The sequence below is a fragment of the Burkholderiaceae bacterium genome (genome assembly GCA_024235995.1).
In the GTDB taxonomy this organism is placed as follows: Bacteria; Pseudomonadota; Gammaproteobacteria; order Burkholderiales; family Burkholderiaceae_C; genus Ottowia.
This window is the reverse complement of record JACKLI010000001.1, coordinates 1,512,523-1,568,806: the sequence shown is the minus strand read 5'-3', so window position 1 is coordinate 1,568,806 and position 56,284 is coordinate 1,512,523. Positions and strand designations below refer to the sequence as shown.

The 56,284-nt window shown below is 69.6% G+C and carries 49 protein-coding genes (1 of these 49 cut by a window edge); 23 read left to right on the top strand and 26 right to left on the bottom strand.

Going from position 1 to position 56,284, the window contains the following annotated elements; all coding sequences use genetic code 11:
- The 6 genes from H6927_07560 to H6927_07535 all read right to left on the bottom strand — a co-directional run.
- A protein-coding gene (locus tag H6927_07560) for a branched-chain amino acid ABC transporter permease (protein MCP5217959.1) crosses the window boundary here: on the bottom strand, window positions 1–544 show its 5' portion. Its footprint begins 437 nt before the window's first position; only the first 544 of its 981 coding nucleotides appear in the window; its start codon is at window positions 542–544; its stop codon lies beyond the left edge, outside the window.
- A gap of 5 nt (window positions 545–549) precedes the next feature.
- Window positions 550–1,464: a branched-chain amino acid ABC transporter permease gene (locus H6927_07555; protein ID MCP5217958.1), complete on the bottom strand. Its 915-nt coding sequence runs from the start codon at window positions 1,462–1,464 to the stop codon at window positions 550–552.
- A complete protein-coding gene (locus tag H6927_07550; protein ID MCP5217957.1) occupies window positions 1,461–2,627 on the bottom strand; it encodes an ABC transporter substrate-binding protein in 1,167 nt (388 codons plus the stop codon). Before H6927_07550 ends, H6927_07555 begins: the two co-directional genes overlap by 4 nt.
- Before the next feature lie 212 nt (window positions 2,628–2,839).
- Window positions 2,840–3,787, bottom strand: coding sequence for a tripartite tricarboxylate transporter substrate binding protein (locus H6927_07545; GenBank protein MCP5217956.1), 948 nt, complete (start codon window positions 3,785–3,787; stop codon window positions 2,840–2,842).
- Between the two features lie 69 nt (window positions 3,788–3,856).
- A complete protein-coding gene (locus H6927_07540; protein MCP5217955.1) occupies window positions 3,857–4,789 on the bottom strand; it encodes a fumarylacetoacetate hydrolase family protein in 933 nt (310 codons plus the stop codon).
- Between the two features lie 32 nt (window positions 4,790–4,821).
- Window positions 4,822–5,955 (bottom strand): cupin domain-containing protein, encoded by a 1,134-nt coding sequence (locus H6927_07535; GenBank protein MCP5217954.1) that lies wholly within the window; start codon window positions 5,953–5,955, stop codon window positions 4,822–4,824.
- Between the two features lie 202 nt (window positions 5,956–6,157).
- On the opposite strand from H6927_07535, the gene H6927_07530 reads away from it, so the two are divergent.
- The 4 genes from H6927_07530 (at window position 6,158) to H6927_07515 (ending at window position 11,102) form a co-directional block, all read left to right on the top strand.
- Window positions 6,158–7,135, top strand: coding sequence for a MaoC family dehydratase N-terminal domain-containing protein (locus H6927_07530; GenBank protein MCP5217953.1), 978 nt, complete (start codon window positions 6,158–6,160; stop codon window positions 7,133–7,135).
- Between the two features lie 70 nt (window positions 7,136–7,205).
- Complete coding sequence (locus tag H6927_07525; GenBank protein ID MCP5217952.1) at window positions 7,206–8,456, top strand: acyl-CoA/acyl-ACP dehydrogenase; 1,251 nt, start codon at window positions 7,206–7,208, stop codon at window positions 8,454–8,456.
- A 161-nt stretch (window positions 8,457–8,617) separates the two neighbouring features.
- A complete protein-coding gene (locus tag H6927_07520) occupies window positions 8,618–9,823 on the top strand; it encodes a CoA transferase (GenBank protein MCP5217951.1) in 1,206 nt (401 codons plus the stop codon).
- Window positions 9,824–10,010: 187 nt separating this feature from the next.
- Complete coding sequence (locus tag H6927_07515; protein ID MCP5217950.1) at window positions 10,011–11,102, top strand: glycosyltransferase; 1,092 nt, start codon at window positions 10,011–10,013, stop codon at window positions 11,100–11,102.
- A gap of 81 nt (window positions 11,103–11,183) precedes the next feature.
- On the opposite strand, the gene H6927_07510 is transcribed toward H6927_07515, so the two are convergent.
- Both H6927_07510 and H6927_07505 read right to left on the bottom strand, forming a co-directional pair.
- On the bottom strand, window positions 11,184–12,248 hold the full coding sequence (locus H6927_07510) for a collagen-like protein (GenBank protein MCP5217949.1): 1,065 nt from the start codon (window positions 12,246–12,248) through the stop codon (window positions 11,184–11,186).
- A gap of 28 nt (window positions 12,249–12,276) precedes the next feature.
- Complete coding sequence (locus H6927_07505) at window positions 12,277–13,053, bottom strand: IPTL-CTERM sorting domain-containing protein (protein MCP5217948.1); 777 nt, start codon at window positions 13,051–13,053, stop codon at window positions 12,277–12,279.
- 107 nt (window positions 13,054–13,160) lie between these two features.
- Here H6927_07505 and H6927_07500 point away from each other — a divergent pair, with 107 nt between their 5' ends.
- On the top strand, window positions 13,161–14,180 hold the full coding sequence (locus H6927_07500; GenBank protein ID MCP5217947.1) for an IS30 family transposase: 1,020 nt from the start codon (window positions 13,161–13,163) through the stop codon (window positions 14,178–14,180).
- On the opposite strand, the gene H6927_07495 is transcribed toward H6927_07500, so the two are convergent.
- The 4 genes from H6927_07495 to H6927_07480 form a co-directional block, all read right to left on the bottom strand.
- Window positions 14,167–14,493 carry a hypothetical protein gene (locus tag H6927_07495; GenBank protein ID MCP5217946.1) on the bottom strand — a complete coding sequence of 109 codons (327 nt, stop codon included), beginning with the start codon at window positions 14,491–14,493 and terminating at the stop codon, window positions 14,167–14,169. The genes H6927_07500 and H6927_07495 overlap by 14 nt on opposite strands.
- A 138-nt stretch (window positions 14,494–14,631) precedes the next feature.
- Entirely contained in the window at window positions 14,632–16,320 is a 1,689-nt protein-coding gene (locus H6927_07490) for a long-chain fatty acid--CoA ligase (GenBank protein ID MCP5217945.1), read from the bottom strand.
- Between the two features lie 121 nt (window positions 16,321–16,441).
- Complete coding sequence (locus tag H6927_07485) at window positions 16,442–16,780, bottom strand: P-II family nitrogen regulator (GenBank protein MCP5217944.1); 339 nt, start codon at window positions 16,778–16,780, stop codon at window positions 16,442–16,444.
- Window positions 16,781–16,801: 21 nt separating this feature from the next.
- Window positions 16,802–18,466 (bottom strand): NAD+ synthase, encoded by a 1,665-nt coding sequence (locus tag H6927_07480; protein MCP5217943.1) that lies wholly within the window; start codon window positions 18,464–18,466, stop codon window positions 16,802–16,804.
- A gap of 99 nt (window positions 18,467–18,565) precedes the next feature.
- Between H6927_07480 and H6927_07475 the strand changes: the two genes are divergently transcribed.
- Window positions 18,566–19,777, top strand: coding sequence for an N-acetyltransferase (locus H6927_07475; protein ID MCP5217942.1), 1,212 nt, complete (start codon window positions 18,566–18,568; stop codon window positions 19,775–19,777).
- Between the two features lie 4 nt (window positions 19,778–19,781).
- On the opposite strand, the gene H6927_07470 is transcribed toward H6927_07475, so the two are convergent.
- Window positions 19,782–20,093 carry a hypothetical protein gene (locus H6927_07470; GenBank protein ID MCP5217941.1) on the bottom strand — a complete coding sequence of 104 codons (312 nt, stop codon included), beginning with the start codon at window positions 20,091–20,093 and terminating at the stop codon, window positions 19,782–19,784.
- Between the two features lie 170 nt (window positions 20,094–20,263).
- Between H6927_07470 and H6927_07465 the strand changes: the two genes are divergently transcribed.
- Window positions 20,264–21,739 (top strand): hypothetical protein, encoded by a 1,476-nt coding sequence (locus H6927_07465; GenBank protein ID MCP5217940.1) that lies wholly within the window; start codon window positions 20,264–20,266, stop codon window positions 21,737–21,739.
- Between the two features lies 1 nt (window position 21,740).
- On the opposite strand, the gene H6927_07460 is transcribed toward H6927_07465, so the two are convergent.
- From H6927_07460 to H6927_07450, 3 genes are read right to left on the bottom strand one after another with little or no spacing between them, the layout of a single operon-like run.
- The gene (locus H6927_07460; GenBank protein ID MCP5217939.1) at window positions 21,741–23,231 is read right to left on the bottom strand and encodes a M20 family peptidase; all 1,491 of its coding nucleotides are present in this window, start codon (window positions 23,229–23,231) and stop codon (window positions 21,741–21,743) included.
- Window positions 23,232–23,286: 55 nt separating this feature from the next.
- Complete coding sequence (locus tag H6927_07455) at window positions 23,287–24,690, bottom strand: GTPase/DUF3482 domain-containing protein (protein ID MCP5217938.1); 1,404 nt, start codon at window positions 24,688–24,690, stop codon at window positions 23,287–23,289.
- On the bottom strand, window positions 24,683–26,134 hold the full coding sequence (locus H6927_07450; GenBank protein ID MCP5217937.1) for a DUF2868 domain-containing protein: 1,452 nt from the start codon (window positions 26,132–26,134) through the stop codon (window positions 24,683–24,685). Before H6927_07450 ends, H6927_07455 begins: the two co-directional genes overlap by 8 nt.
- A 179-nt stretch (window positions 26,135–26,313) precedes the next feature.
- Between H6927_07450 and H6927_07445 the strand changes: the two genes are divergently transcribed.
- Window positions 26,314–27,243 carry a DMT family transporter gene (locus tag H6927_07445; protein MCP5217936.1) on the top strand — a complete coding sequence of 310 codons (930 nt, stop codon included), beginning with the start codon at window positions 26,314–26,316 and terminating at the stop codon, window positions 27,241–27,243.
- A gap of 7 nt (window positions 27,244–27,250) precedes the next feature.
- Here H6927_07445 and ppa read toward each other — a convergent pair whose 3' ends face one another.
- A complete protein-coding gene (gene ppa, locus H6927_07440) occupies window positions 27,251–27,778 on the bottom strand; it encodes an inorganic diphosphatase (protein ID MCP5217935.1) in 528 nt (175 codons plus the stop codon).
- Between the two features lie 249 nt (window positions 27,779–28,027).
- On the opposite strand from ppa, the gene H6927_07435 reads away from it, so the two are divergent.
- The 5 genes from H6927_07435 (at window position 28,028) to H6927_07415 (ending at window position 35,440) form a co-directional block, all read left to right on the top strand.
- Entirely contained in the window at window positions 28,028–30,457 is a 2,430-nt protein-coding gene (locus tag H6927_07435) for a sodium-translocating pyrophosphatase (protein MCP5217934.1), read from the top strand.
- Between the two features lie 143 nt (window positions 30,458–30,600).
- Window positions 30,601–32,067 carry a TolC family protein gene (locus H6927_07430; protein ID MCP5217933.1) on the top strand — a complete coding sequence of 489 codons (1,467 nt, stop codon included), beginning with the start codon at window positions 30,601–30,603 and terminating at the stop codon, window positions 32,065–32,067.
- The gene (locus tag H6927_07425) at window positions 32,064–33,056 is read left to right on the top strand and encodes an efflux RND transporter periplasmic adaptor subunit (GenBank protein ID MCP5217932.1); all 993 of its coding nucleotides are present in this window, start codon (window positions 32,064–32,066) and stop codon (window positions 33,054–33,056) included. The genes H6927_07430 and H6927_07425 overlap by 4 nt, the downstream gene beginning before the upstream one ends.
- Before the next feature lie 6 nt (window positions 33,057–33,062).
- On the top strand, window positions 33,063–34,247 hold the full coding sequence (locus H6927_07420) for an ABC transporter permease (protein MCP5217931.1): 1,185 nt from the start codon (window positions 33,063–33,065) through the stop codon (window positions 34,245–34,247).
- A gap of 2 nt (window positions 34,248–34,249) precedes the next feature.
- Window positions 34,250–35,440 carry an ABC transporter permease gene (locus H6927_07415; protein ID MCP5217930.1) on the top strand — a complete coding sequence of 397 codons (1,191 nt, stop codon included), beginning with the start codon at window positions 34,250–34,252 and terminating at the stop codon, window positions 35,438–35,440.
- Here H6927_07415 and H6927_07410 read toward each other — a convergent pair.
- On the bottom strand, window positions 35,382–36,575 hold the full coding sequence (locus H6927_07410) for an MFS transporter (protein MCP5217929.1): 1,194 nt from the start codon (window positions 36,573–36,575) through the stop codon (window positions 35,382–35,384). The two genes, H6927_07415 and H6927_07410, sit on opposite strands and share 59 nt — an antisense overlap.
- A gap of 75 nt (window positions 36,576–36,650) precedes the next feature.
- Between H6927_07410 and H6927_07405 the strand changes: the two genes are divergently transcribed.
- From H6927_07405 to H6927_07380, 6 genes are all read left to right on the top strand, one after another.
- Window positions 36,651–38,084, top strand: a complete 1,434-nt coding sequence (locus H6927_07405; protein MCP5217928.1) for an aldehyde dehydrogenase family protein — start codon at window positions 36,651–36,653, stop codon at window positions 38,082–38,084.
- Between the two features lie 87 nt (window positions 38,085–38,171).
- The gene (locus H6927_07400) at window positions 38,172–38,396 is read left to right on the top strand and encodes a (2Fe-2S)-binding protein (protein ID MCP5217927.1); all 225 of its coding nucleotides are present in this window, start codon (window positions 38,172–38,174) and stop codon (window positions 38,394–38,396) included.
- A 210-nt stretch (window positions 38,397–38,606) separates the two neighbouring features.
- The gene (locus H6927_07395; protein ID MCP5217926.1) at window positions 38,607–39,332 is read left to right on the top strand and encodes an energy transducer TonB; all 726 of its coding nucleotides are present in this window, start codon (window positions 38,607–38,609) and stop codon (window positions 39,330–39,332) included.
- Window positions 39,333–39,338: 6 nt separating this feature from the next.
- The gene (locus H6927_07390; GenBank protein ID MCP5217925.1) at window positions 39,339–40,055 is read left to right on the top strand and encodes a MotA/TolQ/ExbB proton channel family protein; all 717 of its coding nucleotides are present in this window, start codon (window positions 39,339–39,341) and stop codon (window positions 40,053–40,055) included.
- A 4-nt stretch (window positions 40,056–40,059) separates the two neighbouring features.
- Window positions 40,060–40,473 (top strand): biopolymer transporter ExbD, encoded by a 414-nt coding sequence (locus tag H6927_07385; GenBank protein ID MCP5217924.1) that lies wholly within the window; start codon window positions 40,060–40,062, stop codon window positions 40,471–40,473.
- Window positions 40,474–40,483: 10 nt separating this feature from the next.
- Window positions 40,484–40,675: a hemin uptake protein HemP gene (locus H6927_07380; GenBank protein ID MCP5217923.1), complete on the top strand. Its 192-nt coding sequence runs from the start codon at window positions 40,484–40,486 to the stop codon at window positions 40,673–40,675.
- Window positions 40,676–40,691: 16 nt separating this feature from the next.
- Here H6927_07380 and boxA read toward each other — a convergent pair whose 3' ends face one another.
- The 4 genes from boxA to H6927_07360 form a co-directional block, all read right to left on the bottom strand.
- A complete protein-coding gene (gene boxA, locus H6927_07375; protein ID MCP5217922.1) occupies window positions 40,692–42,011 on the bottom strand; it encodes a benzoyl-CoA 2,3-epoxidase subunit BoxA in 1,320 nt (439 codons plus the stop codon).
- A 142-nt stretch (window positions 42,012–42,153) separates the two neighbouring features.
- Window positions 42,154–43,581 carry a benzoyl-CoA 2,3-epoxidase subunit BoxB gene (gene boxB, locus H6927_07370; GenBank protein ID MCP5217921.1) on the bottom strand — a complete coding sequence of 476 codons (1,428 nt, stop codon included), beginning with the start codon at window positions 43,579–43,581 and terminating at the stop codon, window positions 42,154–42,156.
- A 117-nt stretch (window positions 43,582–43,698) separates the two neighbouring features.
- Window positions 43,699–45,426, bottom strand: coding sequence for a benzoyl-CoA-dihydrodiol lyase (locus H6927_07365; protein ID MCP5217920.1), 1,728 nt, complete (start codon window positions 45,424–45,426; stop codon window positions 43,699–43,701).
- Window positions 45,427–45,494: 68 nt separating this feature from the next.
- The gene (locus tag H6927_07360; protein MCP5217919.1) at window positions 45,495–46,415 is read right to left on the bottom strand and encodes a helix-turn-helix transcriptional regulator; all 921 of its coding nucleotides are present in this window, start codon (window positions 46,413–46,415) and stop codon (window positions 45,495–45,497) included.
- 131 nt (window positions 46,416–46,546) lie between these two features.
- Here H6927_07360 and H6927_07355 point away from each other — a divergent pair, with 131 nt between their 5' ends.
- Entirely contained in the window at window positions 46,547–48,127 is a 1,581-nt protein-coding gene (locus H6927_07355; protein MCP5217918.1) for a benzoate-CoA ligase family protein, read from the top strand.
- 4 nt (window positions 48,128–48,131) lie between these two features.
- Here H6927_07355 and H6927_07350 read toward each other — a convergent pair whose 3' ends face one another.
- Both H6927_07350 and apbC read right to left on the bottom strand, forming a co-directional pair.
- Window positions 48,132–48,878 carry a DUF2726 domain-containing protein gene (locus H6927_07350; GenBank protein MCP5217917.1) on the bottom strand — a complete coding sequence of 249 codons (747 nt, stop codon included), beginning with the start codon at window positions 48,876–48,878 and terminating at the stop codon, window positions 48,132–48,134.
- A 117-nt stretch (window positions 48,879–48,995) separates the two neighbouring features.
- Window positions 48,996–50,087 carry an iron-sulfur cluster carrier protein ApbC gene (gene apbC, locus H6927_07345; protein MCP5217916.1) on the bottom strand — a complete coding sequence of 364 codons (1,092 nt, stop codon included), beginning with the start codon at window positions 50,085–50,087 and terminating at the stop codon, window positions 48,996–48,998.
- A gap of 78 nt (window positions 50,088–50,165) precedes the next feature.
- On the opposite strand from apbC, the gene H6927_07340 reads away from it, so the two are divergent.
- Both H6927_07340 and metG read left to right on the top strand, forming a co-directional pair.
- Window positions 50,166–51,383, top strand: a complete 1,218-nt coding sequence (locus H6927_07340) for a patatin-like phospholipase family protein (protein ID MCP5217915.1) — start codon at window positions 50,166–50,168, stop codon at window positions 51,381–51,383.
- 36 nt (window positions 51,384–51,419) lie between these two features.
- Entirely contained in the window at window positions 51,420–53,495 is a 2,076-nt protein-coding gene (gene metG, locus H6927_07335) for a methionine--tRNA ligase (protein ID MCP5217914.1), read from the top strand.
- A gap of 35 nt (window positions 53,496–53,530) precedes the next feature.
- Here the strand turns inward: metG and H6927_07330 are convergent, their stop codons facing one another.
- Together H6927_07330 and H6927_07325 are read right to left on the bottom strand one after the other, a co-directional pair.
- Entirely contained in the window at window positions 53,531–54,022 is a 492-nt protein-coding gene (locus tag H6927_07330) for a GNAT family N-acetyltransferase (protein MCP5217913.1), read from the bottom strand.
- Window positions 54,019–54,297, bottom strand: coding sequence for a DUF1778 domain-containing protein (locus tag H6927_07325; protein MCP5217912.1), 279 nt, complete (start codon window positions 54,295–54,297; stop codon window positions 54,019–54,021). Before H6927_07325 ends, H6927_07330 begins: the two co-directional genes overlap by 4 nt.
- 208 nt (window positions 54,298–54,505) lie before the next feature.
- Between H6927_07325 and H6927_07320 the strand changes: the two genes are divergently transcribed.
- Complete coding sequence (locus tag H6927_07320) at window positions 54,506–56,215, top strand: STAS domain-containing protein (protein ID MCP5217911.1); 1,710 nt, start codon at window positions 54,506–54,508, stop codon at window positions 56,213–56,215.
- The last annotated feature ends 69 nt before the right edge of the window (window positions 56,216–56,284 follow it).

The window sequence follows — 56,284 nt, the reverse complement described above, 5'->3', positions numbered from 1 at the left end:
GAGCCGCCAGGCACAGGTAGTAGAAGGTGTTGGGGGCGTCCAGGTTCAGGCCCGGCAAGGTGTTGCGCTGCTGCATCATCAGGCCGTCGTCGCCGCCGTAGATCTGCAGCGACATGAGGACGAAATACACCAGCTGGGCAAAGGCCAGCGTGATCATGATGAACTGCACGCCGCGCGTGCGCAGCGCCAGGTAGCCGACGGCGGCGCCCAGCAGGCCGCAGCACAGCAGGGCAATGGGCCAGACCACCAGCGCCTGCGTGGAGCCGGCCCAGCCCAGCAGGGGGCCGGCCTCCAGCGCGTGGTAGGTGATGATGGCCGCCACGTAGCCGCCCAGGCCAAAGAACATGGCGTGCCCGAAGCTCACCAGGTAGCCGTAGCCCAGGATCAGGTCCAACGAGACGGCGGCCAGGCCGTAGATCAGAAAGCGCGTGGCCAGGTTGACGGCGTAGGGTGTTGCGCCAAGCTGGGCGCCCAGGGGCAGCAGCAGCAAAAGGCCGAACCCGATCGAGGCCACCCAGGCGCGGCGGGACAGAAGGGATTGCATGGGGATCAGGGTTTTGCAGGAAAGAGCCCTTGCGGACGGACGATCAGCACCGCCGCCATGAGCAGGTAAATCGACGCCGAGGCCAGGCCGGCGGCCAGGGGGGTGGCCACCTCGGGGGTCAGCAGGCGATCGAGCAAATCCGGCAGGTAGGCGCGCCCCAGGCTGTCGACCATGCCCACCAGCAGGGCCCCCGCCATGGCGCCGCGCACCGAGCCCACGCCGCCGATCACGATGACGACGAAGGTGGTGATCAGCACCCGCTCGCCCATGCCGATCTCCACGGCCAGCAAGGGCGCGGCCATCACCCCGGCCAAGCCGCACAGCAGCGCGCCCAGACCAAACACCAGGGCATACAGGCGCCGGATGTCGATGCCCAGGGCATCGACCATCTCGCGGTCGTCGGCCCCGGCGCGCACCAGCATGCCCACGCGCGTGCGGTTGACCAGGTACCACAGGCCCAGCGCCACCAGCGCCCCGATGCCGATGAAGGCCAGCCGCATCACCGGGTACTCGAAGCCCGGCGCCAGCGGCACCGCGCCGGCCAGGATCGCGGGTGTGTCGACCAGGGGCGGACGGCGCCCAAAGATCAGGCTGACGGCCTCGTTGGTGAACAGGATCAGCCCGAAGGTGGCCAGCACCTGGTAGAGGTGGTCGCGCTGGTACAGGCGCCGGATGACCGTAGCCTCGACCAGCAGGCCGTAGCCGCCGGCGCCCAGCAGGGCCGCCAGCACGGCGGCGGCGAACGAGCCGGTCTTGCCCAGCGCGAAGGCCGCGCAATAGGCGCCCACCATGTAGAACGAGCCGTGGGTGAGGTTGACCACCCCCATGATGCCGAAGATGAGCGTCAGGCCCGAGGCCAGCATGAAGAGCATGGCCCCGAACTGCAGCCCGTTGAGGACTTGCTCGAGCAGCAGCGTCATGACGGCATCTTGCAGGCCGCGGCGTAGCTGTCGCGGTCGTCGCTGACGATCTTGCGCACGACCTTGGGCGCCAGCTCACCCTGGGCGTTTTTCTCGATCCGCATCAGGTACAGGTCCTGGATCGGATGCTGGTTGGTGTTGAGGGCGAACTTGCCGCGCAGCGAGCTGAAGTCGGCCTTGCGCATGGCGGCGCGGAAATCGGCCGTCTTGTTCAAGTCGCCCCCCACGGCCTTCAGGCCCGAGGCAATCCACTGAGCCGTGTCGTAGGCCTGCATGGCATAGTCGGTGGGGATGCGCCCGTACGCGGCCTTGAAGTCCTGCACGAATTTCTTGGAGTTGGCCGAGTCGAACGCCACCGACCAGATGCCCGTGGTGTAGAAGCCTTCGGCGGCGTTGCCCGTGGCCGCCAGCATGCGCGCATCCATGGAAAAGCCCGGCATCAGCATCGGGATGGTCTTGCCCAGGCCGGCGTTGCCGTACTGCTTGGCAAAGTTGATGCCGGCGCCGCCCGGGTGGAACTGGTAGATGGCGTCGGGCGCGAGCGAGCGGATGCGCGCGATCTCGACCGAGAAGTCGGACTGGTCGAGCTTGGTGTAGATCTCGGCCAGCACCTCTCCCTTGTACGTTTGCTTGAAGCCGGCCAGCGCGTCGCGCCCAGCCTGGTAGTTGGGCGCCAGGATCACCACGCGCTTGAAGCCCAGCTCGTTGGCCGCCACGCCGCCGGCGGTGTGGAAGGCATCGTTCTGGTAGGAGGCGACGAAGTAGTTGGGGTTGCACTTCTCGCCGGCAAACACCGAGGGGCCAGGGTTGGCGCTGACGTAGAGGTCGCCGGCCTTGAGCACGTCGGGCACCACGGCGGCCAGCACGTTGGAAAAGTTGACGCCGGTAAACAGCTTGATGCCCGACTGCACCATGCGGTCGGCCGCCTGCTTGGCGTTGGCGGGCTTGAGGCCGTCATCCTCCACCACCAGTTCGACCGGCACGCCGCCGAGCTTGCCGCCGCCCTGCTTGAGGGCCAGCGAGAAGCCGTCGCGCAGGTCCTCGCCGATGTAGCCGGCGGGGGTGGACAAGGTGGTGATGAAGCCGATCTTGACCGGGTCGGCCGCCAGGGCGGTGCCGGCGAGCAGGCTGGACAAAGCGAACAGGGAGAGTTGCTTGAGCACGGGAATACTCCGGTTGGAAAGGGGTGGCAAATGGGGTTCGTGCGGAAGGCTCAGAAGCTGTGAATGAATCGCGAGTGCCCGAAAGGATCGTCCAAACGTGTCCGATCAAGGCGCAAAGCGCAGCCGTAGCTCGGGCTACGGCGAGCATTTGCAACGCCGAGCGGGCGGGTTTGGGTGATCAAGGCGGGCATGAGGGGTTCGTTCGCAGCTTCTCAGTCCGCCTTCAGGTTGAGGGCCTTGACCACGCCGCTGAACAGGCGCTTTTCGGCCTGCACGCGCGCGGTGTAGTCGGCGATCGACAGGGGCTCGGCCTCTGCACCGGCCTCGAGGAAGCGGCGCTGGATGTCCGGGCGCCGCAAGACCTTGTTGAGTTCGGTGTGGAACCGCTCGATCGCGTCCGCACGCAGGCCGGCAGGCGCGTAGATGCCGAACAGGCTATCGGCAAACACGCCGTCGATGCCGGCTTCGACGAAAGTGCGGATCTCGGGCGCCACGGCCGCGCGCTGGCGGCTGGCCACCGCGAGCACCTTCAGCTTGCCCGCCTGAACCATGGGAAACAGGGTTGCAGGGCCAAAGGCGAAGTCGATCTGGCCCGCCATCAGATCCTGCATCGCGGGCGCAACGCCCCGGTAGGGCGCGTGGGCGGCCGTGATGCCGCTGGCCTGTTTCAGCAGTTCGGCGGCCAGGTGGGGCGTGGTTCCGTTGCCGGCGGAGCCGTAGCTGAGCTTGTCGGGGTTCTTCTTGGCATGCGCGATGAAGGCCTCAAGCGTGTCCACCCCCAGGGAGGCGCGCACGAAGAGGAACAACTGGCTGTTGGCCAGTTGCGCCGCCGGCCGCAGGTCGCGCTGCGGATCGAACGGCATCTTCGAGAACATCGACGGGTTGACCGACTCAAGGGTTGAGGGAACGAGCAGGAAGGTGTGCCCGTCGTTGCCGTTGTGCACGACCTCGGCGCCGGCCACGTTGCCGCCGGCGCCGCTGCGGTTGTCGACCAGCACCGGCTGGCCCAAGGCTTGGGCCAGGTGCGGCTGGACGGCGCGTGCCAGCACGTCGGCCAGGCCCCCGGGCGCCAGGCCGACGACCAGCCGCACCGGCTTGCCTGGCCAAGACCCGGGCTGCGCCAGGGCATGGCGGGCGGTCAACGGGCTGGCCAGCGCCATGAGGCAGGCGGCCAGGCAGTGTCTGCGGCCGGCGGTGCCGGCACGGCGTGGCGATGCGCGGGTCACCGTTCAGGCCTTGCGCGGCTCGCGCGTGCGGTTGACCACCGGGTTGCGCAAGGTGCCGATGCCTTCGACGCAGGCCTCGACCACGTCGCCGGGCCACAGCCACTCCTGGGGCGTGCGGCCCGCGCCCACGCCGGCCGGCGTGCCGGTGGCGATGATGTCGCCGGGCTCCAGCGTCATGGCGGCGCTGATGTCGGCGATCAGGGTGGGAATCTTGAACAGCAGGTGGCGCGTGTTGGAATTCTGCTTTTCCACCCCGTTGACCTTGAGCCACAGGTTGAGGTTGTTGGGGTCGGGGATTTCGTCGGCCGTCACGATCATCGGTCCCATGGGGCAGAAGGTGTCCTGGCCCTTGGAGTAAATCCACTGACCGGCGCGGCGGTTGTCGCGCGCGCTGATGTCGTTGAGCACGGTGTAGCCGAACACGTGGCCCATGGCGTCGGCCTCGCTCACGCGCCTGGCGCGCCGGCCCATCACCACGGCCAGTTCCACCTCCCAGTCGAGCTGCTGGGTGATGTCGGCGTTGTGCTCGATCGCCGCGTCAGGGCCGATCACGCTGGTGGGCGGCTTGGAGAAGATCACCGGCTGCTTGGGCAGCTCCTTGGAGGTGTCCAGCGTGCGACTGGATTCGGCCACGTGCTCGACGTAGTTCAGTCCGATGCCGAACACGTTCTTGCGCGGGCGCGGGATGGGCGCCAGCAGGTCGGCATTGACCAGCGGCAGCGCCACGCCCAGCGGCCATTTGCCGCGATAGCTGGCGAGCAGCGTGCTGGTGCTGGCCACGGCGTGCGGCCCCAGGTCGATGAAGGCCAGCATGTCGCCGGGGATCGCCTGGCCGGCGTGCTCGCCCAGGGCCTGCAGGTCGATCACCAGATCGTCCACGATGGCGCCCAGCCGGGCTGCCGCGGCGGCATGGGTGCGGTACGTAATCAGTCGCATGAATCGGTGCTTTCGTTTTCAGATGACAGAAATCAGGGCTTGGCCACCACCGGCTGGTGCCCGCCGTTGTCGGCCAGCGCCTCCTCGCGGTACAGCGCCAGCTTTTCCATCACCGGCAGGTCGTTGAAGCAGAACAGGCAGGCGTCTTCGCTGGCCGAGGCGTTGGCATGCTCGTGCCAGGCCCAGGACGGCACGCAGAAGATGTCGCGCTCCTGCCAGTCGAAGCGCTGGCCGTTGATGATGGAGTAGCCCCGGCCCTTGGAGACCTGGTAGAGGAAGCTGCCGGTGTGGCGGTGCGCCTTGCCGGCAAAGCCCGGGCGCAGCAGCTGCATGCTGGCGCCCATGGTGGCCATCACGTGGCCGCCGCTGGCGGGGTTGGTGTAGTGCATCAGCGCGCCATCGAAGGGGTTGTCCGCATGGGCGCCGGCATGGCGCCGCAGGGCCTCGTAGGTGGGCTCCCACTGGTACTTGAACAGCGGGGAAAAGGGCTTGTTCCAGCCCGCGTCCTGCGGCCGGAGGCCTGCTGCCCCCCAGATGTCGACCGAGTCGTTGACCGGAAACCCGACCGCTTGCTGCAGGTCCGGATGCACGGCGTAGAAACCCGCCTCCAGCGCGTTGACCAGGGGAATGTCCAGGCCGTCCTGCCAGATGCAGGGCAGGCCGTCGGCCTCGACGCCGTGCTCGTGCCAGGAGCCATTGGGCGTGATCACGAAGTCGTTGGCGCCCAGCGTCAGCTTGTGCCCGTCGACGATGGTGTAGGCCCCGCGCCCTTCCATGATGAAGCGCAGCGCCGACGAGGAGTGCGCATGCGCCGAGGCGCGCTCGCCCGGGTGCATGACCTGCAGGCCGGAGTAAAGCCAGCCCACAGCAGCGGCCACGTCGCGGCGGCCGGGGTTGTCCAGGTACACCACGCGCCGGCCCGCTTTCTCGGGCGTCACCAGACCCACCGAGCGCAGCACGTGCTCGCGCAAATCCCGGTAGCGCCACAGCACCGGCACCGACTCGGAGCGCGGCTGCCACGGCTCGATCTTGTTGGCGACCGTCCAGAGGGCGCCCGTCTTCAGGCGCTCCAGCTCCTTGTAGTAAGCCACCAGTTCCGGCGTATCCGCCACGTCGGCGCGGCCGGCCACGCTCTCGCGGTGGTCGTCGTAGGTTTGCTGAGCCATACGGCATCCTTTCTAAATTTTTGATTATTTTATAAAATATCAAAGGGTTAAAAACAGGGTAAACCCGTATTTTTTATAAAATACTGCTGGATCGGGGGCATCCGGTCGGTGCGCATCCTCGATCAATGGCTTGGGCAAGGACAGCACGTTGCAGGCACGCCTTCACCCACGCGGCTTGCACCAACGCGCGCCTGGCGCCACGATGGCGGCCATGACCGAACCCACCATCGACACCGCCCTGCTCGCCCACCTGCAGACCTGGCAGGGCAAGAGCGACACCCTGAGCGACAGCTTCACGGCCGTGCCCGTGGCCGCGCTGTCGGCCACGCTGGACCGCGACGACCCGGCGCCCGCCATGGGCACCGTGGTGCCGCCGCTATGGCACTGGCTGTACTTTCTGCCGCATGCGCGCGCCAGCGAGATCGGGCCCGATGGGCATCCGAAGCGCGGCGGCTTCTTGCCGCCGGTGCCGCTGCCGCGGCGCATGTGGGCCGGCGGGCGCCTGCGCTGGGAGCCGGCGAACCCGCTGTGCGTAGGCCAGCAGGTGCAGCGCCGCTCGAGCATCCGGTCCGTCAAGCACAAGGCAGGCCGCTCGGGCGAGCTGCTGTTCGTGCTGGTGGAGCACCAGTACCACAACGCCCGCGGCCTGGCGCTGACCGAGGAGCACGACATCGTCTACCGCTCGGCTGCAGAACCACCTGCCCCCACGCTCGGCACTGACGTGTCCTCGCTGCCCCCCGAGGGGGCCCTCGCGGCTAGGGGCGGCCCGTCGCCGCTCGCGGGCGACCCGGCACCGCAGCCGCAAAAGCCGCCGCTGGCTGGCCAGGCCGCCTGGTCGCGCAGCGTGACGGCCGATGCGGTGCTGCTGTTCCGCTACTCGGCGCTGACCTTCAACGGCCACCGCATCCACTACGACCGCCCGTACGTGACCGGGGTCGAGGGCTACCCCGGCCTGATCGTGCATGGCCCGCTGATCGCCACGCTGCTGCTGGACCTGCTGCGCCGCCAGATGCCCGATGCACAGGTGGCGGCCTTCGACTTCCGCGCCGTGCGCCCCACGTTCGATACGCACCCGTTCAGCGTGCACGGCAAGCCCTCCGCCGACGGCAAGACCATCGAGCTGTGGGCCCAGGACCACGAGGGCTGGCTGACCATGCAGGCCTTGGCCACCCTGGCATAACTATCAAATCAATAGCTTCTGGCGCAGTACCGATGCCGGCCAGGGGCCGAAATACTTGAAAGACCACGAGATGATCGAACACACCGGCTCCAACAACCACCCCGAGATCCGCGACGCCATCCGCGCGCTGTGCGCCGAATTCCCCGACGAGTACTTCCGCAAGGTGGACGAGAGCAGAGCCTACCCGGAACAGTTCGTCGATGCCCTGACCAAGGCCGGCTGGATGGCGGCGCTGATCCCGCAGGAATACGGCGGCTCGGGCCTGGGGCTGACCGAGGCCAGCGTGATCATGGAGGAGATCAACCGCTGCGGCGGCAACAGCGGCGCCTGCCACGGCCAGATGTACAACATGGGCACGCTGCTGCGCCATGGCTCCAAGGCGCAGAAGGAAAAATACCTGCCCAAGATCGCCAGCGGCGAATGGCGCCTGCAGTCCATGGGCGTGACCGAGCCCACCACCGGCACCGACACCACCCGGATCTTGACCAGCGCCGTCAAGAAAGACGGGCGCTACGTGGTCAACGGCCAGAAGGTGTGGATCAGCCGCGTGCAGCACAGCGACTGGATGATTTTGCTGGCGCGCACCACACCGCTGGCCGAGGTGAAGAAAAAGAGCGAGGGCATGTCCATCTTCATGGTGGATTTGCATGAGGCACAAGGATTGCCCCCACGCTCCCCTGCTGCGCATGGTTCGCTGCCCCCCGAGGGGGCCGCTTTTGGCCTTGGGGCGGCCCGGCGGCCAAAAAAGGGCCTGACCGTGCGCCCCATCCCCAACATGGTGAACCACGAGACCAACGAGCTGTTCTTCGAGGACCTGGAGATCCCCGAGGAGAACCTGATCGGCGAGGAAGGCAAGGGCTTCAAGTACATCCTGGACGGCCTGAACGCCGAGCGCACGCTGATTGCCGCCGAGTGCATCGGCGACGGCTACTGGTTCCTGGACCGCGTGACCAAGTACGTGAAGGACCGCCAGGTGTTCGGCCGCCCCATCGGCCAGAACCAGGGCGTGCAGTTCCCCATCGCCGACGCCTTCATCGAGGTGGAGGCCGCCAACCTCATGCGCTGGAAGGCCTGCGAGCTGTTCGACAGGCACGAGCCCATGGGCGCCCAGGCCAACATGGCCAAGTACCTGGCGGCCAAGGCCAGCTGGGAGGCGGCCAACGCCTGCCTGCAGTTCCACGGCGGCTTCGGCTTCGCCTGCGAATACGACGTGGAGCGCAAGTTCCGCGAGACGCGCCTGTACCAGGTGGCGCCCATTTCCACCAACCTGATCTACTCCTACGTGGCCGAGCACATCCTCGGTCTGCCTCGCTCGTTCTGACATGGACAACCCCCTGAGCGGCTGCGCCGCTTCCCCCTTCTCTCGCGCTTCGCGCGGGAAGGGGGACGACGCCAGCGCGGCGGGGCGGCCCTTGCGCGGCGTCTGCTGGCTTGGGGCGCGCCAGTTTCGAGCATCGCTGGCAATGCCACATCCCATGAGATATGACCCAAAGAACCCGACCTCTTGACGGCATCACCGTCATCTCGCTGGAACACGCCGTCGCCGCCCCGTTCTGCACGCGCCAGCTGGCCGACCTGGGCGCGCGCGTCATCAAGGTCGAGCGCCCCGGCAGCGGCGACTTCGCGCGCGGCTACGACCAGCGCGTGCGCGGCCAGTCGTCGCACTTCACCTGGATCAACCGCAGCAAGGAGAGCCTGGCGCTGGACGTGAAGCAGCCCCAGGCCAAGGCCGCGCTGATGCAGCTCTTGAAGACCGCGGACGTGCTGGTGCAGAACCTGGCACCCGGCGCCGCCGCGCGCATGGGCCTGTCGTACCAGGCGTTGAAGGAACACAACCCGCGCCTGATCGTGTGCGACATCAGCGGCTACGGCGCCGACGGCCCATACCGCGACAAGAAGGCCTACGACCTGCTGATCCAGAGCGAGGCGGGCTTCCTGTCCGTCACCGGCACGCCCGAGACACCTTCCAAGTCCGGCATCTCGGTGGCCGACATCGCCGCCGGCATGTATGCCTACAGCAACATCCTGTCGGCCCTGCTGCTGCGCGCCAGGACGGGCGCGGGCAGCCACATCGACGTGTCCATGCTCGAAGCCATGGGCGAGTGGATGGGCTACCCGATGTACTACACCTTTGACGGCGCACCGCCGCCGCCGCGCACCGGCGCCAGCCACGCCAGCATCTACCCGTACGGGCCGTTTACGGCCAGCGATGGCGCCACGGTGATGCTGGGCCTGCAGAACGAGCGCGAATGGAAGACCTTCTGCGACGCCGTGCTGCAACGCCCCGAGGTGGCCACCGATGCGCGCTTTGCCAGCAACGCCCAGCGCAACCAGCACCGCGCCGAACTGCAGGCGCTGATCCTCGAAGTCTTCGCCGCACTCACGGCGGCACAGGTGATCGAGCGCCTGGACGCGGCGGCAATCGCCAACGCGCGCGTCAACGACATGGCGGCGCTGTGGGCGCACCCGCAGCTGCAGGCGCGCCAGCGCTGGCGCAGCGTGGGCACGCCCGCGGGCGCGGTGCCGGCGCTGCTGCCGCCGGGCGTAAACAGCGCCTTCGACTACCGCATGGATGCGGTGCCCGCCGTGGGCCAGCACACCGCCGCCATCCTGGCCGAGCTGGGCTGGGACGAGGCGCGCATTGCTGCATTGCAGGCTGCTGGGACGACTCAGGGCGACACTGAATGAATCCCTGCGCTGGCGCGCGCCCTGATTGGGGATGGGATGCAAGGCACGAACCGCAGCGATGGCTGGGGCCATCGCGAGGATTGGCAACGCCGCAGACTGGCCGGCAGCGGGTTGGCGGCTTACAGGGTGGCGAACAAACGGTCGATCCGTTGGGTATCCATGCTTCCGATTTTGCAAGAATCGGGGCATGAACCGTCCGAGCATCTGCCTGAACATGATCGTCAAGAACGAGGCCCACGTGATTGCACGCTGCCTGGCCTCGGCCCGACCCCTGGTGGACGCCTGGTGCATTGTCGATACCGGCTCCAGTGACGGCACGCAAGACAAGGTGCGCGAGCTGATGGCCGGCGTCCCTGGCACACTGCATGAGCGCCCCTGGAAAAACTTTGGCCACAACCGCAGCGAGGCGCTGGAGCTGGCACGTACCGAAGGCTGCGACTACCTGCTGTTCATCGATGCCGACGAGTGGTTCGACGCCCCCGCCGGCTTTGCCTGGCCGCTGCTGGATGCCGATGCTTATGAGCTGCCTTGCCACTACGCCGGCATCGTCTACGCCCGCTGCGCGCTGGTGGCCACGCGCCTGGCCTGGCGCTGGGAAGGCGTGCTGCACGAATACCTGGCCAGCGAGCCCGCGCATCAACTGGCTGCGCTGGCGCAGCCGCGCATCGTCGTGCACCACGACGGCGCTCGCGCACGCGATCCCGATACCTACCTGAAAGACATTGCCGTGTTGCAGGCCGCGCTGGCCGAAGACCCGGCCAACACCCGCAACACCTTCTACCTGGCGCAAAGCCTGCGTGACGCCGGTCGCTGGGCCGAGGCGCGCGATACCTATCTGCGCCGCGCCAGCATGGGCGGCTGGGATGAGGAGACGTGGCATGCCCTGTACCAGGCCGCCGTGATGCTCGAGCGCCTGCAGGGCCCGCCCGCCGAGGTACAGGCAGCCTACCTGGCCGCGTTCGAAGCCCGCCCCACGCGCGCCGAGCCGTTGGTCGAGTTGGCGCGCTGGCACCGCGAGCACCAACAGCACGCCCAGGCCGCGCTGGTGGCCCAGTGGGCGGCAGCCATGTCACGCCCTGCTGACCGGCTGTTTGTGGACAGTGCGGCATACGACTGGCGCGCACTGGATGAACTGGCCGTCAGCGGCTTTTACGCCCGCTCGCCCGAACTGCAGGCCGCTGGCCGCGCGGCCATGCAGCGCCTGCTGGAGCGGGCTGACACCTTGCCCGCCGAAGCGCAAACGCGCGTGCGCGCCAATGCCGGGTTCTATGGTCTGTAGGGCCAGGAAAAAGCCCCGCAACTTGGGCGGGGCTGCTGTGGGTCAAATCTTGGGGTTCGACGCGCGACCCCAAGAAAATGGTCATGGAGTGATGACGATCGACCAGGTGATGGATCGATCAGCACCACCCCCACCAGAACCACCAACCACCTTCAATGCAGCATAGTCTCCCGCCGCGACTGCTTGGGTCACGCCGGTCTTGGAGCATGCGGTTGCGGAGCCACCCGTAACAGTGCAACTGAAGACCGTGTCGGCTCCATTGATCCGCAGCGTGTAGGTGAAGTCGCGCCCTCCGGTGGCGCTTTTGCGAGCATAAAGCCCTGATATCGTCCCGGCAACGGGTATTGGGAAAGCCACTTTGTTTTCGGCTCCATTTTCCCCAATACCTACGTGAGTAGTCCCACTTCCAAGCAAGTTAACAGAGCTACCGGCAAACGCGATGACGCCCGAGCCCGCAGGGCCGGTCGCACCCGTCGGTCCGGCAGGGCCCAAATCGCCTTGCGGCCCTTGCGCCCCCTGGGGTCCTGGATTGCCTTGCGGACCGATAGGCCCCATCAAGCCTTGAAGGCCGGTTGCACCGGTGGCACCGGTTGGCCCGGTAACGCCCATTGATCCGGTGGCACCCGTTGGCCCAGTAACGCCCATTGATCCGGTAGCGCCCGTTGGCCCGGTGGCGCCGGTTGGCCCGGTAACGCCCATTGATCCAGTAACGCCCGTTGGCCCGGTAACGCCCATCGATCCGGTAGCGCCCGTTGGCCCGGTGGCGCCGGTTGGCCCGGTAACGCCCGTGGAGCCAATTGCCCCTGTGGCTCCAGTCGGCCCAGTCGCTCCTGTTAGCCCGGTTGCCCCAGTTGCCCCCGTCGGCCCTGCCGCGCCCGTGCACGAAATCAGCATGCCGCTGGTGTCATAGCAGACGATGCCGGCCTGCGTGCCGGTGGTGCCGGGCAACTTCGGTGCCAGTACCTTGCCGTCCTTGTCGACAGTTAGCAGTACGCCACCGGCGCCCCCGCTGGGGCTGTTGACGATGAAGCTGCCGCTGGGTGGCGGCGTGACGGTGACGTCGGCGGCCAGGGCCGGGGTGGCCACGGCGGCCAGGGCGACGCCGGCCGAAGCGGCCAGCACATGGAGGGTGTAACGGTGCGACATGATGAAGGACCTTCCTGATTGTTCTGGTTTATGACTGGTTGCGACGCGTGCGCACGGCCAAGCCAGCCAGGGCCAGGCTCATCAGCAGCAGCGTCCACTGCGAGGTGGTGGGGATGGGGGCGACGCCGCCCGGTGGGGTGGGCGTGCCAAACCAGCGGCTGACCGGGCCGGCGCCCTGGTTGGCCTGGCCCGGTGCCAGCCACTGGCCGCTGGCCTGCATGCCGCGCACGGCCAGGTTGGCCAGGTTTTGCGTGCCGCCCGCGGCGAGCTTGATGTCGGCGCTGGGCGTGCCGGGCGTGCTGGATTCGATCTTCAGCGGCGTGCCGGCCGTGCCGGTCAGCGTGAGGGCACCGGCCACCGTCTGCACGCTGCCGGCAACAAAGGTGTAGAGCTTGCCGGTGCTGCTGGCGATGCTGAGCGTGTCGAAGCTGGTATTGCCACCGATGGTGGAGCCGACGGGCGGCGTGGGGCAGGCCACGTCATCCACAAAGCTGACGCCACCGCCGCCGGCCACAAAGCTGCCGCCGTTGGTCCAATTGCCTGCCAGGGTGATGCTGCCGCCCGCCATGTTGATGGTGCCGCCCGCACCAATGACGACATTGCGCACGTTGCTCAGGCTGCCGCCCTGCATGTTGAGCGTGCCGTCGACGATGACGTCGGTACAGCCCAGGTCGGTGTCATACCAATCGGTGGTGGCGCCAGCGCCAACCACGATGTCGGCATGCGCCATGGTGGCCGCCAGCAGCAAACTTGCCCCTGCCACAGGCCAGCGCGGCAGGGCGCCGCGCATTTTCATTCGCTTCATGCTAAATGCCCCCCTTTGAAGAGCCAATTTTGTTGTAGGAAGGCTTCAGATTAGGGGGCGATCTCAATTTTGAAGTGCAACACCCTCACATGAGGTAAGTTGCACCGATGGGAACACGATACAAACAACTGCAGGCTGAAGAGCGCATGACGCTGAGCTCGCTGCACCAGCAAGGCTGGAGCCTTCGGGCCATGGGGCGACTGATGGGGCGCAGCCCCAGCACCCTGTGTCGCGAACTGCGGCGCAACAGCAGCGATAGCGGCTACGCCAGCAGCAGCGCCCACCACGCATATCTGAAGCGCCGCATCGATGCCCGACCCTTGCCCAAGCTGCATGCCGATGGCGCTTTGTGGCAGACGGTTTGCACGCTGCTCAGCTGGTGCTGGTCGCCACAGCAAATTGCCAGCACACTCAGGCGCATGCATCCCGATGAGCCCGCCTGGCACGTCTCGCACGAGACGATCTACGACACCATCTACGCCTACCCACGCGGGGAGCTGCGCCGCCAGCTCATCGCCTTGCTGCGCCAAGGCAAGAGCACGCGCAGGCCCCGCTCTGCGGGCCAGGATCGACGAGGGAAGATCCCTGACATGGTGAGCATCCATGTGCGCCCGCCCGAGATCGAAGACCGCCTGATGCCCGGGCACTGGGAGGGCGATCTGATCAAGGGTGCGGGCAACCAGTCTGCGGTCGGTGTGCTGGTGGAGCGTACAACGCGTCTTGTGCTGCTGTGCAAGATGCAGAGCAGCACGGCAGAAAGTGCGCTGGCGGCGTTCTCGGCCAAGCTCAATGCGGTGGCTGCGCCGCTGCGCAAAACGCTCACCTACGACCAGGGTCGGGAGATGGCGCGGCACAAGGCGCTCAGTGAGGCCACGGGCGTGAAGGTGTACTTTTGCGATCCGCACAGTCCTTGGCAAAAGGGCAGTTGCGAGAACACCAACGGATTGCTGCGCCAGTTCCTGCCCAAGGGCACCGATCTGTCGGTGCATGACCAAGATGCGCTGGACTCGATTGCCGACTTGATGAACAACCGACCCAGGCAGACGCTGGGATGGGACAGTCCCTACCAAGCTTTCAAGCGCATCATGACGGCCATCAGCGAGAAAGATTCGGCTACGATTCATTGATTCTCAACCACTGGTGTTGCACTTCAGAGTTGAGATCGCCGGGCCTTTTGGTGAATTTGTAAACAGTGAAAATTTTAATTTCCATGCCCAGTAGCGCAATAGATATAAATTTGATAGCGATCGGCGCCAGCGGTGCCAAGCTTAGGGTCGCCGCATGGCGGGCTGTAAGCTGAGGTTGCATGTGGGCGAATTCCCGGGCCGCAGTCACTGTCGTGTCTTCCACGCCACAGCCACTGCCGGCACGCTGGCCGCCTACCCACAGTGCTGGATCGGCAAGATCGCCGTGCAGGCCACCGACGGCCGCCTGCTGCATGGCAGAGTCGATGAGCCCAAGGGCGACCCCGGCAGCACCCTCTCGCGCGCGGAAATCACCGCCAAGGCGCGGTGGCAGGTGGCGCAGTGGCCGCGGGTGGGCAAGCTGCTGGCTGCCGACGCATCGGCCGAGCAGGCGTCACCCGGCCTCCTTCTCCTGCAGCAGGCGCCACATCACCTTGCCGCTGCCGCTCTTGGGCAGCGCGTCGACGAACTGCACCACGCGCGGGATCTTGTAGGCCGCCATGTGCTCGCGGCACCAGTCGATGATGTCCTGCTCGCTCACGCTGCCCTGGTGCCCGGCGCGCAGCACCACCACGGCCTTGACGGATTCGCCGCGGTACGCATCCTTGGTGCCGATCACGCAGGCCTCCTGGATGGCGGGGTGCTTGAACATCAGCGCCTCGACCTCGGCCGGCCACACCTTGAAGCCGCTGGCGTTGATCATGCGCTTGAGGCGGTCGGTGATGAAGAAGTAGCCGTCCTCGTCCACCCGGCCCAGGTCGCCGGTGCGGAAAAAGCGCTGGCCCTCCAGCTCGAAGAACGCCGCGGCCGTGGCTTCGGGGTGCTTCCAGTAGCCGCTGAACACCTGCGGGCCGCACACTACGATCTCGCCGGTCTCGCCCTGCGGCACTTCCTTCAGCGTGTCGGGGTCGACCACGCGCGCGTCGGTGCTCATGAAGGGGATGCCCAGGCACTGCTGCTTGGGGTGCTCCAGCGGGTTCTGGTGCGAGGGCGCAGCGGTCTCGGTCAGGCCGTAGCCCTCGGCGTAGCGCAGGCCGTAGACGTCGAACAGGCGCTGCGCCACGGCCTGCGGCATGGCCGCGCCGCCGCCGCTGATGGACTTGAGGCTGGACAGGTCGAAGCTGGCGAAGTTGGGGCTGGCCAGCAGGTCGATCACCATGGTGGGGATGTTGGCCCAGGCGGTGACCTGCCAGCGCGAGATCAGGCGCCCGGCCAGCTCGCGCTCCCAGCGCGGCATCAGCACCATGGTGGCGCCGGCGTACACCGCCGCGTGCATCACCGCCACCATGCCGGTGATGTGGAACATGGGCACCACCACCAGGCCCACGGTCTCGCTGGTGCCGCCGCCCCACAGCGTGCAGGCCACGGCGTTGTGCATCAGGCTGGCGTGGGTGTGCATGCAGCCCTTGGGCAGGCCGGTGGTGCCGCTGGTGTAGGGCAGCACGCTCAGGTCCCGCGGGCCGGCGGTGGTGGCCGCCAGCGGGCCGCCTTGGGTCAGCGCATCCGTCCAGGCGTGCACCTGGCCGCCTTCGAGCGTGGGCAGCGGGCGGCGCGGCAGCAGCCAGTCGCGCCAGGCCTCGGGCGGGGCGTCGTCGCCCTGCTCGGCGGCGTCGAAAGCGTCGGTGTACTGCGTGACGATCAGGTGCGCCAGGCGCTGGCCCGCGGGCAGCGCGTTGGAGGCCGCCGCCAGCTCGCCGGCCAGGTCGGCGCTGGTGATGGCGACCCTGGCGTCGGGGTCGGTGATGTAGTGTCTGAGCTCGTCGGCGCGGTTCATCGGATTGACGGGCACCACCACTGCGTCGGCGCGCAGGATGGCGAAGTGCGCCACGATGAGCTGCGGCGTGTTCTGCAGGTTCAGCAGCACCCGGTCGCCCTTGGCCACGCCCAGCGCCTGCAGCCGCCCGGCCAGCCGCTCGGCTGCGGTCTTCAGCTGCGCCCAGGTCAGCACCGCGCCGAAAAACACCGTGGCCGGCTTGTCCGGGTAGCGCAGCGCGCTGATCGCCAGGTTGTGCCACAGCGAGGTGGCGGGCACGGTGATGGTGTGCGGCAGGCGCGACGGCCAGAACTTGTGATGCGGGCGCATGGGCTGCTGTCTCCTGAACGGCTTTCGCGCCATGCTAGCGCGGCCGGCGCCCACAGCCGAAGGGCGCTTTGTCGCACGTGCGACGCGCGCGGCGGCCACCCGCGCGCCGCGCGCCGGGGGATCAGACCGCTTCGTCGCCCTCTTCCCCGGTGCGGATGCGCACCACGCGCTCGACCGGGGTGACGAAGATCTTGCCGTCGCCGATCTTGCCGGTGCGCGCCGCCTTGACGATGGCCTCGACGCAGCGCTCGACGGCCTCGTCGGCCACCACCACCTCGATCATCACCTTGGGCAGAAAGTCGACCACGTACTCGGCGCCGCGGTACAGCTCGGTGTGGCCCTTCTGGCGGCCAAAGCCCTTGACCTCGGTCACCGTCAGGCCGGTGACGCCGACGTCGCCCAGGGCCTCGCGGGCCTCCTCCAGCTTGAAGGGCTTGATGATGGCGGTGATTTGCTTCATGGGGGTGTGCTCCAGCAGGTTTCAGGCCCGGAATCGGTTGGTCATAGGATAACGCCAGTCCTTGCCAAAACCGCGCGGCGTCACGCGCGTGCCCACCGGCGCCTGCTGGCGCTTGTACTCGCTGCCCTTGATCAGGCGCGTGACGCGCTCGACGTCGGCAGGGGCGAAGCCCTCGGCCAGCAGCTCGGCGATGGCCGCGTCGTGCTCCACGTAGCGGGCGATGATGGCGTCCAGCACCTCATAGGGCGGCAGGCTGTCCTGGTCGGTCTGGCCCTCGCGCAGCTCGGCGCTGGGCGGGCGGGTAATGATGCGCTCGGGGATCGGGTTGGCCCCCGTGCCGTAGGGGTCGTGCGCGTTGCGCCAGCGCGCCAGCGCGAACACCCGCGTCTTGACCACGTCCTTGATGGGCGCGAAACCCCCGCACATGTCGCCGTACAGCGTGCAGTAGCCCACGGCGTACTCGCTTTTGTTGCCGGTGGTCAGGATCAGGTGGCCGAACTTGTTGGACAGCGCCATCAGCAGCAGGCCGCGCAGGCGCGCCTGGATGTTCTCCTCGGTGGTGTCCTCGGCGCGGCCGGCAAACAGCGGCGCCAGCGTGGCCCGGACGGTCTCGAAGGCGGGGCGGATCGACAGCTCGTCGTGCCGCACGCCCAGGCGCCGCGCCATCTCGTGCGCGTCCTGCACGCTGATGCCGGCGGTGTAGGGGCTGGGCAGCATCACCGTGTGCACATGCTCGGCACCCAGCGCGTCGACGGCCAGCGCCAGCACCAGGGCCGAGTCGATGCCGCCCGACAGGCCCAGCGCCACGCTCTTGAAGCCGTTCTTGCGCACGTAGTCGCGCAGGCCCAGCACCAGCGCGTCCCACAGCTCGCGCTCGGGCGTGGGCGGCGGCGCCGTGGTTGCTATTATTTGAATAGCTGCTTGCGCTTGCTGCACCCGGGCAAACCACAGTTTTTCCTCAAAAGCCGGGGCGCGGCCCTCCACTTCGCCATCGGCGCCGATGACGAACGACTGGCCGTCGAACACCACCTCGTCCTGCCCGCCCACCCAGTGCGCCCACACCAGCGGCAGGCCCACGTCGCGCGCGCGCGCCTGCATCACGGCCTCGCGCTCGGCGCCCTTGCCCTGGTGAAACGGCGAGGCGTTGATGACCGCCAGCAGCTCGGCCCCCGCCGCCTTGGCCTGGCGCGCGGGCTCGGCGTACCAGGCGTCCTCGCAGATCAGCAGGCCCACGCGCACGCCGCCGGCGTCGAACACGCAGGCGCCCTGCCCCGGCACGAAGTAGCGCCGCTCGTCGAACACCTGGTAGTTGGGCAGGCGCTGCTTGGCGTAGGTGGCCGCCACCTGGCCGTTGCAGATCACGCTGGCGGCGTTGTGGCGCTCGCTGATGGTCACGCTGGGGCCGCGCGCGTCGCCGCCCACCGGGTGGCCGACCACGATCACCAGGTCCTTCAGGGCCGCCGTCTCGCGCGCCACGGTTTGCACGGCCTCGTCGCAGGCCGCCATGAAGGCCGGGCGCAGCAGCAGGTCCTCGGCGATGTAGCCGCAGATCGCACCCTCGGGCGCCAGCAGCAGGCGCGCGCCCTGGGCGTGCGCGCTGCGCGCCGCGTCGATGATTTTTTGCGCGTTGCCCGGCATGTCGCCGACGACGAAGTTGAGCTGGGCCACGCAGAGGGAGAGGGACATGTCGATGCAGGAAGGTGGGCGTCAGGGGCGAATGGTAGCGAACAGGCACCCAGCCATGATCTCCCCAATAATCGATCGACACCGCTCAGCGACACCGCCTTGCTCCAAGCCACCACCCCCTTTCGCCAGCAGATCGCCACCGACCCCGGCGCCATCGACGCCCGGGCGTGGAACGCCCTGCTGGCACGCCAGCACGCACCCACGCCCTTCATGCGCACCGAATACCTGGCGGCGCTGCACGCCAGCGGCAGCGCGGTGCCCGAGACGGGCTGGGCGCCACACTTCATGCTGCTGTGGGACGGGGCGGAGCTGGCCGCGGCCTGCCCGCTGTACCTCAAGGCGCACTCGTATGGCGAGTACGTGTTCGACTGGGCCTGGGCCAATGCCTACGCCGAGCATGGCCTGCGCTACTACCCCAAGGCGCTGGTGGCCGTGCCCTTCACCCCCGTGCCGGGCTCGCGCCTGCTGGCGCGCGACGGCGCGGCGCGCGCGGCGCTGGTGCGGGCGCTGCTGGCGTGGTGTGCGCAGCGCAAGCTGTCGTCGCTGCATGTGCTGTTCGGCGATGAGGATGACCTCGCCGCATGCGAGTCATCGCAACTGATGTCTCGTCACCAGGTGCAGTTTCATTGGAAAAACCAGCACGCATCCACCGGCCAGCCCTTTGGTGATTTCGACGACTTCCTGGCCGCGCTGACGCAGGACAAGCGCAAGAAGATTCGCCAGGAGCGGCGCAAGGTGGCGGCTGCCGGCGTGACCTTTCGCTGGGCGCGCGGCGCCGACATCACGCCGGCGGACTGGGTCTTCTTCTACCGCTGCTACGAGCGCACCTACCTGGAGCACGGCAACGACCCCTACCTGACACCCGCCTTCTTCCAGGCCATGGCACGCGACATGGCCGAGCACTGGGTGCTGTTCATCGCCGAGCGCGCGGGACAGCCGATTGCTTGCAGTTTGATAGCTGTCGACGCAGATCCGGCGCCGGCCAACGTTTCAAAAGGCTCCGAAATCGTGGCCTACGGCCGCTACTGGGGCGCGCTGCAGCGGGTGGACTGCCTGCACTTCGAGGCCTGCTATTACCAGCCCATCGATTGGTGCATCGCCCACGGCGTGGCGCGCTTCGAGGGCGGCGCGCAGGGCGAGCACAAGATGGCGCGCGCCCTGCTGCCGGTGCAGACCACCAGCGCCCACTGGCTGGCGCACCCGGCCTTTGCCGACGCGGTGGCGCGCTTTCTGGCGCGCGAGGACCAGGGGATGGCGCAGTACCTGGAGCAGCTGCAGGCGCGCTCGCCGCTGCGCCACGAACAAGCGTAGAGACTCAGCCCCGGTCGGCCTTGGGCTTGCGCCGCACCGCGCGCGGGCTGCCCGCCTTGTGCACCACCGGCGTGAGCTGCGCCGCCTCGAAGGGCTCGGCCGGCGGGCCGCAGTTCTCGTCGGCCACGCCAAACACCATGTCGGCACCGGGGCCGAAGCGCTCGGGCACGGTCTGGTGCAGCTGCAGCGCCATGTCCACCGGCGGGGTGGAGGTCTGCGACACGATCTGGCCCTTGGCGTCCAACACCGTATAACAACTGGCCTGGGCGCCAGCGGAGGCCAGCAGGGTGGCGGCAAGAAGGACGATGTGTTTCATGGAGCGATTGTCGTACGCACGATCATGCTGATTGCGTGAAGTCTGCCGCACCAGACCCGCTTGTCAAGCCGCCAGCACCCGACGCCCGGTCCGGCGCCCCGTCAAAATCGGTAATAATATTTCAATACTGTTAATAATTGTTGTTTTTTGTTGCAGGGAGGGTATTTGTCATGACATTTGATCCGCACACCATTGCACGCAGGCCGCAATTCGTAGCAAAGGCTTCAGTCATCGCGATCGCAGTCGTGCTCGCGGCACTGCCGTCCATCGGCCGCGCGGATGCTGGCGCGCCGTTGCCCCGTTGTTCGGTGGGCTCGCTGTCGTTCTACCAGGCACGGTATCTCAAGTCGGGAACCGATAATTCCAGCACTCCGCCCACGATTGCGCTCGACCAGGTGACCTTGCCCGCAGCGGCAGGCGATGCCGCCGCCATCACGAATATCTGGACGGGGCAAGGCGCCCCAACGCCGATCAATGCCGGCAGCGCCACGTCGGTAAACGCGGGCGCAACGGTGGCCATGGGCATGCACCCCCAGAACGGCTACATCTACGCCATTCGCGCGACGCAGGGCGACACCGATTTCAGCCAAGCAACTTCGCGCGACTACACGGGCCACATCCAGGTGCTGAAATACGGCACGACCGGCGTGGACAACCTGGGCGTGATTCAAGGTATGCCCGCCAACCGGTGGTTCCAATGGGGTCCCAACGTCAACGCAGCGGCATTCAACCCGGCCAACAACGAGTTGATCATTGGAAACCTGCGGGGTGGCCCTGTCAACGAATTGATTCGGATCAGCGTCGCGAATGATGTGCCTACCTATGTGGGCACGATTACGCTGAGTCAAGCTATTACGGCGCAATCGGGTGACTTTGCCATCGATGCAACGGGCACATACGCCTATGGGATTGCCACCGCAGCTCGCGGATCGAGCAACACCAGCTACCAAGTGGATTTGGCGACAGGCACCGTCACCCTCCTGCAGACAGGTGTTGGCGAAACCTTTTTCGGAAGCTGGGCGCCCTATGGTGGCGCGGCCCGTTTGCAGAATGGCCAGATGGCTTTTGTGGGCGGCTTTTCCACCGCCACGCCCGGCGTTCGACTCATGAGCATCCCCGCAGGGACGGTATCGGACGAATATACGCAGACTCAGACAGCGCAAAGCACGGACGCCGCGGAATGCCTGCCCAAGCTGACGGCCACGCTGCAATGCACGCCGACCGACCTGGTCGACGCCGCCGGCAACGTCTCCACCTGCACCGTCACGCTTGACGGGCCGGCCCCCGCCGGCGGACTGCCGGTGGACCTGACCTTGCCCACCACCAATCCGCGCTACAGCACCACCTGCGCCTCGCCCATCACCATCGCTGCGGGCGCCACAGAGGCGCAATGCACCATCACCGCCACGCCCAACACCGTGCCGGGCGACGGCAACGTAGCCGCCACCATCGCGCTGGCCACGCCACCCGCCACGGCCGACTACGAATTGGGCACGCCGACTGAAGCGACCGTCACGGTGAAAGACGACGACAACACCGGCCCCGGCCCCATCGCCCCCATCCCGGCCACGGGCATCTGGAGCCTGCTGGCCATGGGCCTTGGCCTCACCGGCCTGGCCTGGCGCCGCCAGCGCCGGCAGGGGTAACTCAGGACCGCGCGGCGGCCATCTGCATGATCAGGCGGTGATAGAAGCGGATGGCGTCGGCGTAGTTTTTCACGGCAAGGCGCTCGTTGGTGCCGTGAAAGCGCTTCAGGTCTTCGCCGTTGGCGCGCACGGGTGAGAACTTGAAGATGTGGTCGCTGATGGGCTCGTAGTGGATCGAGTCGGTGGCGGCCACCATCAGGCCGGGGGCCACCAGCGCGTCGGGGAAGACCTCGCGGATGGTCTGGTTCAGCACCCGGTACTGGGGCGAGCCGGTGGGCGCCACCTTGGACGCCTCCTTGGCGCCGGGCAGGGCCTCGAGCTTCAGGTGATCGGCCGGCACCGCCGCATCGACCGCGCCGTGCACGTGCTGCATCACGCCTTCGCGGGTATCGCCCGGCAGGATGCGGAAGTTGACCGTGGCCTCGGCGCGGCCGGGCAGCACGTTGTCCTTGTTGCCCGCATTCACGATGGTCAGCGCCGTGGTGGTGCGCAGCATGGCGTTGGTGCTGCCCGCGCCCTCCAGCTGGCGCTGCACCAGCGGGCCGAACAGCCACAGGTTGGACAGCGCCACGCGCGAGAAGCCGCTCATCTCGGGCGCCAGGGTGTCGAACATCTCGCCGGCCACGCCGCGGATGGCGGCGGGCATCTGCTGGTTTTCCAGGTTGCTCAGGGCCGCGGCCATCATGGCGATGGCGCTGCTGCCCTTGGGCGGCGGCATGGACGAATGGCCCGGCGTGGCCGACACGGTGAGCTGCACCGACATGTAGCCCTTCTCGGCAATGCCGACCAGCGCGGCGGGCTGCTTGAGGCCCGGCATCACGCCGTCGAGCACCAGCAGGCCTTCGTCGATCACGAAGTCCAGCTGCGCGCCGCGCGACTTGAGCAGCGCCGCGATCTGCGCCGCGCCGCGCTGGCCGCTGACCTCCTCGTCGGCGCCGTAGGCCAGGTAGACGGTGCGCGGCGGCTGCCAGCCGCTTTTCAGCAGCAGCTCGACGGCCTCCAGCTGCGACAGCAGGTTGCCCTTGTCGTCCCACGAGCCGCGGCCCCAGACGTAGCCGTCGGCGACGGCGCCGGAAAACGGCGGCTGCTGCCAGTCGCCCTCGGTGCCAGGGGCGATGGGCACCACGTCCTGATGCGCCATCAGCAGGATGGGCTTGGCCTGGGGGTCGCTGCCGGGCCAGGTGTAGAGCAAGCTCAGGCCGCCCACGACTTCGCGCTTGAGCCTGGCGTGCACCAACGGAAACTGCTTTTCAAGCAGCGCGTGCAGCGCCTCGAACTGGTCGGCGTTGAGCTGCGCGTCGCTGGCCGAGGACACCGTCTTCAGCCGCACCGCCTGCGCCAGGCGCTGGGCAACGGCGTTCTCGTCGATGGCCAGCGGCGGCAAGGGCGGCACGCTGAGCTGGCGCGAGCCCTTGCGCACGGTGTTGACGGCCACGGCCGCGGCCAGCAGCAGCACGGCGGCCAGCACGGCCAGCAGGATTTTCTTGATCATGAAGCGACCTCCTCGGGTTCTGGGCGCATGGTAGCGGCTGGCGGCGCCGGGTCACTCACGCATCGGTGGGCTCGAGCAGGCGCGGCAACAGCCGCCGCGCCACCTCGTCCTGCAATTCGGCACGCTCGCCGTCATCCGACGCACCCTTGACGCCCCGCTCCCAGTCCGGGTGGCCGCGCGCCGCCGACAGGGCACCGACCACCTCGCGCAGGGTCTCGTCGGCGTCCAGATCGGCCGATGCATCCACCCGCACGCGCTGCTGCGCCGCGTGGCCGCGCCGGGCCAGGGCGGCGGCCAGGGCGCTCAGGTGTTCGGCCAGCAGCAGCAGCACGGCGTCGTCGGCCGTCAGCTCCTGCACGCCCTGCAGGCGGTTTTCCAGCTTGCGCCACAGCGGGCGCCAGCCGCCCGACAGCGCGCCGCCCACGGTGGCGCCCAGTGTGGTGGCCGCGCCCAGCGACAGGCCGGCCAGCGCCACGTCGGCCACCGCGCCCAGGCCGGCGCCGATCATGGCGCCCAGGCCCAGGCGCGCGCCGGCGTTTTTCAGCAGCTCGGCGTTGAACAGGTCGTCCTGCCAGCGCCCGGCCAGCGCGGGCAGGTCGGCCAGTTCGGCGTCGTCGGCGCGAAAGGCGTACAGCGCCAGCAGCTCATCGACCGCGCGGCGGGCGTGGCGGCGCACGCCGTCCTGGAATTCGCGCACGAAGGCGCGCTGGCGCAGCTCGTCGGCAAAGTCTTCGGCCGGCAGCGCGCGGCGCATGGCGGCCACGTCGATCAGGCTGGCGGCCAGCACACGCGCGGCCGCCTGCGTGCGCTCGCGCGCCTGCAGCGCCAGCGCATCGACGATGCCGGCCAGTTGCTGGCGCCGCGTGGGCAGTAGCGTGGCCAGGTCGGTGTAGAGCTGGCGCTCGCTGCCGTTGAAGGGAGCCACCACGTCGAACTCGGCGCGCGCGTGCAGGCCGGCCTCCTGCAGCGCCGGGTGCCAGTCAGCCACACGGCTGGCGGCGTCGCGCACGAAGTTGAGCACCGGCATGACGGGCTTGGCGCAGGCAGCGAGGATTTCGATCTCGGCGCGGTACTTGGGCAGCACCGGCTGGCGCGTGTCGATCACCAGCATGGCGCAGTCAGCCTGCTCCAGCAGCGCGCGCAGCACCTTGGCCTCCTGCTCGAAGGCGGCGCGCGCCTCGGGCCCGGCCAGGAAGGCACGCACGCGCTCGGTGCGCGTCTCGCCCGGCTGGCGGCCCAGAAAGTCGAGCAGCGCCACCGAATCCTCCAGCCCCGGCGTGTCGATGAAGCGCGCGGCCTCGCGCCCATCCAGCCGCAGCGCCAGCGCCTGGGCGTGGCGCGTGGTGCCGGGGCGCTCGGACACCTCGCCGAAATCGACCTGGCGCGTGAGCGTGCGCAGCAGCGAGGTTTTGCCCGCGTTGGTGTGGCCGACCACGGCAACGATCAGCGGCTCAGGCATCGCCAGCCTCGCGGTTTGCTATCCAATCGAGAGCTTCTGGCGCAGATTGCACGCGGGCCACAGCGTCAAAACCTTCGGATTTCAACCAGTCGCGCCAGCGCGCACCCAAGTCGGCGCCCTCGCCCACCGGCCACAGCGCCGTGCGCTGCGCCAGCGCGGCGGCCTCACGCACGAAGCGCGCCGTGCCGCGGTCGGGGCTGGCCGGCGCGTGCACCAGCAGCAGCAGCGACTGCGGGCGCGTGGCGGCCAGCTGCTGCAGGGCGCCCTGGCGCTCGGCCTGGCTGCCGCTGACGCGCAGGGGCGATGCGGCGGAATCGATGGGCAGCGGCCAGAGCAGCTCGGGCGGCAGCTCGAAGCCGATCGCCCGCCACGAGCCCGGCGCGCCGGGTGCGGCCGCCGGCCAGGCGGGGGTGGCCGCGGCGGCGCCGGGGTGCTCGGGGTCAATCACCGCGGGCGGCGGCTCCAGCGCATCCAGCCGGCGCACGATGCGCTGCACCTCGGGGTCGGCCATGTCCACGCCCGCCAGCCGCGCCACGCCGGCGCGCCAGCGCCAGCCGCTGAGCAGTGCCAGCAGCGCGCGCGGCAGCAGGCCGTAGACCGCCACGCAGCCCATCAGCCACCAGGCCCATTCGCGCTGGCCCGCGGCCTGGGGCACGAAGCCGGCGCCCGCCTGCCCCACCTGCGCCACGGCCTGCGCGTCGGGCACGGGAAAGCCCAGCGCGGCAGGCAGCGCGCCGGTGATCTGCACGAAGCGCTGGAAGAACTCGGCGCTCAGGATGGTGGTCTGCCAGCTCAGGCGATAGGTCTGGAAGGCGAAGCCGAAGGCCAGCACCGCCAGCGTCAGCGCGAAGGCCGCCGTCCAGATGCCGTGGCTGATCAGTCCGGTCAGCCACGGCCACAGGCGCCGGCGCTGCATCACCGCGCCGAAGCCGCGCCACAAGTCCAGCGCGTGCGGGCCGCGCCCCGAAGGCCAGCGCGCCACCAGGCCCAGGGCCAGCCGGCCCAGCGACCAGTCGCCCAGCCGCACGTGCAGCCCCGCCAGCGTGGCCAAGAGCCCCAGCAGCCAGACCGTGAGCGTGAGCGCGTGCAGGCCCAGCAGGCTGACGAACGCGGCCACGGCATTGATGCTGCGGTCGGGCGCCAGCACGCTGCGCCCCGCCGCCAGGCCCGCCAGCGCGATCAGCAACGCCAGCGCCAGCCCCACCCAGCCGCCCCACAGGCGCCAGCGCGCCAGCTCCTGCGGCAGGCCCAGGCGCTGGCCCAGCAGCCAGGCGCGCGCCTGCACCTGGGCGGCGCGCGTGGGCTGGGCGGCGAAGGCCTGGCGCAGCTCGGCCGCGTCATCCAGCGCGCCGGCTGCCTCGATGTGCTGCACGGCGGCGGCCACCAGCGAGCGCGCCAGCGGGCTGGCGCGCTCGAACGCGGGGGTCGGGGTGGTCGGCTGCATGGGGCGCGGATCATTATCCCTGCCCCATCGCCGCGCCTGGGTGCCGGCATCGGCACGGTGCATCGACTATTGTTTCGATAGCTGCTTGGTATTTTTCAATGCGGGCTACAAAGCGATTTGGCTTGAAATTTGGCGCAGCCGTGTCGCCTCCGCGCTGCCGCGCTGCTACGCTCGGCGCCATGCCCGCCTCGCCCGCCCTGCCCCCAGCCGCCACGCTGCGGGCCTGGCTCGACCGCCGGCCGGCGCTGCTGCTGCTGATCTTCACCACCCTGGTCTGGGGCAGCAACGTGGTGGCGGCCCGGCTGGCCGTGGGCCAGGTGTCGCCCATGATGCTGACCACCGCGCGCTGGTCGGTGGCCTGCATCGCGCTGTGGCTGGTGGCGCGGCGGCAGGTGGTGGCCGCCTGGCCGCTGCTGCGCCCGCGCTGGCGCTACCTGACGGCGATGGGCGTGGCCGGCTTCACCGGTTTCAACGCCTTGTACTACACCGCCGCGCACCACACCAGCGCGGTCAACCTGGCCATCATCCAGGGCGTGGTGCCGGTGCTGGTGCTGCTGGGTGCCGCCGTGGCGCTGCGCCAGCGGGTGGGCGCGCTGCAGGCGCTGGGCGTGGCGCTGACGCTGGCGGGCGTGGCGGTGGTGGCGGCGCGCGGGCAGTGGTCGGTGCTGTGCGCGCTGGACCTGAACGCGGGCGACCTGGGCGTGCTGGCGGCCTCGGTGCTGTACGCGGGCTACACGCTGGGACTGCGCGCCAAGCCGGCGGTGTCGCCGCTGGCGTTCTTCGCCGCCGTCGCCGGCGTGGCGGCGCTGGCCTCGCTGCCGCTGCTGGCCTGGGAGGCGGCGGCGGGCGGCTTCTTCTGGCCCACGCCGCGCGGCTGGTGGATCATTCTTTACGTCGGGCTGCTGCCCTCGTTCGTGTCGCAGATCACCTACATCCGCGCGGTGGAGCTGATCGGCCCGGCGCGCGCCGGCGTGTTCTACAACCTGACCCCCGTGTTCGGCCCCGCGCTGGCCGTGCTGCTGCTGGGCGAGCAGCTGCGGCCCTACCACGCGCTGGGCCTGGCCATGGTGCTGGGCGGCATCGCGGTGGCCGAGCGGCGCGGCGGCTGAGCCCGTCCTACTTCTTGTAGGCCGCCATGCCGCTGGCGATTTCCTGGTGCGCGGCCTCAGGGCCTTCCCAGCCCAGCACCTTGACCCACTTGCCCGCTTCCAGGTCCTTGTAGTGCTCGAAGAAGTGGCTGATGGCGTGCAGGCGCATGGGGTTGACGTCGTGGGCCGTCTTCCAGTGGCTGTAGATGGGCAGGATCTTGGTGGTGGGCACGGCCAGCACCTTGCCGTCGATGCCGGCCTCGTCCTCCATCTTCAGGATGCCCAGGGCGCGGCAGGTGACCACCACGCCCGGGTGCAGCGGGTAGGGCGTGATCACCAGCACGTCCACCGGGTCGCCGTCGCCCGACAGGGTCTGCGGCACGTAGCCGTAGTTGGTCGGGTAGTACATGGCGGTGGTCATGAAGCGGTCGACAAAGATCGCCCCGCTCTCCTTGTCCACCTCGTACTTGATGGGGTCGGAGTCCATCGGGATTTCGATGACGACGTTGAATTCCTCGGGGGCTTTTTTGCCGGGAGACACGAGATTGACGGACATGGTGTGGCTTTTTTGCAATAGGCGCCCCACGCTGGGGCAAGACGGAAAATCCGCGTCGATTTTACGGGCGCTGCCGCCTGGCGCTGGGCAAACGGCCTGCTTTCGCGCTAAATTCGGCCTGTTGGCCAATCACGTGCCTGCAAGGGGCACACGAGGAAGCAACGCGGTGGAGAAGCCAGCTGCGTTGCCCACCTGAGCACCCGGCCGGCTCCTCCGAAGCGAAAACGCGACACACGAGGAGTCTCTCTCATGAATGGAAACGCAGCGCTGATCCTGGCGCTTGTCTGCGGCCTGGTGGCCGTCATCTACGGCTTCTGGGCGCGCGGCTGGATCCTGGCGCAGGACGCCGGCAACGCCCGCATGCAGGAAATCTCCGGCGCCATCCAGGCGGGGGCGGCGGCCTACCTGGCGCGGCAATACAAGACCATCGCCATCGTCGGCGTGGTGCTGGCGGTGCTGATCGGCATCTTTCTGGACGCGAAAACCGCCATCGGCTTTGTGGTGGGCGCGGTGCTCTCGGGCGCCTGCGGCTTCATCGGCATGAACGTGTCGGTGCGCGCCAACGTGCGCACCGCGCAGGCGGCCACGCGCGGCATCGGCCCGGCGCTGGACGTGGCGTTTCGCGGCGGCGCCATCACCGGCATGCTGGTGGTGGGTCTGGGCCTGCTGGGCGTCACCGGCTTCTACTGGTTCCTGGGCGGCACGGCGGCCGACAGCCACGCGCTCAACCCGCTGATCGGCTTTGCCTTCGGCTCCTCGCTCATTTCCATCTTCGCGCGCCTGGGCGGCGGCATCTTCACCAAGGGCGCCGACGTGGGCGCCGACCTGGTGGGCAAGGTGGAGGCCGGCATCCCCGAGGACGACCCGCGCAACCCGGCGGTGATCGCCGACAACGTGGGCGACAACGTGGGCGACTGCGCCGGCATGGCGGCCGATTTGTTCGAGACCTACGCCGTCACGCTGATCGCCACCATGGTGCTGGGCGGGCTGATGATCACCGCCGCGCCCACGCAGGCGGTAATCTACCCGCTGGCGCTGGGCGCGGTGTCCATCATCGCCTCCATCATCGGCACTTTCTTCGTCAAGGCCAGCCCCGGCATGAAGAACGTGATGCCCGCGCTGTACAAGGGCCTGGCGATCGCCGGCGTGCTGTCGCTGATCGCGTTCTGGTTCGTCACCGCGGCCATCATCCCCGACAACGCCCTGGGCGGCACGGGCGCCGTGGGCAAGCTGTTCGGCGCCTGCGTGGTCGGCCTGGTGCTGACCGGCGCACTGGTGTGGATCACCGAATACTACACCGGCACGCAGTACAAGCCGGTGCAGCACGTGGCGCAGGCCAGCACCACCGGCCACGCCACCAACATCATCGCCGGCATCGGCATCAGCATGAAGTCCACCGCCTGGCCGGTGATCTGCGTGTGCATCGCCATCCTGGTCTCGTACACGCTGGCGGGCCTGTACGGCGTGGCGGTGGCCGCCATGTCCATGCTGTCCATGGCCGGCATCGTGGTGGCGCTGGACGCCTACGGGCCGATCACCGACAACGCCGGCGGCATTGCCGAGATGGCTGAGCTGCCCCCCAGCGTGCGCGACATCACCGACCCGCTGGACGCCGTGGGCAACACCACCAAGGCCGTCACCAAGGGCTACGCCATCGGCTCGGCCGGCCTGGCCGCGCTGGTGCTGTTTGCCGACTACACGCACAAGCTGGACACCCTGGGCAGCGCGGTGCGCTTCGACCTGAGCGACCCGATGGTCATCGTGGGCCTGATCATCGGCGGGCTGATCCCCTACCTGTTCGGCGCCATGGCCATGGAGGCCGTGGGCCGCGCCGCCGGCAGCGTGGTCGAGGAGGTGCGCCGCCAGTTCCGCGACATCAAGGGCATCATGGAAGGCACCGGCAAGCCCGAATACGGCAAGGCGGTGGACATGCTGACCGGCGCGGCCATCAAGGAGATGATGATCCCCAGCCTGCTGCCGGTGGTGGTGCCGATTCTGGTCGGCCTGCTGCTGGGCCCGAAGGCGCTGGGTGGCCTGCTGATGGGCACCATCGTCACCGGCCTGTTCGTGGCCATCAGCATGTGCACCGGCGGCGGCGCCTGGGACAACGCCAAGAAGTACATCGAGGACGGCCACTTCGGCGGCAAGGGCAGCGACGCGCACAAGGCCGCCGTCACCGGCGACACCGTAGGCGACCCCTACAAGGACACCGCCGGCCCGGCCGTCAACCCGCTGATCAAGATCATCAACATCGTGGCCCTGCTGATCGTGCCGCTGGTGGTGAGCCTGCACGGCGGCAAGACCCCGGTGGCCGAAGCCGCGCCTACTGCCGCGGTGGTCGCTGCGGCCGATGACGCCGCCTCGGTCAAGGTCGAGGGCGAGAAGGTGATCTTCTACTTCGCCAGCGGCAAGACCGAGCCCGCCGCCGACGGCGGCCAGGCGCTGGCGGCCGTCGTCCAAGGCGTGAAGGCCGGCAAGAAGGCCTTCATCAGCGCCTACGTGGACAGCACCGGCAGCGCCGCCGCCAACGCCGAAATCGCCAAGCAGCGCGCCCTGGCCGTTCGCGCCCTGCTGACCGGCCTGGCCGTGGCCGATGACCGGATCGAGCTGCAAAAGCCCGAGGACATCCAGGCCGGCACCGGCGCGCAGGCGCGCCGCGTGGAAGTGACGCTGCAATAGGCACCGGTTCTTCACTCCCTTGCCCAACCCGCCTCGTGCGGGTTTTTTGTTCCCATCCGGCAACAATGCATGCAGAAACCGGCAACAGTGAAGTCGGACAATCACGTTCCTCCCATCGTCATTGCCCTCTCGCCTGTTCCACCATGTTCGTCGCCCTGGCCAAGCCGCGCGCGCTGGCGCGCCCCGATCGATGCCTCCGCGCAGCGCCATTGGCCGTTGCCCTGTTGCTGGCGCCCGGCGCCTGGGCGCAGGACGCCACCCCCCTGAGTTTCGACGCCGCCCGCACCCGCCTGCTGGAGCACTCCGAGCAGCTGGCCGCCAGCCGCGCCGGCGAGCAGGCGGCGCAGCTGCAAACCCAGGCGCTCCAGCACCTGGGCGGCCCTTCGGTGGCCCTCACCGGCATGGCCTACGCCTACAACGCCAACCTCGGCCTCGACCTGGACCCGCTCAACCAGGGCCTGGGCCAGATCAACGCTGCCCTGCCCAGCTGGGCGCAAAACCTGGTCGGGCGCGTGCCGGTCCCGCAACTGCCGAGCAGCTACACGCTCAACCGGCATGCCAGCGGCACGCACGCGTCCGTGGCCGCTGTGTGGCCGATCTACACCGGCGGCGCCACCGACGCGGCGCGCGGCCTGTTCGCCGCCCGCGAGCGCGAGGCCGAGGCCGACAGCCGGCTCACCGGCCAGCAGCAGGACAGCTTGCTGGTGCAGCGCTACTTCGGCGCGCAGCTGGCGCGGCGCGCGGCCGAGCTGCGCGCGCAGGCCGAGCGCGCCACGGCCGGGCATGACCAGGCCGCCGCCAGGATGCTGGCCGAAGGCGTGATCGCCCGCGTCGAGCGCCTGCAAGCCAGCACTGCGCTGGACGAGGCGCGGCGCAACGCCCGCAAGGCCGAAAGCGACGCCGAACTGGCCGCCGCGGCGCTGGCGCGCACCGTGGGCTTTGACGGGCGCGTCACGCCGCAAACGCCGCTGTTCGTCATCAGCCAGCCGATCGAGCCGCTGCCCTATTTCATCGATGCCGCGCTCACGCGCCACCCCGGCATCGGCAAGGTGGCGGCCAAGAAGGCACAGGCCGAGCGCCTGCACGAGGGTGAAGAGGCGCTGCGCCGCCCGCAGGTCGTCGCCTTCGGTTCGCGCCAGCTCAAGACCGGCAACGCCGACTGGGCCGTCGGCCTGGGCGTGCGCTGGACCCTGTACGACTCGCTCGACCGCGACGCGCTGGAGGCCGCCTCGCTCAAGAAGGTCGAGCAGGCCGAGCGCGCCGACGCCCAGCTGCGCAGCGACCTGGCCCTGCTGGTGGAGCGCCACTGGCGCGCCGTGGACACCGCGCGCCGCCAATACCTGGACATGGACGGCGCCGTGGCGCTGGCCGCCGAGGTGCTGCGCCTGCGCGCCACCGGCCTGCGCGAAGGCACCAGCACCACGCTGGAGCTGATCGACGCCGAAACCAACCAGGCCAAGGTGCTGACCGAGCGCGCCCAGGCCGCCAACGACTATGTGCAGGCGCTGGCCCAGTTGCTGGAGGCCGCTGGCCTGTCGGAGCAGTTCCCCGCCTACATCGCCCGCGCCGACATCCGCGTGCCCACTCTTGACGCACCTGCCCCAAAATGAAGACCTCCCTGCGCAAACCCGTCGCGTTGCTCGTGCTGCTGGGCGTGCTGGCCCTGCTGGCCTGGGGCCTGTGGCAGGCCACCCGCCCCGCCCCCGAGCTGCTGCAAGGCCAGATGGAAGCGCGCGAGACCGACATCGCCGGCAAGGTGACGGCGCGCGTGCTGGAGATGGCCGTACACGAGGGCGAGCGCATCGAGCCCGGCGCGCTGCTGGTGCGCCTGGACAGCCCCGAGGTGCGCGCCAAGCTGCAGCAGGCCAGCGCCGCCGAGCAGGCCGCGCAGGCCGTGGCGCAAAAGGCCGAGCACGGCGCGCGCCCGCAGGAGGTGGAGATGGCGCGCATGCAGTGGCAGCGCGCCGAAACCGCCGCCCAGCTGGCGCACACGTCGTACCAGCGCGTGGCCAACCTGGCGCGCGACGGCCTGGTGGCCGAGCAGAAACGCGACGAGGCCGAGGCCAACTGGAAGGCCTCGCGCGACGCCGCCACCGCCGCCAGGGCGCAATACAACATGGCGCGCGCCGGCGCCCGCCCCGAGGACCGGGCCGCCGCCAACGCCCAGGCCCGCCAGGTGGCCGGCGTGGTGGCGGAGGTGCAGGCCGCCCAGGCCGAGACCGAGCTGCGCAGCCCCGTGGGCGGCGAGGTGGCCAAGGTGCTGGCCAAGCCCGGCGAGCTGTGGCCGCAGGGCGTGGCGGTGGTCACCGTGGTCGACCTGCAGGACCAGTGGGTGGTGCTGAACGTGCGCGAGGACCAGCTGGCGCGCTTCGCGCCGGGGCAGACGTTCGACGCCACCCTGCCCGCGCTGACCGACGGCGACAAGAACGCGCGCCACGCCCGCTTCAAGGTGTTCTACAACGCCGTGCTGCCCGACTTCGCCACCTGGCGCGCCACGCGCGGCGGCGCCGGCTTCGACGTGCGCACGTTCGAGGTGCGCGCCCGCCCCACCGAGCCGATCGCCGGCGCGCGACCCGGCATGAGCGTGCTGGTGCAGTAGGGCCTCATGCCCGATCAACCCGGCTTCATCCCGAGCCTGCGGCGCGAGCTGGCGCGGCTGGCGGCGCGCCCGTGGGACCTAGCTTTCATCACCTGGCTGCCGCTGCTCGGCTGCGCGTTGATCTGGTGGATCTTTTCGGCCGGCCTGCCCGAGCGCCTGGCGATCGGCGTGCTCGACCAGGACCAGTCGGCCATCTCGCGGCAGATCGCGCGCTGGCTTGACGCCACGCCCGGCCTTCGCGTGATCGAGCGCTACGCCGACGAAGGCCAGATGGACCGCGCCCTGCGCAATGGCCGCGTGCACGCCGCGGTGCAGCTGCCGCGGGGGCTGGCCGAGCGCGTCAAGCGGGGCCGGGCGGCCACCGTCGTCCTGCTGCACAACGCCCAGCTGGGCACGCACTCGGGCCTGATCCAGCGCGACGTGCGCACCGTCGTCGGCACCGTCTCCGCCGGCATCGAACTGACGGCGCGCAACAAGCGCGGCGAGCCCATGGCCTTCGCCCGCACCAGCATGGAGCCGATCCGCACCACCCTGGTCAGCCTGTTCAACACGGCCGGCAACTACGAGCAGTTCCTCACCGTCGCCCTCATTCCGGCGCTGCTGCACATCATGGCCATGGCCGCCGGCGCCTGGGCCGTGGGCTGCGAGCTGCGCGATCGCAGCCTGGGCGGCTGGCTGGGCCCAGCCCCCCGCCCGCGCCGCACGCTGGCGGCCCTGCTGGGCAAGCTGCTGCCCGCATGGCTGGGCCTGAGCGGGGTGGGCGGCGCAGGCCTGGCGTGGCTTGCGCTGGGGCGCGGCTGGAGCCCGGCCGGCTCGCTCGGCTGGACGCTGGCCGCGCTGGCCGTCTTCATCGCGCTGTCCATCGCCCTGGGCGCTTTTTTTGCCGCCCTCACGCGCTCGCTGCGCATGGCGCTGTCGGCCACCGGCTTCATCAGCGCGCCGGCCTTTGCCTTTGGCGGCATGGGCTTTCCGCTGGCGGCCATGCCGGCGCCGGCGCGCGCCTGGGCGCTGGCCCTGCCCTACACGCATTACGCGCGGGTGCAGGCCGCGCAGCTGCAGATCGGCGCGCCGCTGGCCGACTCGCTGGCCGCGCCGCTGGCGATGGCGCTGGCCGGCGCGCTGCTGCTGGGCGCCAGCGCGGCGCTGCTGGCGCGCACCGCGCGGCAACCCAAGCGCTGGGGGGCGCGCTGAGCATGTCCGCGCGGCGCCGCCTGCGCATCGCCGAACGGGCGCGCGCGCGCTTTGGGGCCGCATGGCGCGCCACCCTGCTGGCCGTGCTGCGCGACAAGGGCGTGCTGCTGATCCTGCTGGCGGCGCCGGTGGTGTATGGCTTCTTCTACCCCTGGCCCTACAGCACCCAGGCCGTCACGCGCGTGCCGGTGGCGCTGGTCGACCAGGACAACAGCAGCCTGTCGCGCCAGATCACCCGCTTTGCCGCCGCCGATCCGCACCTGCAGCTGGTGCGCGTCACCGCCAACGAGCACGAGGCGCGCCAGCTGCTGTGGCAAGGCCGCATCGAGGGCTACGCGCTGCTGCCGCCCGACCTGCGGCGCCGCGTGCTGCGCGGCGAGCCGGCGGTGGTGCCGATCGAAGGCAACGGCGCCTACACCCTGCTCAACAAGGCGGTGCTGACCGGCTTTTCCCAGGCCGTGGGCACCGTCTCGGCCGGGGTCGAAATCCGCAAGCTGCAGGCCGGCGGCCTGGGCCCCGCGCAGGCGGCCGCGGCGCGCAGCCCGCTCAACCTGCAGGCCGCCGCCCTGTTCAACCCCACCGAGGGCTACGGCAGCTACGTGGTGCCCGCCGTGGCGCTATTGATTTTGCAGCAGACGCTGCTGATGGGCGCCGCCATGCTGGTGGGCGGCTGGGCCGAGAGCCAGCAGTTGCGCGCCACGCCCGCGGCCTGGCTGGGGCGCGTGGCCGGCCTGTCGTGCATCGGCCTGGCCAGCGGCGCGTTTTATTTCGGCTGGGTGTTCTTCCTGCAGGACTACCCGCGCGGCGGCAATCCGCCTGCCGCCGCCCTGCTGTTGCTGCTGTACGTGCCGGCCGTGTGCGCGCTGGGCCTGGTCATCGGCTGCCTGGTGCGCGACCGCGAGCGCGCCCTGCAGGTGCTGCTGTTCACGGCCCTGCCGATGTTCTTTCTCTCGGGCGTGCCATGGCCGGACGAGGCGCTGCCCCCGCTGCTGCAGGCGCTGCGCTGGCTGATCCCCAGCACGCTGGGCATCCAGGCCTCGCTGCGCGTCAACCAGATGGGCGCGCCGCTGGCCGACGTGTGGATGTATCTGGCCGCGCTGGCGGTGCAGTGCGGCGTCAGCATGGGAGTGCTCGTCATCCTGGCGCGGCGCTCCGCACCCAGGCCGCCAGGCCCAGCAGCGCCAGCGCGCTGAAGGCAGCGCCCGCGCCAAAGGTCCACGCGGGGCCCAGCCATTCCCACAGCGAACCCGCCACCACGCTGGCGGCCAGCATGGCCCCGCCGCTCACCAGGTTGAAAAAGCCGAAGGCGGTGCCGCGCAGGTCGGCCGGCGCGCTGCCCGCCACCATCGCCGCCAGCACGCCCTGCGTCATGCCCATGTGCACGCCCCACAGCGCCACGCCCAGCAGCAGCCCGCTCCAATGCGTGCCCACCGCCAGCACGCCGTCGGCGGCGATCAGCACCGCCAGCCCCACCGCCAGCAGCGTGCGCGGCGCCACGCGGTCGGCCAGCTTGCCGAACGGATAGGCGCTCGCGGCATAGACCGCATTCATCGCCACCATCACCAGCGGCACCAGCGCCAGGCCCACGCCCACCTGCTGGGCGCGCAGCACCAGAAAGGCCTCGGAAAAGCGCGCCAGCGTGAACACCCCGCCCACGCCCACCACCCACCAGTACGCTGCCGGCAGGCGCCGCAGGCTGGCCCTGGCAATCGGGTTGGCGCGGCGCGCGGCATGCGGCGACTCCGGCTCCTGCACGCCCAGCGCCAGCACCAGCAGGCACAGCAGCGCCGGCACGAGCGCTACCACGAACACGGCGCGAAAGTTGTCGGCCCACAGCAGCATCAGCGCGGTGGCCAGCAGCGGCCCCAAGAACGCGCCCACCGTGTCCAGCGCCTGGCGCAGCCCGAAAGCCGCCCCGCGCTGCTCGGGCGGCGCCAGGTCGGCCACCAGCGCATCGCGCGGCGCGCCACGGATGCCCTTGCCCACGCGGTCCAGCAGCCGCGCGGTAAAGACCAGCCCCGGCCCCGTCGCCAGGGCAAACAACGGCTTGGTCACGGCGCTCAGCCCATAGCCCAGCAGCGCCAGCGGCTTGCGCCGGCCAAACCAGTCGCTGATCACGCCCGAGAACACCTTCAGCAGCAGCGCCGTGGCCTCGGCCAGGCCCTCCAGCAGGCCCACCAGCGCCACGCTCATGCCCAGCGCGTCCACCATGAACAGCGGCAGCAGCGCATGGATCATCTCGGACGAGACGTCCATCAGCAGGCTGACCAGGCCCAGCGCCCAGATGGCGGTGGGCAGGCGGGCGGTGGAGGGCGAGGGGGTGGACATGGCGCGCGCCGGAGGCGATGGCGCCCCATTCTCACCCGGTCATCACCGGTGCGCCTGCTGCCGCACAATGATGGCATGCAACTGAACTTCATCGCCAACCAGTCCGTCGCCTCGGCCAGCGGCCGCACCCTGCCGGTGCTCGACCCCTCCGACGGCCAGCCCTTCGACGACATCCAGCGCAGCGACGCGCGCGACATCGACGCTGCCGTGCAGGCGGCGCGGGCCTGCTTCGACGGCCCGTGGTCGCGCCTCGCCGCCGCCGAGCGCGGGCGCCTGCTGATGGCGCTGTCGAACAAGGTGGCCGAGCATGCCGGCGAGCTGGCCGCGCTGGAGCAGCGCGACTGCGGCAAGCCCACCAAGCAGGCCGCGGCCGACGCGGCGGCGCTGGCGCGCTACTTCGAGTTCTACGCCGGCGCCTGCGACAAGCTGCACGGCGACACCATCCCCTATCAAAACGGCTACAGCGTGTTCACCTGGCGCGAGCCGCACGGGGTGACGGGCCACGTGATCCCGTGGAACTACCCCATGCAGATCTTCGGCCGCAGCGTGGGCGGCGCGCTGGCGGCGGGCAACTGCTGCGTGGTCAAGCCAGCCGAGGACGCCTGCCTATCGCTGATCCGCGTGGCGCAGCTGGCAGCCGAGGTGGGCTTTCCGCTCGGCGCCATCAACATCGTCACCGGCTACGGCCACGAGGTGGGCGACGCGCTGGCGCGCCACCCGGGCATCGACCACATCAGCTTCACCGGCAGCCCCAGCGTGGGCACGCTGATCCAGCAGGTGGCCGCCGAGCGCCACTGCCCGGTCACGCTGGAGCTGGGCGGCAAGAGCCCACAGATCGTGTTTGCCGACGCCGACCTGGACGCCGCCATCCCAGTGGTCATCAACGCCATCGTGCAGAACGCCGGGCAGACCTGCTCGGCCGGCTCGCGCGTGCTGATCGAGCAGGCGATCTACGAACCGCTGATGGCGCGGCTGGCCAGCGCCTTCCAGGCCTTGCGCGTGGGCCCGGCGGCCATGGACCTGGACCTGGGCCCGCTGATCCGCGCCAGCCAGCAGCAGCGCGTGTGGGACTTTCTGAGCGACGCGCACGCCGCCGGCATCGCCACCGTGGCCGAGGGCCGCGTGGTGGACGAGGCGCCCGAAAGCGGCTTCTACCAGGCCCCCGTGCTGCTGGCCGACGTGCCGGTGGCGCACCGCGTGGCGCAGGAGGAAGTGTTCGGCCCCGTGCTGTCGGCCATGCCCTTCCGCGACGAGGACCACGCGGTGGAGCTGGCCAACGCCACCCGCTTCGGCCTGGTGGCCGGCGTGTGGACGCGCGACGGCGCACGGCAGTTCCGCATGGCGCGGCGCGTCCAGAGCGGGCAGGTGTTCATCAACAACTACGGCGCCGGCGGCGGGGTGGAGCTGCCCTTTGGCGGCTACAAGTCGTCGGGCTACGGGCGCGAGAAGGGCTTCGAGGCCCTGTACGGCTTTACCACGCTCAAGACCGTGGCCGTGCGGCACGGCTGAAGCCTGCCGGTGGGGCCGCAAAAGGTTGCAATGAGATTCATTCTCATTTAAGATCGGGGCTCGCTGATTGATGTTGTGAGCCCCGCCATGATCGTCTGTGTCTGCAACCGCATCTCCGACCGCGAGATCACCCGCCACGTCCGTGCCGGCATGAGCTTCGACGATCTCCAGCTCGAGCTGGGCGTGGCCACCTGCTGCGGCTCGTGCGAGCGCTGCGCGCGCGAGCTGGTCGAGCAATGCAACGCGGCCCGGCCGGTCGCGGCGCTGACCCAGGCCCAGAACCAGGACGGCACGGCCTGGGCGCGTGCCTGACGAGTCTTGATCCCCGTCAAGGCGCCGGCATGCACCTCTCGGCCATCATTCCCACCCTGGGCGCCCTGATCCTCGTGGTGGGTGCGCTGGCCTGGGTGCTGCGCCGCTGAGCCGCCCCTTTGCCGCGAGCTCGGGCGCGCACCCCAGCGCGAACGTGCTGCCGCGCACCGACGATTGTTCTTCACCTTGACCGCCCTCGCCCCTTCCGCCATGCCCACGCTGCCCGCGCTCGGCCGCAACGCCGTGGTCGTGGGCGTCGTCATCGCCCTGCACGGCGCGGCGCTGTGGGCCTTGCAGGCTGGCCTGCTGCAACGCCCGCCCGAAGAGGTGGTGGTGCCGGCGCAGCTGCTGGCCGAGTTCGTGGCGCCGCCGCCGGCCGTAGCTGCCGCCCCAACGCCAGCACCCGCGCCCGCAGTCGCGCCGCCACCCATGCCGGCGCCCAAGCCGCATCCGGTGGCGCAGCCGGCGCCGCGCAAGGTTCAGCACACACCCGCGCCGGCCGCCACGCCCCAGCCGCTGGCCGTGGCCGAGGCCGCGCCCACCGCGCCCGTGATGGCGGCAGCGCCCCCGCCTTCCGTCCCGGCGGCCGACGCAACACCGGCCCCGGCCCAGGCCGACGCCGCCCCTGCGGCCGCGCCAGCGCCCCCGGCGGTGGTGCAGCCCTCGTCCAAGGCGGCCTACCTCAACAACCCAGCCCCCGCCTACCCCGCCATGAGCCGCCGCCTGGGCGAATCCGGCCGCGTGGTGGTGCGCGTGCTGATCGGCACCGACGGCCGGGCGCGCGAGGCGCACGTTCAAAAGTCCAGCGGCTACGACCGGCTGGACCGGGTGGCGCTGGAGACCGCGCGCGACCGCTGGCGCTACGTGCCCGGCACGCGCGGCGGCGTGCCCGAGGCCATGTGGTTCAACGTCCCCATCAATTTCGTTCTGGAGTAAGTCGACATGGAAACCCCCTTCGGTCTGATTCACGTGTGGAGCCAGGGCGACCTGGTCACGCGCAGCGTGTTCGCGGTGCTGGTGTTCATGTCGCTGGTCTCGTGGGTGGTCATCCTCGTCAAGGCGCTGGGCGTCGTGCGCGCCAAGCGCCAGGCCGCGCGGGTGGAGGGCTTCTGGCACTCCAGCGACATGGCCGAGGGCCTGTCCAAGCTGGGCCCTGATGCCGACAACCCGTTTCGGCAGCTCGCCCTCGACGGGCGCGAGGCCGCCGCCCACCAACGCGCCACGCAGGCGCAGCTGCACGACTCGCTGAACGCCAGCGACTGGATCTCGCGCGCGCTGCAGGGCAGCATCGACTACAGCACCGCCCGGCTGCAGCAGGGCCTGGCCGTGCTGGCCTCGGTGGGCTCCACCGCGCCCTTCGTCGGCCTGTTCGGCACCGTGTGGGGCATCTATCACGCGCTGATGCGCATCAGCGGCGCCGGCCAGGCCAGCATCGACCAGGTGGCCGGCCCGATCGGCGAGGCGCTGATCATGACCGCGCTGGGCCTGGCCGTGGCCATCCCGGCGGTGCTGGGCTACAACGCGCTGGTGCGCGGCAACAAGCACATCCAGCTCAGGCTGGGGCGCTTTGCGCACGACCTGCACGCCTACTACGTGACCGGCGCGCGCGTGGGCGTCAGCGCCAGCGACCCCAAGGTGCTGCCCATCAAGAAGGGTTGAAATCATGGCCGGATTCATCGCCGACGAGCACGAGGACGTGATGAGCGAGATCAACATGGTCCCGTTCATCGACGTGATGCTGGTGCTGCTGATCGTCTTCATCATCACCGTGCCGGTGATGAAGCACGTCGTCGACGTGCAACTGCCGCGCGCCAGCGCCGACAAGGAAGTGGTCCAGCCGCAGACGCTGCGCCTGACGGTGAAGGCCGACGGCAGCTATTGGCTGGACGACAAGGCCGTGAGCGACGAACAGCTGGCCGCGCGCCTGCAGGCCGCCGGCCGGCAGCAGCCGCAACCCGAGCTGCACCTGCGCGGCGACCGCGACGTGCGCTACGAGCGCGTGGCCCAGGCCATGGCCGCGGCGCAGCAGGCCGGCATCCAGAAGATCGGCTTCATCACCGAGCCGCCACGGCCCTGAGGCGCCGCGCGTGACCCCTCCTGCCGCGCCGCCGCAACCTCCGCCACAGTCGCCGCCCATTGCTGCGGGCCGCGACGATGCGGCCGCACCGCTGCCCAGCGAAGCCCTGCTGCAGGGGCGCCGGACGGTGGAGATCCGCCACAACGGCGCGGTGTACCGCCTGCAGGCCACGCGCCAGGGCAAGCTGATCCTGACCAAGTGAGTTTCGGCGGGGGGGATCAGTAGGTCTCCAGGTGCAGGCGCCCTTCCTTCTTCAGGCGCTCGCTCAGCTCGGTCCAGTTCAGCCCCGCGCCCTGCGCGACGTCGCGCAGCGCCTGCATCACCCCGCTTTCCATCGCCTTGAGGCCGCACACGTAAAAGAAGCAGTTGGCGTCCTGCAGCAGCGGCGCCAGGTCGGCGGCGCGCTCGCGCAGGCGGTCCTGCACGTAGGTCTTGGGCTGGCCGGGGGTGCGGCTGAAGGCGAAGTGGATGTCGATGAAGTCGCGCGGCAGGCTTTGCAGCGGGCCGAAGTAGGGCAGCTCCTCCTTGGAGCGCGCGCCGAAGAACAGCAGCAGGCGCCCGCCCTCGAATTTGCCGCTCTTGCGCAGGCGCCGGCGCCACTCGGTCATGGCGCGCATGGGCGCGCTGCCGGTGCCGGTGCAGATCATCACGATGTGGCTCTTCGGGTGGTTGGGCATCAGGAAGGTGGAGCCGAAGGGCCCGATCACCTCGACCCGGTCGCCCACCTTCAGGTCGCACATGAAGTTGCTGGCCACGCCGCGCACCGGGTTGCCCTCGTAGTCCTGCAGCACGCGCTTGATGGTGAGCGAGACGTTGTTGTAGCCCGGCCGCTCGCCGTTGCGCGCGCTGGCCACCGAGTACTGGCGCGCGAAGTGCGGCTGGCCGCGCGCGTCCTGCCCGGGCGGGATGACGCCGATGGACTGGCCCTCCAGCACCGGGAAGGGCATGGCGCCGAAGTCCAGGATGACGTGGTGCGTGTCGTAGTCCTTGCCGACCTCGGTGACGCGCACGTTGCCCACGCAGGTGGCGGTCACCGTCTTTTGCGCGGCGCGCGCGCCGTACAGGTTGACGTAGGCGTGCGCGGCCGACCAGGGCGGCGTGCGCGCGGTGTAGCTGCCGGCGGCGGGGCTGGCAAAGGCGCCGTCGCCGGCCGGCTCCACGGCCAGCGCCGCCTCGGCCTGGGCCAGCGTCTGCGGCGCGTCGCCGGCCGCCGTGGCCGCGTCGTCCGGCACCTCGGCGCCGGACTCGGCCAGCTGCGCCGGCGTCAGCTCCTCGGGCAGTTCGAACCAGCCGAACTGCTCGTCCAGCGCATAGGCGCGTGCCGTGGGCACCATGCGCCAGTTGTCGATGGCGCCGGTCGGGCAACCCGGGATGCAGGCCAGGCACTGCTCGCAGATGGACGGATCGACGACGTAGTTGTTGGCGTCGTGCGAGATGGCCTGGATGGGGCACGCCGCCTCGCAGGCGCCGCAGCGGATGCAGATGGCCGGGTCGATCAGGTGCTGCTTGAGCAGCGTGGTGTCGGTTCGGGTGTCCATAATCAATTCTGTTAGGTCCCGATGGCCGCGGAGCAGGCCATGCGCGGGCACCCGTGGCCGGGGTTCCCCCGGTCACTGGGTGCGCCCCCTTGCAGGGGGGAAGCGAAGCGGAACGAAGTCCGCGCAGCTTGGGGGTGGTCCATCAATTAAAGCGCACGTACTCGAAGTCCACCGGCTGGCGGTTGATGCCCATCACCGGCGGGGCGATCCAGCCGGCGAACTTGCCGGGCTCGACCACGCGGCCCATCAGGCTGGTGACGTAGGCGCGGTCCTCGACGGTGGGCAGCCAGTCGCGCGCCTTGGCGTTCCACTCGGCCTCGCTCACGACCTGGCCCTCGGGGCTGACGCGCACGCCGGCCAGCGCGCCGATGCGGCGGTTGAAGGCCTTGTGCGGCACCGTCAGGCGGAAGGGAATGCCGGCCTTCTCGATCACGCGGTTCCAGCGCGTCACGCCGCCCACCGAGTCCTTGATGTAGTCGTCACGCAGCACCTCGTTGAGGGCGTTGAGCATGGGCACGTCCTTCTCCTGCAGCTTGCCATCCACCACGTTCAGCACCTTGTAGTGCTGGCCCTTGAGGATGTGGTCGTCCTGGCGCTTGCCTTCCTCGAAGCGGCCCTTCAGGCCGGTGCTGTAGAAGGTGGCGGCGTTGCTGGACTCGTCGGCGCCGAACAGGTCGATCGTGACGCTGAAGTGGAAGTTCAGGTAGCGCTGCAGCGTGGGCAGGTCGATCACGCCGGCGTGGCGCAGCTTTTGCACGTCGTCGGTCTTGAGCTGGTTCATCACGTCCACCGTGCGCTGGATCACGCGGCTGACGCCCGACTCGCCGACGAACATGTGATGCGCCTCCTCGGTCAGCATGAAGCGCGTGGTGCGCGCCAGCGGATCGAAGCTGCTTTCGGCCAGCGCACACAGCTGAAACTTGCCGTCGCGGTCGGTGAAGTAGGTGAACATGAAGAAGGAGAGCCAGTCGGGCGTCTTCTCGTTGAAGGCCTGCAGGATGCGCGGGTTGTCCTCCTGGCCGCTGCGGCGCTCCAGCAGCGCCTCGCCTTCCTCGCGGCCGTCGCGGCCGAAGTACTTGTGCAGCAGGTAGACCATGGCCCACAGGTGGCGGCCTTCCTCGACGTTGACCTGGAACAGGTTGCGCAGGTCGTACTGGCTGGGCGCCGTCAGGCCCAGGTGGCGCTGCTGCTCGACGCTGGCCGGCTCGGTGTCGCCCTGGGTGACGATGATGCGGCGCAGGTTGGCGCGGTGCTCGCCGGGCACGTCCTGCCAGGCGGCCTCGCCCAGGTGGTCGCCGAAGTGGATCTTGCGGTCCTGCTCAGCGGGGTTCAAAAAGATGCCCCAGCGGTACTCCGGCATCTTGACGTAGTCGAAGTGCGCCCAGCCCTGCGGATCGACGCTGGTGGCGGTGCGCAGGTAGACGTCGAAGCCGTGCGAGCCATCGGGGCCCATGTCCTGCCACCACTTCAGGTAGTCGGGCTGCCAGCTCTCGAGCGCGCGCTGCAGCGTGCGATCCTCGGACAGGTTGACGTTGTTGGGGATCTTGTCGCTGTAGTTGATGCTGCTCATGAGGGTCTCCTGATGGAATCGAAAGACGAACCGATGACTATGAAATGAATAGCTGCTTGCGCATGATTGACCGGGGCTGCAGCCATTTTTTGCTTGAATCCGGCGGGGCGCATGCCGTCAGACGCGGTTCCAGTCGAACCGGGCCTTGTCGCCCTTGCCGTAGACCTTGAGCGCACCGTGCTCGCCGACGGCGTTGGGGCGCTGGAAGATCCAGTTCTGCCAGGCGGTCAGGCGGCCGAAGATGCGGGTCAGCATGTTCTCCTTCTGGGCGAAGCGCAAGTTGGCCTCCAGGCCGGTGAGGGCGTCGGGGCTCATGGCGGCGCGCTCCTCCAGCGCGATGCGCACCTCGTCGTCCCAGTCGATGTCGTCGGGCGCGGCGGTGACCAGGCCCAGCTGCTCGGCCTGCGCGCCGTCCAGCGCCTGGCCGATGGCGGCGCGGGCGGCGGCCAGCGGGGCCTCTTCTTCATAAAAGCGGCGCGCCAGGCGCGACTGGCCGTTGACCATGGGGTAGCTGCCGAAGTTGCACTCGGCCAGCGTCAGGCGCGGCGCCTTGGCCGGCTCGTCCGCCAGCGCCAGCTGGTAGCTGCGGTCGGCACAGAAGGCCAGCTCGGCCAGCGTGCCGGCAAAGCACGAGCCCGGCTCGATCAGCGCGAACAGGCTGCGCGAGGACACGTCCAGCCGCGCCAGCGTGCGGCGCAGCATGCCCAGCGTCTCGCGCACGAACCAGTGGCCGGCGTGGGCCTGCATCAGCGCGTCGTTGGCCAGCACGGCCGCCGCGTCGCCCTCGGTCAAGAGCTGCCAGGTGCCGATGTCCAGCTCGTTGGTGCGCAGGTGCAGGATGGCGTCGTCCAGCTCGCGCGCCATGGCCAGCGGCCACCAGGCGGCGCCGGCCGCCTCGATGCCGGCCACATCGGCCGGCTGCGCGCCCTGGGGCGCCTTGACCGTCAGGGTGGCAACGCGCCGGGCGCGGTCGATGGCCACGCCGACGTGGGTGTAGGCCAGGGCGTCGGCGGATTCGGTGCGCTCCACTTTGGGTAGCAGAACACCCTTGCCGGACGCCGGCCGGTCGCTGGATGCGGCCCATCGGGCGGCGCGCTCGGCAACGAAGCCCGCGAACTGCGCCGGCTTGGCGATGGCGTCCACCAGGCGCCAGTCCACCGCCTTCTGGCCGCGCACGCCTTCGCTGGTGGTGCAGAAGATGTCGGCCCGGTCATGGCGCACGTGGCGCTTGTCGGTCACGCGCGTGAGGCCGCCGGTGCCGGGCAGCACGCCCAGCAGGGGCACCTCAGGCAGGCTGACGGAAGAGCTGCGGTCGTCCACCAGCACGATGTCGTCGCAGGCCAGCGCCAGCTCGTAGCCGCCGCCGGCGCAGGCGCCGTTGAGCGCGGCGATGAACTTCAGCCCGCTGTGCCGGCTGCTGTCCTCGATGCCGTTGCGCGTCTCGTTGGTGAACTTGCAGAAGTTGACCTTCCAGGCGTGGCTGGACAGGCCCAGCATGAAGATGTTGGCGCCCGAGCAGAACACGCGGTCCTTGCCGCTGGTGACGACGACGCTGCGCACCTCGGGGTGCTCGAAGCGGATGCGCTGCAGCGCGTCGTGCAGCTCGATGTCCACCCCCAGGTCGTAGCTGTTGAGCTTGAGCTTGTAGCCGGGGCGGATGCCCGCGTCCTCGTCGATGTCGATCGCCAGCGTGGCGACGGCGCCGTCGAAGGACAGCTTGACGTGGTGGTAGCGGCTGGGATCGGTGCGGTAGTCGACCTTGGGATCGGGCAAGGGGGCGTTCACGGCGAGGGCTCCTGGATGAAGTTGGGCGGCAACCTTGGAAAACCCGGGCCTGGCTGGCATTTGACCCGAGCGATAAATGCATCATAGTGCATGTTTTCACCCACGTCAATGCAATTTAATGCATTTTTTCAAACCGGCTGGCCGATGGCCTGGCGCGCCAGCCGGCGCAGGCGCGCGAACACCTCCTCCTCGCTGCCCTGGCTGGTGTCCAGGCGCAGGTCGGCCTTGGCGTAGAAGGCCGAGCGACCAACCAGGATGCGCTTGAGGTCTTCCATCGCCTCGGCGCTGGCCGCCATCGGGCGCATGTCGCCCTGCGCCGCCACGCGCGCCATGTGGTCGTTCGGCGAGGCCTGCAGCCAGATGGTCAGGCAGTGCTCCAGCAGCAGGTTGAAGTTGGCCGCGTCGGACACCAGGCCGCCGGGGGTGGCGATGACCACCTCGGGATAAATCTGCAGGGCCTCCTCCAGCGCGCGACGCTCGTAGCGGCGGTAGGCGTGGGTGCCGTACAGGTTGTGGATCTCGTGGATGCCGCAGCCGGCGAACTGCTCGATCTCACGGCTCAGCTCGATGAAGGCGTAGCCCAGGTCCTCGGCCAGCCGCCGCCCCAGCGTGGACTTGCCCGCCCCGCGCAGGCCGATCAGCGCGATGCGCGTGCCGCGCGCGCGCCGCGCCGCGCCCGGGTCCTGGAACAGGTGGCCCAGCGTTTCGCGCGCCTGGCGCAGCTCGGCCTCGCCGCGGCCGGCCAGCAGCTCGCGGATCAGCAGCCACTCGGGCGAGGAGGTGGTCACGTCGCCCAGCAGCTCGCTCAGCTCGCACTGCAGGGCCCGCGCCACCTGCAGCAGCACCAGGATGGAGGCATTGCCCATGCCGTATTCCAGGTTGGCCAGGTGCCGCTCGGAGACGTCGGCCGCCAGCGCCACCGCCTTGCGCGTCATGCCGCGGCGCGCGCGCTGCTCGCGCACGCGCTCGCCCAGCGCCAGCAGGAACGGGTGGCGGGACTCGGGCTCGGACGCGGTGGCAACCGCGAGGTCGGTCGGCGTGGTGTTCATGCGAGATTTCCTGGGCCAATATGCGGCAGGCCGATTCTTGACATGCATTTTATTGCATGTAAGATCGCCAGCACAATAATTCATTGTGCACCGCGGGGCAGCCGCCATCGGCCCCGCCCGGAGACCCTTGCATGACCGCCCCCACCGTCGCCGCGCCGCCCGAGCGCTTCAACTTCGCCGCCCACCTGCTGGCCGCCAACGCCCAGCGCCCCGCCAAGACCGCCTTTGCCGACGACGGCGGCGCCCTGAGCTACGGCCAGCTCGACGAACGCGTGCGCGGCCTGGCCGCCGGCCTGCTGGGCCTGATGCTGCGCCGCGAGGAGCGCGTGCTGCTGCTGATGCACGACGGGCTGGACTGGCCGGTGGCCTTCCTGGGCAGCCTGTACGCCGGCCTGGTGCCGGTGGCCGTCAACACCCTGCTGACGGCCGACGACTACGCCTACATGCTGGAGCACTCGCGCGCCCAGGCGGTGCTGGTGTCGGGCGCGCTGCTGCCCACGCTCACGGCCGCCATGGTCAAGAGCGACCACGAGGTGCAGCGCGTCATCGTCTCGCACCCGCTGGCGCCCCTGCAGCCGGGGCAGATCGACTTCAGCGCCTTCGTCGCCGCGCACGCGCCGCTGGCCAAGCCCGCGGCCACCCAGGCCGACGACCCGGCCTTCTGGCTGTACTCCAGCGGCTCCACCGGCCGGCCCAAGGGCACGGTGCACTCGCACGCCAACCCCTACTGGACCTGCGAGCTGTACGCCAAGGGCGTGCTGCAGCTGCGCGAGGACGACGTGTGCTTCTCGGCGGCCAAGCTGTTCTTTGCCTACGGCCTGGGCAACGCCCTCACCTTCCCCATGAGCGTGGGCGCCACCACCCTGCTGATGGCCGAGCGCGCCACGCCCGCCGCCACCTTCAAGCGCCTGACCGGCGGCGTGGCCGGCCTCAGGCCGACGGTGTTCTACGGCGCCCCCACGGGCTTTGCCGGCATGCTGGCCGACCCGGCCCTGCCGGCGCGCGGGCAGGTGGCGCTGCGGCTGGTGTCCTCGGCCGGCGAGGCGCTGCCGGCCGAGCTGGGCGAGCGCTTCAAGGCGCACTTCGGCGTCGACATCGTAGACGGCATCGGCTCCACCGAGATGCTGCACATCTTCCTGTCCAACCGGCCCGAGCAGGTGCGCTATGGCAGCACCGGCTGGCCGGTGCCGGGCTACGCGGTGGAGCTGCGCGACGACAACGGCCAGCCGGTGCCCGACGGCGAGCCGGGCGACCTGTACATCCAGGGCCCCAGCGCGGCCATGATGTACTGGGGCAACCGCGCCAAGACGCGCGAGACCTTCCAGGGCGGCTGGACCAAGAGCGGCGACAAGTACGTGCGCAACCCCGACGGCAGCTACACCTACGGCGGGCGCAGCGACGACATGCTGAAGGTCAGCGGCGTGTACGTCAGCCCGTTCGAGGTCGAGGCCACGCTGGTGCAGCATCCGGCGGTGCTGGAGGCGGCCGTCATCGGGGTGGCGGACGTCGACGGCCTGACCAAGACCAAGGCCTTCGTCACGCTGAAAGCCGGCGCGGCGGCCACCGAGGACGAGCTCAAGGCCTTCGTCAAGACCCGGCTGGCGCCCTACAAGTACCCGCGCCAGATCGAGTTCATCAGCGAACTGCCCAAGACCGCCACCGGCAAGATCCAGCGCTTTCGGTTGCGCGAGCGCGAGCAGGCCGCGCGCTGAACATTCAGGAGCGCTTGCGCACGGTCTGCCAGGGATTGGCCTGATCGGCCGATGCCAGGCCGGTCAGGCCCATCGCGCCCGACGGCGTCGTGCCGGCGCCGCGCCCCCACTGCGAGCCCTCGAAGCCCGAGGGCGTGAACCCCGACGGCGCAAAGCCGGAGTTGGCGTAGCCGCTGGCGCCAAAGCCCGAGGGCGTGGGCCGCGCCGCGGCCAGCACGCGCTCGCGCAGCACCTCGGGCTGCGGCCAGCTCGACAGCGCGCCCTTGAAGCGGATCAGGCGGATGCCGGCGGTACGCAGCGCGTGGTTCTTTTCGGCCAGGCGGCGCTGCACCAGCGGGTCGTCGCGCGTGCGCAGCAGGTCGACCTCGAAGGCGTACATCGGCTGGCCTTGCTCGTCGCACAGCAGGAAGTCGACGCGTGCGTGATCGAGCCACCGCCGGGCCGCGCCGCGGTCCGGGCCGGCGCGCACCGTCAGAAAGCGCCGCAGCAGCGGGCGGAACAGCACCGCCCCTTCCGGAAAGGCCCGATGCAGATAACGCAGCAGCGCCACCTGCTCCTCGTTGAGGGGCGCCATGGCGGCAAAGCGCGTCGCTGCGTCGACGTGCTGCTCGGCCGCCGGGCGCGCCTTGCGCGGCCACCACAGCCACGCCAGCGCCAACACCAGCAGCACCAGTGCCGCCGCCACCACCGAGCCGTCCACGGTCACCGGGCCGGTCCAGTCCGCGAGCGATCGGAAGTCAAACGAGTTCATGGGGCGAGACTTTTGTCCAGGGTGCGTACCCTACGACAAAACACCCCTGCAAACAATTACACTTTGGCACTAATCCTGACGTTTGATGACGACCAACTCCAAGGTATGGACGGCCGATCAGGTGTCGCGCGAGAGGGTGATCGTCGGCAGCTTGCCCGTCGCGTCGCGCGTGCGCCGCGCCAGCTCGACCGCCATCTGGCGCGCCATCTGCTTGTAGGTGGCGGCGACGTCGCCCTCGGGCTCGGCCATCACCGTGGGCGTGCCCGAGTCGGCCTGCTCGCGGATGGACAGCGCCAGCGGCAGCGCGCCCAGGTAGTCCAGGCCTTTCTCGGCCGCGTAGCGCTTGCCGCCATCGGCCCCGAAGATGTGCTCGGCGTGGCCGCAGTGGGAACACACGTGCACGGCCATGTTCTCGACCAGCCCCAGGATGGGCACGCCGACCTTCTCGAACATGGTCACCGCCTTGCGCGCGTCGGCCAGCGCGATGTCCTGCGGCGTGGTGACGATGACCGCGCCGGCCAGCGGCACGCGCTGGCTCAGGCTGAGCTGGATGTCGCCCGTGCCCGGCGGCATGTCGACCATCAGGTAGTCCAGGTCGTGCCAGTGGGTCTGGCGCAGCAGCTGGTCCAGCGCCTGCGTGGCCATGGGTCCGCGCCAGACCATGGCCTGGTCCTGGTCGACCAGAAAGCCGATCGAGATGACCTGCAGGCCGTGGCCGTTCATGGGCTCCATGCTCTTGCCGTCGCGGCTTTCGGGCCGGCCGCGGATGCCCAGCATGATGGGCTGGCTGGGGCCGTAGATGTCGGCGTCCAGCACGCCCACGCGCGCGCCCTCGGCGGCCAGCGCCAGCGCCAGGTTGGCGGTGGTGGTGCTCTTGCCCACGCCGCCCTTGCCCGAGGCCACGGCCACGATGTTCTTGACCTGCGGCAGCAGCGGCAGCCCGCGCTGCGCGGCGTGCGCGCCCACCCGGGTGGCGATGTGCACCGACACGTTGCCCACGCCCGGCAGCGCACGCACGGCGGCCACCAGGGCCTGGCGCAGCGCGGCGTGCTGGCTCTGGGCCGGATAGCCCAGCTCGAGGTCGAACGACACGTCGGCGCCCATGACCTGCACGTTCTTCAGCTGCGCCAGCTCCAGCAGGCCCTGGCCGGTGGCCGGATCGACGACGGCCTGCACCGCCTGCTGCACGTCCTGTTGCTCAATGCTCATGGATTGACCTTTTTTGAAAGCAGCGGGTAGTCTATTTGCCCGCGAGCCCGATCTCCCCGTTTGGCGCACCATGACCCTATGACTGCCATGAATTTGCCGTCCCCCGCCCGGCCCGGCACCGCCCTGCTGCTGAGCGGCGGCGGCGCGCGCGCGGCCTACCAGGCCGGGGTGCTGCAGGGCATCGCCGCGCTGCAGCGGCGCCACGGCCTGCCGGCCGGCGGGGCGCCGTTCGACATCATCGTCGGCACCTCCGCCGGCGCCATCAACGCGGCGGCGCTGGCCTGCGGGGCCGATCATTTTCAGGTCGCGGTGGCGCGCCTAGCCGCGTTCTGGAGCCACTTCCACGTCGAGCAGGTGTATCGCGCCACGCCCCGGCATGCCCTGGCCGCCAGCGCGCGCTGGTTCGCGCTGATGCTGCTGGGCTGGCTGTCGCCGCGCTGGCGCGGCCTGCAGCCGCACTCGCTGCTGGACAACGCCCCCCTGCGCGCCCTGCTGCAGGCGCAGCTGCCGCTGGATCGGCTGCCCGGCCTGCTGCGGCAAGGCCATCTGCGCGCGCTGGCCGTGACGACCTCGTGCTACGGCAGCGGCGAGCACGTGGTGTTCTACGACGCGGTGGAGCAGATCAGCGACTGGGCGCGCGCGCGCCGCCGCGCGGTGCGCACGCCCATCGGCATCGAGCACCTGATGGCCTCGGCCGCCATTCCACTGCTGTTTCCGGCCACGCGCATCGAGGTCAATGGCCAGGCCGCCTACTACGGCGACGGCTCGATGCGGCAGATCACGCCCATCGCCCCGGCCATCCACCTGGGCGCGCAGCGCGTGCTGGTGGTCGGCGTCAGCAGCGCGCCCGAGCCGGTGGACGAGGCCGGCCTGGGCGACCCGGCCTACCCCTCGCTGGCGCAGGTGGCCAACCATGCGCTGGCCAGCATCTTCCTGGACACCCTGACGGCCGACGCCGAGCGCCTGCACCGCATCAACCACACGCTGAGCCTGATCGAGCCGGCGCGCCGCGCCGAATCCGCCCTGCGGCCGATCGAGCTGCTGACCATCATGCCCTCGCAACGGCTGGACCGGGTGGCCATACGCCACACCGCCACGCTGCCACGCCCGGTGCGCACGCTGATGGCGATTTTGGGCATGCGCGGGGGCGCACCCAGCGCGCGCAGCTCGGCGCTGGCCACCTACCTGATGTTCGAGGCCGGCTTCACCACCGAGCTGATGCGGCTGGGCGAAGCCGACGCGCTGGCGCAGCAGGACGCGATCTGCCGCTTCTTCGGCTGGCCGCGCAGTCCATAGAATGGCTGGTTTTTTGCCGCGCACCCGAACGCCCCTATGTCCACCCGCCAGCTCTTCGTCACCACCGCGCTGCCGTACGCCAACGGCAAGTTCCACATCGGCCACATCATGGAATACATCCAGGCCGACATCTGGGTGCGGTACCAACGCATGCAGGGCCACGCGGTCGACTTCGTGGGCGCCGACGACGCGCACGGCGCGCCCATCATGATCGCGGCCGAGAAGGCCGGCGTCACGCCCGAGCAGTTCGTGGCCGGCATCGCCGCCGGGCGCAAGCAGTACCTGGACGGCTTTCTGATCGGCTTCGACAACTGGCACAGCACGCACAGCCCCGAGAACACCGCCATCTCGCAGGCCATCTACAAGGACCTGCGCGCCGCCGGCCTGATCGAGTCGCGCACCATCGAGCAGTTCTACGACCCGCAAAAGGGCATGTTCCTGCCCGACCGCTTCATCAAGGGCGAATGCCCCAACTGCCACGCCAAGGACCAGTACGGCGACAACTGCGAGGTGTGCGGCGCGGTGTACGCACCCACCGAGCTGATCGAGCCCTATTCGGCCCTGACCGGCGCGCGCCCCGAGCTGAAAAGCAGCGAGCACTTCTTTTTCAAGCTGTCGGACGCGCGCTGCATCGCCTTTTTGCGCCAGTGGCTGGACCGCGTGCAGCCCGAGGTGGCCAACAAGGTGCGCGAGTGGATCGACGCCGACGCCAGCGGCACGGTGAAGATGGGCGACTGGGACATCTCGCGCGACGCGCCCTACTTCGGCATCGAGATCCCCGATGCGCCGGGCAAGTATTTTTACGTGTGGCTGGACGCGCCCATCGGCTACCTGGCCAGCCTGAAGAACCTGTTGGGCAAGCGTGGCGAGGACTTCGACGCCTACATGGCGCGCCCCGGGCTGGAGCAGTACCACTTCATCGGCAAAGACATCATCACCTTCCACACCCTGTTCTGGCCCGCGATGCTCAAGTTCAGCGGCCGCAAGGTGCCCGACAACGTGTTCGTGCACGGCTTTCTCACCGTCAACAACGGCGAGAAGATGAGCAAGAGCCGTGGCACCGGGCTGGACCCGCTCAAGTACCTGGAGCTGGGCATGAACCCCGAGTGGCTGCGCTACTACCTGGCGGCCAAGCTGTCGGGGCGCAACGAAGACATCGACTTCAACGCCGACGACTTCATGGCCCGCGTCAACAGCGACCTGGTGGGCAAGTACATCAACATCGCCAGCCGCGCCGCCGGCTTCATCAGCAAGCGCTTCGAAGGGCGCCTGGGCACCGTGTCAGCCGACGGCGCGGCGCTGCTGCAAACGCTGCAGGCCGCCTGCGCGGACATCACCGCGCTGTACGAGCAGCGCGACTACGGCAAGGCCGTGCGCGAAACGATGGCGCTGTGCGACCGCGTGAACGCCTACGTGGACGCCAACAAGCCCTGGGAGCTGGCCAAGAAGCCCGACCAAACCGAACGCCTGCACGACGTGTGCAGCACCTGCATCGAGGCCTTCCGCGTCCTGACGATTTACCTCAAGCCCATCCTGCCGCGGCTGGCTGCCGAGGTGGCTCAGTTTTTGATGGTGCCGCCCGAGGGCTTTGACGACGCTGCCCGCCCGCTGGGCGCCGGCTGGCAGATCGGCGAATACAAGCACCTGATGCAGCGCGTGGACGCCAAGCAGCTTGAAGCCTTGTTCGAGCCTCCAGCCGGCACCCCACAAGCGCAAGCAGCTATTGAAACAGAAGCAACCGCGACCCTGCCCGGCGGCGAGGCCATCGCCCCCACGATCACCATCGACGACTTCGCCAGGATCGACCTGCGCATCGCCCGCATCGTCGATTGCCAGGCCGTGGAAGGCTCAACCAAGCTGCTGCGCCTGACGCTGGACGCCGGCGAAGGCCGCACGCGCAACGTCTTTTCCGGCATCGCCAGCGCCTACCAGCCCGAAGACCTCAAGGGCAAGCTGACGGTGCTGGTGGCCAACCTGGCGCCGCGCAAGATGAAGTTCGGCGTTAGCGAAGGCATGGTGCTGGCCGCCAGCCACGCCGACGAAAAGGCGCAGCCCGGCATCTACGTGCTGGAGCCCTTCGCCGGCGCGCAGCTTGGCATGCGGGTGCGCTGAACCGGCACCCCCGGGCGCATGGCATGCCCGCGGCGCTACAGGGATGCCCGCAAATCGGCCAGCGTGATCATCAAGGTCATGGGATCGAGCGGCGAAGGGTCAAACCCGACCCGCTCATAGAACGCCCTGGCGGAGTCGGACAAGGCGTGCACCAGCAGTCCGCGCACGCCGATGATGTCGGCGGCCTGGGCGACGCGCAGCGCCGCATCCCGCACCAGGGCGCGGCCAAGCCCCTGCCCTTGCAGCGCCTGATCGATGGCCAGGCGGCCCAGGACGACGACCGGTATCGGATCGGGCATGTTGCGTCGAAACCGGCCGGACGCGGCATCCAGCGCGACCGCGCTGGACGCCAGGGCGTACCACGCCACCACGCGCCGGCCGGCGCACACCACGAAGGTGCGGGACGCTCCGCTGGCCTGGTTCTTCAAGGCATGCCGCGCCAGCCAGGCGTCCAGCGACGCCACACCCGAGCGGCACGCGCTCACGTCGTGGCGGGGGCTCAGCGGCTCGGGCGCGCCCAGCGTCATGCCTTGTCCCAGGGCGCGGGCGTCTGCATCGTCTTGCGCAGGCGCGCGCTGGGGCTGGGCGGCATGTCCAGACGGGCGACGAAGGCGTCGTAGACCTGCGGCGACACCTGGAGCAGGGCCCGATCCAGCAAGGTTTTTTCAGCCACGGCGCGCGCGGCGTCCAGGACAAACGCGGTCCGGTTTTTTCCGCAGGCTTGCGCCGCACGGTCGATCAGACCGCGGTCTTCGGGCTTGATCCGAAGGTTGAGTGTGGTGCGGGTGGCGACGGTTGACACGGTAAAGGCCTCCTTCTTGCGTCCGGGGCAACAGGCATTCTAGCGGCAACGTACTGCCAATGTCATTACGCCGCCTGGGCTTTCGGCCGATCCGGCAGGCGCACAATCAACGGGTCTGCTCCCAATTCCGATGCACGCGCCAGACAGCCGGGTTGGCTGCACGCGCATCGCGCCGGGAGCCCCTGCATTCATTCAAGCACTGCATCCCATGGCCAGTTCCTTGCCCATCGCCCGCTTTCGCCCCCGCATCATCGACGCCCTGCGCGGCTACGACCGCCAGCGCCTGGTGCAGGACTTCGGGGCGGGCCTCACGGTGGCCGTGGTGGCGCTGCCGCTGGCCATGGCCTTTGCCATCGCCTCGGGCCTGCCGCCGCAGGCGGGGCTGTTCACCGCCATCGTCGCGGGCTTTCTGATTGCCGTGCTGGGCGGCTGCCGGGTGCAGATCGGCGGGCCGGCGGGCGCCTTCATCGTCATCGTCTACGGCATCGTCGAGCGCTACGGCGTGCCCAACCTGATCATCGCCACCGCCTTCTCGGGCGTGCTGCTGTTCGCCATGGGCCTGCTGCGGCTGGGCACGCTGGTGCGCTTCATTCCGATCGCGGTGATCATCGGCTTCACCAACGGCATCGCGGTGCTGATCGGGCTGTCGCAGGTCAAGGACTTCCTGGGCCTGTCCATCGACAAGATGCCGGGTGACTTTTTCGGCATCGTGGGTGCGCTGTGGGCCAACCTGCACACGCTCAACCCCTGGGCGCTGGGGGTGGCGGCCGTGTCGCTGGTCATCATCATCGGCTGGCAGCACGCCATGCCCACACTGGGCCCGCGGGCGCCGTTCTCGGGCCAGCTCAACCGGGTGCCGGGCTCCATCGTGGCGCTGGTGGTGGCCACCACGGCGGTGGGCGTGTTCAAGCTGCCGGTGGAAACCATCGGCTCGCGCTTCGGCGGCATCCCGGCGGCGCTGCCGGCGTTCACGCTGCCCGAGTTCAGCTGGGAAACCGTGCGCTACCTGCTGATGCCGGCCATCACGCTGGCGCTGCTGGGCGCCATCGAGTCGCTGCTGTGCGCGCGCGTGACCGACGGCCTGATCGGCGAGCGGCACGACCCCAACCAGGAGCTGATGGCCCAGGGCATCGCCAACTTCGTGGCGCCGCTGATGGGCGGCATGCCGGCCACCGGCACCATCGCGCGCACCGTCACCAACGTCAAGAGCGGCGCCACCAGCCCCATTGCCGGCATCGTGCATGCGCTGGTGCTGCTGCTGGTCATCCTGGTGGCCGCACCGCTGGCGTCCTCCATCCCGCTGGCCACGCTGGCCGCCATCCTGATATTCGTGGCCTGGAACATGGGCGAGTGGCACGCCTTCGCGCACCTGCGCAACCTGACCGTGCCCTACCGCTTCACGCTGCTGTCGGTGTTCTTTTTGACCGTGATCTTCGACCTGACGGTGGCGGTGCAGCTGGGCATCGTCGCCGCCTGCGTGACCTTCATCGTGCGCATCGCGCGGCTGTCGCGCGCCGATGCGCTGGCGCCGCCCGAGCTGAAGGCGGCCGGCACGCAGGTGCAGGTCAAGCGCCTGTCGGGCGCGCTGTTCTTCGGCTCGGCCCCGCTGGTCGAGGCTTTGCAGGACCAGCTGCCCGCGCGGGCGCTGGTGCTCGACTTCGAGCACGTGATGTACCTCGACTCGACCGGCGCCGACGCCCTGCTGGCGCTGGCGCGCACCTGCCAGGCGCAGGGCGTGCGGCTGATCGCCAGCGCCCTGGCCACCCAGCCGCTGGACATGGCGCGGCGCTGCGGCCTGCTGCCCCTGATCAAGGCCGACCTGCAGCCCGACCTGGCGCGCGCGGTGGCGGCGGCCGATGCCATCGCCTCCTCGCCGCCCGGCGCCACCGAGCCCACCGGCGCCGACCCGCAGCCATGAAAGCACGGTGGGTGGCGCCGGCCGGCAAGCTTGCTGGACTGGCACCGGCATCAACGCACATGAGGGGCC

What these genes read in the sequence shown, in the direction of transcription:
- H6927_07555 (MCP5217958.1), bottom strand. Translation starts at nt 1,464, where the DNA reads ATGACGCTGCTGCTCGAGCAAGTCCTCAACGGGCTGCAGTTCGGGGCC.
- H6927_07545 (MCP5217956.1), bottom strand. Translation starts at nt 3,787, where the DNA reads ATGGCGCTGGCCAGCCCGTTGACCGCCCGCCATGCCCTGGCGCAGCCC.
- H6927_07540 (MCP5217955.1), bottom strand. Translation starts at nt 4,789, where the DNA reads ATGCGACTGATTACGTACCGCACCCATGCCGCCGCGGCAGCCCGGCTG.
- H6927_07535 (MCP5217954.1), bottom strand. Translation starts at nt 5,955, where the DNA reads ATGGCTCAGCAAACCTACGACGACCACCGCGAGAGCGTGGCCGGCCGC.
- H6927_07530 (MCP5217953.1), top strand. Translation starts at nt 6,158, where the DNA reads ATGGCGGCCATGACCGAACCCACCATCGACACCGCCCTGCTCGCCCAC.
- H6927_07525 (MCP5217952.1), top strand. Translation starts at nt 7,206, where the DNA reads ATGATCGAACACACCGGCTCCAACAACCACCCCGAGATCCGCGACGCC.
- H6927_07520 (MCP5217951.1), top strand. Translation starts at nt 8,618, where the DNA reads ATGACCCAAAGAACCCGACCTCTTGACGGCATCACCGTCATCTCGCTG.
- H6927_07515 (MCP5217950.1), top strand. Translation starts at nt 10,011, where the DNA reads ATGAACCGTCCGAGCATCTGCCTGAACATGATCGTCAAGAACGAGGCC.
- H6927_07510 (MCP5217949.1), bottom strand. Translation starts at nt 12,248, where the DNA reads ATGTCGCACCGTTACACCCTCCATGTGCTGGCCGCTTCGGCCGGCGTC.
- H6927_07505 (MCP5217948.1), bottom strand. Translation starts at nt 13,053, where the DNA reads ATGAAGCGAATGAAAATGCGCGGCGCCCTGCCGCGCTGGCCTGTGGCA.
- H6927_07500 (MCP5217947.1), top strand. Translation starts at nt 13,161, where the DNA reads ATGGGAACACGATACAAACAACTGCAGGCTGAAGAGCGCATGACGCTG.
- H6927_07495 (MCP5217946.1), bottom strand. Translation starts at nt 14,493, where the DNA reads ATGCAGCAGGCGGCCGTCGGTGGCCTGCACGGCGATCTTGCCGATCCA.
- H6927_07490 (MCP5217945.1), bottom strand. Translation starts at nt 16,320, where the DNA reads ATGCGCCCGCATCACAAGTTCTGGCCGTCGCGCCTGCCGCACACCATC.
- H6927_07485 (MCP5217944.1), bottom strand. Translation starts at nt 16,780, where the DNA reads ATGAAGCAAATCACCGCCATCATCAAGCCCTTCAAGCTGGAGGAGGCC.
- H6927_07480 (MCP5217943.1), bottom strand. Translation starts at nt 18,466, where the DNA reads ATGTCCCTCTCCCTCTGCGTGGCCCAGCTCAACTTCGTCGTCGGCGAC.
- H6927_07470 (MCP5217941.1), bottom strand. Translation starts at nt 20,093, where the DNA reads ATGAAACACATCGTCCTTCTTGCCGCCACCCTGCTGGCCTCCGCTGGC.
- H6927_07465 (MCP5217940.1), top strand. Translation starts at nt 20,264, where the DNA reads ATGACATTTGATCCGCACACCATTGCACGCAGGCCGCAATTCGTAGCA.
- H6927_07460 (MCP5217939.1), bottom strand. Translation starts at nt 23,231, where the DNA reads ATGATCAAGAAAATCCTGCTGGCCGTGCTGGCCGCCGTGCTGCTGCTG.
- H6927_07455 (MCP5217938.1), bottom strand. Translation starts at nt 24,690, where the DNA reads ATGCCTGAGCCGCTGATCGTTGCCGTGGTCGGCCACACCAACGCGGGC.
- H6927_07450 (MCP5217937.1), bottom strand. Translation starts at nt 26,134, where the DNA reads ATGCAGCCGACCACCCCGACCCCCGCGTTCGAGCGCGCCAGCCCGCTG.
- H6927_07445 (MCP5217936.1), top strand. Translation starts at nt 26,314, where the DNA reads ATGCCCGCCTCGCCCGCCCTGCCCCCAGCCGCCACGCTGCGGGCCTGG.
- ppa (MCP5217935.1), bottom strand. Translation starts at nt 27,778, where the DNA reads ATGTCCGTCAATCTCGTGTCTCCCGGCAAAAAAGCCCCCGAGGAATTC.
- H6927_07435 (MCP5217934.1), top strand. Translation starts at nt 28,028, where the DNA reads ATGAATGGAAACGCAGCGCTGATCCTGGCGCTTGTCTGCGGCCTGGTG.
- H6927_07430 (MCP5217933.1), top strand. Translation starts at nt 30,601, where the DNA reads ATGTTCGTCGCCCTGGCCAAGCCGCGCGCGCTGGCGCGCCCCGATCGA.
- H6927_07425 (MCP5217932.1), top strand. Translation starts at nt 32,064, where the DNA reads ATGAAGACCTCCCTGCGCAAACCCGTCGCGTTGCTCGTGCTGCTGGGC.
- H6927_07420 (MCP5217931.1), top strand. Translation starts at nt 33,063, where the DNA reads ATGCCCGATCAACCCGGCTTCATCCCGAGCCTGCGGCGCGAGCTGGCG.
- H6927_07415 (MCP5217930.1), top strand. Translation starts at nt 34,250, where the DNA reads ATGTCCGCGCGGCGCCGCCTGCGCATCGCCGAACGGGCGCGCGCGCGC.
- H6927_07410 (MCP5217929.1), bottom strand. Translation starts at nt 36,575, where the DNA reads ATGTCCACCCCCTCGCCCTCCACCGCCCGCCTGCCCACCGCCATCTGG.
- H6927_07405 (MCP5217928.1), top strand. Translation starts at nt 36,651, where the DNA reads ATGCAACTGAACTTCATCGCCAACCAGTCCGTCGCCTCGGCCAGCGGC.
- H6927_07400 (MCP5217927.1), top strand. Translation starts at nt 38,172, where the DNA reads ATGATCGTCTGTGTCTGCAACCGCATCTCCGACCGCGAGATCACCCGC.
- H6927_07395 (MCP5217926.1), top strand. Translation starts at nt 38,607, where the DNA reads ATGCCCACGCTGCCCGCGCTCGGCCGCAACGCCGTGGTCGTGGGCGTC.
- H6927_07390 (MCP5217925.1), top strand. Translation starts at nt 39,339, where the DNA reads ATGGAAACCCCCTTCGGTCTGATTCACGTGTGGAGCCAGGGCGACCTG.
- H6927_07385 (MCP5217924.1), top strand. Translation starts at nt 40,060, where the DNA reads ATGGCCGGATTCATCGCCGACGAGCACGAGGACGTGATGAGCGAGATC.
- boxA (MCP5217922.1), bottom strand. Translation starts at nt 42,011, where the DNA reads ATGGACACCCGAACCGACACCACGCTGCTCAAGCAGCACCTGATCGAC.
- boxB (MCP5217921.1), bottom strand. Translation starts at nt 43,581, where the DNA reads ATGAGCAGCATCAACTACAGCGACAAGATCCCCAACAACGTCAACCTG.
- H6927_07365 (MCP5217920.1), bottom strand. Translation starts at nt 45,426, where the DNA reads ATGCCAGCCAGGCCCGGGTTTTCCAAGGTTGCCGCCCAACTTCATCCA.
- H6927_07360 (MCP5217919.1), bottom strand. Translation starts at nt 46,415, where the DNA reads ATGAACACCACGCCGACCGACCTCGCGGTTGCCACCGCGTCCGAGCCC.
- H6927_07355 (MCP5217918.1), top strand. Translation starts at nt 46,547, where the DNA reads ATGACCGCCCCCACCGTCGCCGCGCCGCCCGAGCGCTTCAACTTCGCC.
- H6927_07350 (MCP5217917.1), bottom strand. Translation starts at nt 48,878, where the DNA reads ATGAACTCGTTTGACTTCCGATCGCTCGCGGACTGGACCGGCCCGGTG.
- apbC (MCP5217916.1), bottom strand. Translation starts at nt 50,087, where the DNA reads ATGAGCATTGAGCAACAGGACGTGCAGCAGGCGGTGCAGGCCGTCGTC.
- H6927_07340 (MCP5217915.1), top strand. Translation starts at nt 50,166, where the DNA reads ATGACTGCCATGAATTTGCCGTCCCCCGCCCGGCCCGGCACCGCCCTG.
- metG (MCP5217914.1), top strand. Translation starts at nt 51,420, where the DNA reads ATGTCCACCCGCCAGCTCTTCGTCACCACCGCGCTGCCGTACGCCAAC.
- H6927_07330 (MCP5217913.1), bottom strand. Translation starts at nt 54,022, where the DNA reads ATGACGCTGGGCGCGCCCGAGCCGCTGAGCCCCCGCCACGACGTGAGC.
- H6927_07320 (MCP5217911.1), top strand. Translation starts at nt 54,506, where the DNA reads ATGGCCAGTTCCTTGCCCATCGCCCGCTTTCGCCCCCGCATCATCGAC.